At 59.8% G+C, this 56,791-nt stretch carries 53 protein-coding genes and 2 pseudogenes (2 of these 55 running past the window's edge); 31 read left to right on the top strand and 24 right to left on the bottom strand.

What is annotated here, in order from left to right; translation table 11 throughout:
• On the bottom strand, positions 1-97 hold the 5' portion of the coding sequence (locus tag Q6L55_07335; GenBank protein ID MEN9258522.1) for a phytoene synthase. The gene continues 812 nt to the left of window position 1, outside the view; only the first 97 of its 909 coding nucleotides appear in the window; its start codon is at positions 95-97; its stop codon lies beyond the left edge, outside the window.
• On the bottom strand, positions 94-1,503 hold the full coding sequence (gene pds / locus Q6L55_07330) for a 15-cis-phytoene desaturase (protein ID MEN9258521.1): 1,410 nt from the start codon (positions 1,501-1,503) through the stop codon (positions 94-96). Before pds ends, Q6L55_07335 begins: the two co-directional genes overlap by 4 nt.
• A 177-nt stretch (positions 1,504-1,680) precedes the next feature.
• On the opposite strand from pds, the gene thrC reads away from it, so the two are divergent.
• From thrC to egtC, 3 genes are all read left to right on the top strand, one after another.
• Positions 1,681-2,970 carry a threonine synthase gene (thrC, locus tag Q6L55_07325; GenBank protein MEN9258520.1) on the top strand — a complete coding sequence of 430 codons (1,290 nt, stop codon included), beginning with the start codon at positions 1,681-1,683 and terminating at the stop codon, positions 2,968-2,970.
• A 289-nt stretch (positions 2,971-3,259) separates the two neighbouring features.
• Positions 3,260-4,996 carry an ABC transporter ATP-binding protein gene (locus Q6L55_07320; GenBank protein ID MEN9258519.1) on the top strand — a complete coding sequence of 579 codons (1,737 nt, stop codon included), beginning with the start codon at positions 3,260-3,262 and terminating at the stop codon, positions 4,994-4,996.
• Between the two features lie 56 nt (positions 4,997-5,052).
• The gene (gene egtC, locus Q6L55_07315; GenBank protein MEN9258518.1) at positions 5,053-5,865 is read left to right on the top strand and encodes an ergothioneine biosynthesis protein EgtC; all 813 of its coding nucleotides are present in this window, start codon (positions 5,053-5,055) and stop codon (positions 5,863-5,865) included.
• Positions 5,866-5,878: 13 nt separating this feature from the next.
• Here the strand turns inward: egtC and Q6L55_07310 are convergent.
• Positions 5,879-6,310: pseudogene (locus Q6L55_07310) on the bottom strand (cofactor assembly of complex C subunit B).
• Between the two features lie 185 nt (positions 6,311-6,495).
• Here Q6L55_07310 and gyrA point away from each other — a divergent pair.
• A complete protein-coding gene (gene gyrA, locus Q6L55_07305; GenBank protein MEN9258517.1) occupies positions 6,496-8,973 on the top strand; it encodes a DNA gyrase subunit A in 2,478 nt (825 codons plus the stop codon).
• Between the two features lie 18 nt (positions 8,974-8,991).
• On the opposite strand, the gene Q6L55_07300 is transcribed toward gyrA, so the two are convergent.
• Genes Q6L55_07300 through Q6L55_07285 form a run of 4 tightly spaced genes read right to left on the bottom strand, consistent with a single transcriptional unit; the run spans position 8,992 to position 13,662 of the window.
• Positions 8,992-10,611: an ABC transporter substrate-binding protein gene (locus tag Q6L55_07300; protein MEN9258516.1), complete on the bottom strand. Its 1,620-nt coding sequence runs from the start codon at positions 10,609-10,611 to the stop codon at positions 8,992-8,994.
• Positions 10,592-11,785, bottom strand: a complete 1,194-nt coding sequence (locus tag Q6L55_07295; protein MEN9258515.1) for a trypsin-like peptidase domain-containing protein — start codon at positions 11,783-11,785, stop codon at positions 10,592-10,594. The genes Q6L55_07300 and Q6L55_07295 overlap by 20 nt, the downstream gene beginning before the upstream one ends.
• Position 11,786: 1 nt before the next feature.
• Positions 11,787-12,770 carry a serine protease gene (locus tag Q6L55_07290; protein MEN9258514.1) on the bottom strand — a complete coding sequence of 328 codons (984 nt, stop codon included), beginning with the start codon at positions 12,768-12,770 and terminating at the stop codon, positions 11,787-11,789.
• A gap of 22 nt (positions 12,771-12,792) precedes the next feature.
• Positions 12,793-13,662: a hypothetical protein gene (locus Q6L55_07285; GenBank protein ID MEN9258513.1), complete on the bottom strand. Its 870-nt coding sequence runs from the start codon at positions 13,660-13,662 to the stop codon at positions 12,793-12,795.
• Positions 13,663-13,916: 254 nt separating this feature from the next.
• Here Q6L55_07285 and Q6L55_07280 point away from each other — a divergent pair, with 254 nt between their 5' ends.
• Positions 13,917-14,717: a hypothetical protein gene (locus Q6L55_07280; GenBank protein ID MEN9258512.1), complete on the top strand. Its 801-nt coding sequence runs from the start codon at positions 13,917-13,919 to the stop codon at positions 14,715-14,717.
• Here Q6L55_07280 and Q6L55_07275 read toward each other — a convergent pair.
• Complete coding sequence (locus tag Q6L55_07275) at positions 14,714-15,373, bottom strand: HEAT repeat domain-containing protein (protein ID MEN9258511.1); 660 nt, start codon at positions 15,371-15,373, stop codon at positions 14,714-14,716. The genes Q6L55_07280 and Q6L55_07275 overlap by 4 nt on opposite strands.
• 148 nt (positions 15,374-15,521) lie before the next feature.
• Here Q6L55_07275 and ndhI point away from each other — a divergent pair, with 148 nt between their 5' ends.
• The 3 genes from ndhI to Q6L55_07260 are packed head-to-tail and all read left to right on the top strand — an operon-like array spanning position 15,522 to position 17,969.
• Positions 15,522-16,106, top strand: a complete 585-nt coding sequence (ndhI, locus tag Q6L55_07270; GenBank protein MEN9258510.1) for an NAD(P)H-quinone oxidoreductase subunit I — start codon at positions 15,522-15,524, stop codon at positions 16,104-16,106.
• 51 nt (positions 16,107-16,157) lie between these two features.
• Positions 16,158-16,760: an NADH-quinone oxidoreductase subunit J gene (locus Q6L55_07265; protein MEN9258509.1), complete on the top strand. Its 603-nt coding sequence runs from the start codon at positions 16,158-16,160 to the stop codon at positions 16,758-16,760.
• Positions 16,761-16,814: 54 nt separating this feature from the next.
• Positions 16,815-17,969 carry an alanine--glyoxylate aminotransferase family protein gene (locus Q6L55_07260; GenBank protein ID MEN9258508.1) on the top strand — a complete coding sequence of 385 codons (1,155 nt, stop codon included), beginning with the start codon at positions 16,815-16,817 and terminating at the stop codon, positions 17,967-17,969.
• Here the strand turns inward: Q6L55_07260 and rlmD are convergent.
• Positions 17,952-19,319 carry a 23S rRNA (uracil(1939)-C(5))-methyltransferase RlmD gene (gene rlmD, locus Q6L55_07255; GenBank protein MEN9258507.1) on the bottom strand — a complete coding sequence of 456 codons (1,368 nt, stop codon included), beginning with the start codon at positions 19,317-19,319 and terminating at the stop codon, positions 17,952-17,954. The genes Q6L55_07260 and rlmD overlap by 18 nt on opposite strands.
• A 72-nt stretch (positions 19,320-19,391) precedes the next feature.
• Here rlmD and Q6L55_07250 point away from each other — a divergent pair, with 72 nt between their 5' ends.
• Together Q6L55_07250 and fabD are read left to right on the top strand one after the other, a co-directional pair.
• On the top strand, positions 19,392-20,117 hold the full coding sequence (locus tag Q6L55_07250) for a dienelactone hydrolase family protein (protein ID MEN9258506.1): 726 nt from the start codon (positions 19,392-19,394) through the stop codon (positions 20,115-20,117).
• Positions 20,114-20,971 carry an ACP S-malonyltransferase gene (fabD, locus tag Q6L55_07245; protein ID MEN9258505.1) on the top strand — a complete coding sequence of 286 codons (858 nt, stop codon included), beginning with the start codon at positions 20,114-20,116 and terminating at the stop codon, positions 20,969-20,971. Before Q6L55_07250 ends, fabD begins: the two co-directional genes overlap by 4 nt.
• A 740-nt stretch (positions 20,972-21,711) precedes the next feature.
• Here the strand turns inward: fabD and Q6L55_07240 are convergent.
• The 4 genes from Q6L55_07240 to Q6L55_07225 form a co-directional block, all read right to left on the bottom strand.
• A complete protein-coding gene (locus Q6L55_07240; GenBank protein MEN9258504.1) occupies positions 21,712-21,915 on the bottom strand; it encodes a phycobilisome linker polypeptide in 204 nt (67 codons plus the stop codon).
• Between the two features lie 86 nt (positions 21,916-22,001).
• Positions 22,002-22,487 (bottom strand): allophycocyanin subunit beta, encoded by a 486-nt coding sequence (gene apcB, locus Q6L55_07235; GenBank protein ID MEN9258503.1) that lies wholly within the window; start codon positions 22,485-22,487, stop codon positions 22,002-22,004.
• A 38-nt stretch (positions 22,488-22,525) separates the two neighbouring features.
• Positions 22,526-23,011 carry an allophycocyanin subunit alpha gene (gene apcA, locus Q6L55_07230; GenBank protein ID MEN9258502.1) on the bottom strand — a complete coding sequence of 162 codons (486 nt, stop codon included), beginning with the start codon at positions 23,009-23,011 and terminating at the stop codon, positions 22,526-22,528.
• Between the two features lie 200 nt (positions 23,012-23,211).
• On the bottom strand, positions 23,212-24,123 hold the full coding sequence (locus Q6L55_07225; protein MEN9258501.1) for a histone deacetylase: 912 nt from the start codon (positions 24,121-24,123) through the stop codon (positions 23,212-23,214).
• 106 nt (positions 24,124-24,229) lie between these two features.
• Between Q6L55_07225 and glgX the strand changes: the two genes are divergently transcribed.
• A complete protein-coding gene (glgX, locus tag Q6L55_07220; protein ID MEN9258500.1) occupies positions 24,230-26,302 on the top strand; it encodes a glycogen debranching protein GlgX in 2,073 nt (690 codons plus the stop codon).
• Here glgX and Q6L55_07215 read toward each other — a convergent pair.
• The gene (locus Q6L55_07215) at positions 26,259-27,122 is read right to left on the bottom strand and encodes an alpha/beta fold hydrolase (protein ID MEN9258499.1); all 864 of its coding nucleotides are present in this window, start codon (positions 27,120-27,122) and stop codon (positions 26,259-26,261) included. The two genes, glgX and Q6L55_07215, sit on opposite strands and share 44 nt — an antisense overlap.
• A 211-nt stretch (positions 27,123-27,333) precedes the next feature.
• Between Q6L55_07215 and Q6L55_07210 the strand changes: the two genes are divergently transcribed.
• Complete coding sequence (locus Q6L55_07210; GenBank protein ID MEN9258498.1) at positions 27,334-27,771, top strand: VOC family protein; 438 nt, start codon at positions 27,334-27,336, stop codon at positions 27,769-27,771.
• Here the strand turns inward: Q6L55_07210 and Q6L55_07205 are convergent.
• The gene (locus Q6L55_07205) at positions 27,757-28,911 is read right to left on the bottom strand and encodes a cysteine desulfurase family protein (GenBank protein MEN9258497.1); all 1,155 of its coding nucleotides are present in this window, start codon (positions 28,909-28,911) and stop codon (positions 27,757-27,759) included. The genes Q6L55_07210 and Q6L55_07205 overlap by 15 nt on opposite strands.
• Positions 28,912-28,979: 68 nt before the next feature.
• Here Q6L55_07205 and Q6L55_07200 point away from each other — a divergent pair, with 68 nt between their 5' ends.
• From Q6L55_07200 to Q6L55_07190, 3 genes are read left to right on the top strand one after another with little or no spacing between them, the layout of a single operon-like run.
• Positions 28,980-29,192: a DUF2555 domain-containing protein gene (locus Q6L55_07200; GenBank protein ID MEN9258496.1), complete on the top strand. Its 213-nt coding sequence runs from the start codon at positions 28,980-28,982 to the stop codon at positions 29,190-29,192.
• 47 nt (positions 29,193-29,239) lie between these two features.
• The gene (locus Q6L55_07195; protein MEN9258495.1) at positions 29,240-29,608 is read left to right on the top strand and encodes a hypothetical protein; all 369 of its coding nucleotides are present in this window, start codon (positions 29,240-29,242) and stop codon (positions 29,606-29,608) included.
• On the top strand, positions 29,608-30,912 hold the full coding sequence (locus tag Q6L55_07190; GenBank protein MEN9258494.1) for an IctB family putative bicarbonate transporter: 1,305 nt from the start codon (positions 29,608-29,610) through the stop codon (positions 30,910-30,912). Before Q6L55_07195 ends, Q6L55_07190 begins: the two co-directional genes overlap by 1 nt.
• Here Q6L55_07190 and Q6L55_07185 read toward each other — a convergent pair.
• Positions 30,888-31,145, bottom strand: a complete 258-nt coding sequence (locus Q6L55_07185; GenBank protein MEN9258493.1) for a DUF2973 domain-containing protein — start codon at positions 31,143-31,145, stop codon at positions 30,888-30,890. The genes Q6L55_07190 and Q6L55_07185 overlap by 25 nt on opposite strands.
• Before the next feature lie 9 nt (positions 31,146-31,154).
• Entirely contained in the window at positions 31,155-31,460 is a 306-nt protein-coding gene (locus Q6L55_07180; protein ID MEN9258492.1) for a DUF2605 domain-containing protein, read from the bottom strand.
• Between the two features lie 205 nt (positions 31,461-31,665).
• Between Q6L55_07180 and Q6L55_07175 the strand changes: the two are divergent.
• The 3 genes and pseudogenes from Q6L55_07175 (at position 31,666) to Q6L55_07165 (ending at position 34,316) form a co-directional block, all read left to right on the top strand.
• Positions 31,666-31,803 (top strand): annotated as a pseudogene (locus Q6L55_07175) (rubredoxin).
• A gap of 161 nt (positions 31,804-31,964) precedes the next feature.
• On the top strand, positions 31,965-32,954 hold the full coding sequence (locus Q6L55_07170; GenBank protein MEN9258491.1) for a photosynthesis system II assembly factor Ycf48: 990 nt from the start codon (positions 31,965-31,967) through the stop codon (positions 32,952-32,954).
• Positions 32,955-34,316, top strand: coding sequence for a 1-acyl-sn-glycerol-3-phosphate acyltransferase (locus tag Q6L55_07165; protein ID MEN9258490.1), 1,362 nt, complete (start codon positions 32,955-32,957; stop codon positions 34,314-34,316). It begins immediately after the preceding gene.
• A 129-nt stretch (positions 34,317-34,445) separates the two neighbouring features.
• Here the strand turns inward: Q6L55_07165 and Q6L55_07160 are convergent, their stop codons facing one another.
• On the bottom strand, positions 34,446-34,709 hold the full coding sequence (locus Q6L55_07160) for a DUF751 family protein (GenBank protein MEN9258489.1): 264 nt from the start codon (positions 34,707-34,709) through the stop codon (positions 34,446-34,448).
• Positions 34,710-34,759: 50 nt separating this feature from the next.
• On the opposite strand from Q6L55_07160, the gene sfsA reads away from it, so the two are divergent.
• Positions 34,760-35,476, top strand: coding sequence for a DNA/RNA nuclease SfsA (gene sfsA / locus Q6L55_07155; protein ID MEN9258488.1), 717 nt, complete (start codon positions 34,760-34,762; stop codon positions 35,474-35,476).
• Here sfsA and Q6L55_07150 read toward each other — a convergent pair.
• On the bottom strand, positions 35,443-35,763 hold the full coding sequence (locus Q6L55_07150; protein ID MEN9258487.1) for a hypothetical protein: 321 nt from the start codon (positions 35,761-35,763) through the stop codon (positions 35,443-35,445). The two genes, sfsA and Q6L55_07150, sit on opposite strands and share 34 nt — an antisense overlap.
• Positions 35,764-35,830: 67 nt before the next feature.
• On the opposite strand from Q6L55_07150, the gene Q6L55_07145 reads away from it, so the two are divergent.
• Both Q6L55_07145 and cysT read left to right on the top strand, forming a co-directional pair.
• Positions 35,831-36,862: a sulfate ABC transporter substrate-binding protein gene (locus Q6L55_07145; protein MEN9258486.1), complete on the top strand. Its 1,032-nt coding sequence runs from the start codon at positions 35,831-35,833 to the stop codon at positions 36,860-36,862.
• Entirely contained in the window at positions 36,859-37,680 is an 822-nt protein-coding gene (cysT, locus tag Q6L55_07140) for a sulfate ABC transporter permease subunit CysT (GenBank protein ID MEN9258485.1), read from the top strand. Before Q6L55_07145 ends, cysT begins: the two co-directional genes overlap by 4 nt.
• On the opposite strand, the gene dnaK is transcribed toward cysT, so the two are convergent.
• On the bottom strand, positions 37,681-39,537 hold the full coding sequence (dnaK, locus tag Q6L55_07135) for a molecular chaperone DnaK (GenBank protein ID MEN9258484.1): 1,857 nt from the start codon (positions 39,535-39,537) through the stop codon (positions 37,681-37,683). It lies immediately after the preceding gene.
• A 160-nt stretch (positions 39,538-39,697) separates the two neighbouring features.
• The gene (grpE, locus tag Q6L55_07130; GenBank protein ID MEN9258483.1) at positions 39,698-40,447 is read right to left on the bottom strand and encodes a nucleotide exchange factor GrpE; all 750 of its coding nucleotides are present in this window, start codon (positions 40,445-40,447) and stop codon (positions 39,698-39,700) included.
• Between the two features lie 287 nt (positions 40,448-40,734).
• Between grpE and Q6L55_07125 the strand changes: the two genes are divergently transcribed.
• The 5 genes from Q6L55_07125 (at position 40,735) to Q6L55_07105 (ending at position 48,139) form a co-directional block, all read left to right on the top strand.
• The gene (locus tag Q6L55_07125) at positions 40,735-42,708 is read left to right on the top strand and encodes a GspE/PulE family protein (GenBank protein ID MEN9258482.1); all 1,974 of its coding nucleotides are present in this window, start codon (positions 40,735-40,737) and stop codon (positions 42,706-42,708) included.
• A 16-nt stretch (positions 42,709-42,724) separates the two neighbouring features.
• Entirely contained in the window at positions 42,725-43,825 is a 1,101-nt protein-coding gene (locus Q6L55_07120; GenBank protein ID MEN9258481.1) for a type IV pilus twitching motility protein PilT, read from the top strand.
• Between the two features lie 39 nt (positions 43,826-43,864).
• The gene (locus Q6L55_07115; protein ID MEN9258480.1) at positions 43,865-45,091 is read left to right on the top strand and encodes a type II secretion system F family protein; all 1,227 of its coding nucleotides are present in this window, start codon (positions 43,865-43,867) and stop codon (positions 45,089-45,091) included.
• 104 nt (positions 45,092-45,195) lie between these two features.
• A complete protein-coding gene (locus Q6L55_07110; protein MEN9258479.1) occupies positions 45,196-46,896 on the top strand; it encodes a mechanosensitive ion channel family protein in 1,701 nt (566 codons plus the stop codon).
• A 1-nt stretch (position 46,897) separates the two neighbouring features.
• Positions 46,898-48,139, top strand: coding sequence for a tetratricopeptide repeat protein (locus Q6L55_07105; protein ID MEN9258478.1), 1,242 nt, complete (start codon positions 46,898-46,900; stop codon positions 48,137-48,139).
• Positions 48,140-48,146: 7 nt separating this feature from the next.
• Here the strand turns inward: Q6L55_07105 and Q6L55_07100 are convergent, their stop codons facing one another.
• On the bottom strand, positions 48,147-48,455 hold the full coding sequence (locus tag Q6L55_07100) for a hypothetical protein (protein MEN9258477.1): 309 nt from the start codon (positions 48,453-48,455) through the stop codon (positions 48,147-48,149).
• A 99-nt stretch (positions 48,456-48,554) separates the two neighbouring features.
• On the opposite strand from Q6L55_07100, the gene Q6L55_07095 reads away from it, so the two are divergent.
• The 5 genes from Q6L55_07095 (at position 48,555) to Q6L55_07075 (ending at position 55,663) form a co-directional block, all read left to right on the top strand.
• A complete protein-coding gene (locus Q6L55_07095; protein MEN9258476.1) occupies positions 48,555-49,220 on the top strand; it encodes a response regulator transcription factor in 666 nt (221 codons plus the stop codon).
• A gap of 39 nt (positions 49,221-49,259) precedes the next feature.
• Entirely contained in the window at positions 49,260-49,733 is a 474-nt protein-coding gene (locus Q6L55_07090; GenBank protein ID MEN9258475.1) for a hypothetical protein, read from the top strand.
• 123 nt (positions 49,734-49,856) lie between these two features.
• Positions 49,857-53,102 carry a carbamoyl-phosphate synthase large subunit gene (gene carB, locus Q6L55_07085; GenBank protein ID MEN9258474.1) on the top strand — a complete coding sequence of 1,082 codons (3,246 nt, stop codon included), beginning with the start codon at positions 49,857-49,859 and terminating at the stop codon, positions 53,100-53,102.
• Positions 53,103-53,105: 3 nt separating this feature from the next.
• On the top strand, positions 53,106-54,341 hold the full coding sequence (locus Q6L55_07080; GenBank protein MEN9258473.1) for a folylpolyglutamate synthase/dihydrofolate synthase family protein: 1,236 nt from the start codon (positions 53,106-53,108) through the stop codon (positions 54,339-54,341).
• A 35-nt stretch (positions 54,342-54,376) separates the two neighbouring features.
• Positions 54,377-55,663 carry an exonuclease SbcCD subunit D gene (locus Q6L55_07075; GenBank protein MEN9258472.1) on the top strand — a complete coding sequence of 429 codons (1,287 nt, stop codon included), beginning with the start codon at positions 54,377-54,379 and terminating at the stop codon, positions 55,661-55,663.
• On the opposite strand, the gene Q6L55_07070 is transcribed toward Q6L55_07075, so the two are convergent.
• A complete protein-coding gene (locus Q6L55_07070; protein MEN9258471.1) occupies positions 55,619-56,686 on the bottom strand; it encodes a hypothetical protein in 1,068 nt (355 codons plus the stop codon). The genes Q6L55_07075 and Q6L55_07070 overlap by 45 nt on opposite strands.
• Before the next feature lie 5 nt (positions 56,687-56,691).
• Positions 56,692-56,791, bottom strand: the 3' portion of a protein-coding gene (locus tag Q6L55_07065; GenBank protein ID MEN9258470.1) for a hypothetical protein. It continues 236 nt past the right edge of the window; the window shows 100 of its 336 coding nt (coding positions 237-336); its start codon lies beyond the right edge, outside the window; its stop codon occupies positions 56,692-56,694.

Raw genomic sequence — 56,791 nt, 5'->3', positions numbered from 1 at the left:
CGTAGGTAGCCGTCAGCCGTTCACAGGCGGCATAAGCCTGGGCCAGCGTCTCGGGCTGCAATTCCAGCGGGGAAGAAACCGTCGCTGTCATGGTCATGAGGCCACTGTCACCGGAGTTGGGGCCGCTTGGGATAGGTAAGCTGCTACCGCCTGGGCCGCCAGTTTACCCGACAATACCGCCCCCTCCATACTGCCCAAATACCGCTGCAGGGTGTAACTGCCCGCCAGAAAGAAATTGGCAATCGGCGTGACCTGGCTGGGACGATACTGCTGCCGCCCTGGAATCGCTTTATACACCGAACGGGGCGTTTTCACAATCTTGTACTTGCGCAGACGCGCCGGCTGGTCCCCTGCCAACTGCTGCGGAAACAACTTGCGCAACTCCGCCATCGTCACCTCTAGGATTTCCGCATCCGAACGGTCAATCCAATCCTGGGCCGGCGCCAACACCAACTCCAGCATCGAACGGTCAGGGTCGCTGTAGGCCCGACAGGTATTGCTCATATCGGCATAAACGCTCAGCACCGGTGAACGGGAAAACAACAAATGGTCCACCTGGCAAATTTTCCGGTCAAACCACAGGTGGATGTTAATCACCGGCACCCCCTCCAGATGAGCCAGCTTTTGGAAAAAGGGTAGGGACTGCCACGCCGACGGCAACAAAACCTTCAGGGCATCCACCGACATCGCCGACACATAGGCATCCGCCTGCACCACCCGGTCGCTCTGGCCGTTGAGACCGCGAATCACCATCCCCGCCACCGTGCCATCCGGGTTGAGCAAAAACTCCCGCACCGGCGATTGCACATGCACCTCCCCCCCCCGCGCCGTAATGTAATCCACAATGGGCTGGCACAGGCGCTCCGTCGGCGACCCGTCCAAAAAGGCAATCTTCGACCCGTAGCGCTCCTGCAAAAACCGGTTGAGGGCCGTCAGGGGAATCGTCGCCGACACCTCGTCAGGATTGAGAAAGGTCAACGCCTTGGACGCCGCCACAAAAATGTCACTGTTGACCCGCTCGTCAATCCCCTGGCGGCGCAACCACTCCAGCAACGTGTACTTGTCCATCGCCTCCACATACTTCTGGCCCCGGATCATCGCCGGCGTCAACCCTAAGGCAAAACGGAGCTTCTGCTCCCAGGTCAGCATGTCATTGTTGCGCAAAATCGCCAGAATGACGTGGAAAGGAGCAGGAATATCCGGCACATCAAACCGGGACAACACCCCCGGCTTTTCCGGCTGGTTGAAAATCAACGTGTGTGCCTTCCACTGCAACCGGTCGCTGATGCCCAGCTCCGCCATTAATTGCAACAGGTTGGGATAGGCCCCAAAAAAGACATGCAACCCCGTCTCGTACCAGTCCCCCTCCTCGTCCCGCCAAGCGGCCACCAGTCCCCCCAGCACGTCTCGACTTTCATAAATCACCGGCTGGTGCCCCGCATCCACTAAATACTTGCCACAGGCTAACCCCGCCAAACCCGCACCGGCAATCGCCACTCGCATAACCGCCCCTTACGCGTCTCTCCCCCCCTATATTAAGCCATCCACCCCGACTGTAACAATTCTTTAACGTTCGCGCCCCATCTCCAGTTTTAATTCCGACTTTTTTAGTCGGATATGATTTGACAAGGGCGGGTGGGTCTGTTAGGATAGGCTGCATTGTGGATGCTCCGGGTGCCTATGGTGATGATTTCCCCCAAGACGGCGACGTTTTCCCATCTGCAGTGCAAGGAGTGTGGGGCGCGGTACCCCCTGGTGGCCATGCACGTGTGCGAGTTGTGCTTTGGCCCCTTGGAGGTGCAGTACGACCTGGAGGCCATCCGGGCGCAGGTGACCCGGGCCGGTATTGAGCGGGGACCCCATTCCATTTGGCGCTACCGGGCCTTTTTACCGGTTGAGAGCGAGACGCCCATTGACCTAGGCACAGGGATGACTCCCTTGATTCGGGCGCAGCGGTTGGGGCGGCGGTTGGGCCTGCGCAATCTCTGGATCAAAAACGATGCGGTGAACATGCCCACCTTGAGTTTCAAAGACCGGGTGGTGTCAGTGGCCTTGACCCGGGCCAAGGAACTCGGTTTTACGACGGTGGGGTGCGCCAGCACAGGCAATCTGGCCAATGCCACGGCGGCTATTGCGGCCCATGCGGGTTTAGATTGCTGTGTGTTTATCCCGGCGGACCTGGAGGCGGGGAAAATCCTGGGGACGCTGATTTATCGCCCGACGGTGATGGCAGTCCAAGGCAATTACGACCAGGTGAATCGGCTTTGTTCGGAGGTGGCCAACAGCCGGGGCTGGGGGTTTGTCAATATCAATCTGCGGCCCTATTACTCAGAGGGGTCGAAAACGCTAGGGTTTGAGGTGGCGGAACAGTTGGGGTGGCGTTTGCCGGATTGCATCGTGGCACCCTTGGCTAGCGGGTCCCTGTACACCAAGATTTACAAGGGGTTTCGGGAGCTGGTGCAGGTGGGACTGGTGGAAGATCAGCCGGTGCAGTGCCACGGCGCCCAGGCCCAGGGATGTGCACCGATTGCGGAGGCCTTTGCCGCCGGACGGGACTTTATCGCCCCAGTAAAACCCCACACCATTGCCAAGTCTATTGCCATCGGCAACCCGGCAGACGGAGTGTACGCCCTGGAGGTGGCCCGTCGCACGGGGGGACAAATTCTGGCGGCCAGCGATGCGGAAATCGTGGCGGGTATCCAGTTGTTGGCGGAAACCGAGGGGATTTTCACGGAAACGGCGGGGGGAACGACGGTGGCGGTGTTGCAAAAGCTGGCTCAGGGGGGGTACATCCACCCAGACGCCCTGACGGTGGTGTACATCACAGGCAACGGCCTGAAGACCCAGGAGGCGGTGCAGGGGGTGATTGGGGAACCGTTGACCATTGAGCCGACTTTGAGCAGTTTTGCCCGTGCCTGGGAGCGGTCCCAAACCCTGGAGCGCTTGGAGTGGCAACAGGTGCTGGTGTAAGGGACCGAAAACGGTAGATCGACGGTTGCCAATGGCTCTTCCATGGCGGGTTTCCGGGTTTTTACGGAGACAGCAAATATCAAAAAAAATCAAAAATTTTTATGGTCTAGTCCCTTGACCTTGCAGTTGGGTGCAATGTTTAAGGTGTAGATAGTTCAGCCAACTGACGCAGGGGCTACCTGACCGACGGGATTATTCGGGCGTATCGCAAGAAGGGATGAATGGTTCGGAAAGCAGCCGGCCTGAGAGGGTACGGCGCTTTTTTGTGTTTGATGATAGGGTAAATCCTATGGCGGTGACTTCCCTGCGGCGGTTGTGGCCCTATTTGTATCCCTATCGGTGGCGGCTGGGCCAGGCGTTGCTCTGTACCTTGGGGTTTGTGCTGTCTATGCCGGTGCTGGCCCATTTGGCGGGGATGTTGGCACCGTTAGTGGGACGGGGGGATGTGGCGGCGATTACCCGCTTGAGTGGCCTGGTGGTGTTGTTTTTCCTGGTGCGGGGACTCTTTCAGTACGGGCAGGATGCGTTGATGGCGGATGTGGCTCTGCGGGTGACCCAGGAGGTGCGCTGCCAGGTGTACCGCCATGTCCAGCAACTGGATGTGACGTTTTTTGACCAGGCCCGCACGGGGGATTTGACCTACCGGCTGACGGAGGACGTGGACCGCATTGGCGAGATGGTGCATAAGTTGTTCCACCAGTTCCTGCCGTCGGTGTTGCAACTGCTGGCGGTGCTGAGTTACATGCTGTGGTTGAACTGGGTGCTGACGCTGGCAACGGTGGTGGTGGCCCCGCTGATGACGTTGCTGATTGCCTGGTTTGGCCGGCGGTTGTTGCAGTTGTCCCAGCGCAGTCAGGCGAAGGTGGCAGATATTGCAGCGCTTTTAACGGAGGTGTTCGCCGGGATGCGGGTGATCCGGGCCTTTGCCGCTGAAGGGTATGAGTGGCGACGTTTTGTCCAGGCGGCGGAGCAAAACCGGCGGGCGCGCCTGCGGGCGGAGCAGTTGAAGGCAGTGCAATTTCCGGTGGTGGGGTTTCTGGAGGCCATGGGGGTTTTGTTTCTGTTTTGGTTAGGGAGCGTGCAGATTCAACAGGGCTGGTTGACGGCGGGGGAGTTTGTGGCCTTTGTGGCGGCGGTGGCGCTCCTGTTTGACCCCATCACCATTACCACCAGCAATTACAACGAATACCAGCAGGGGCAGGCGTCGGTGGAACGGGTGTGGGAATTGCTGCGGTTGACGCCCCAGGTGCAGGAATCGCCCACAGCTCAGCCGTTGCCCCCCATCACCGGCAAGGTGGAATACGAAAAGGTGACCTTCGGCTACCAGCCGGAGCGACCGGTGTTGCAGGACGTTCACCTGCGGATTTGGCCGGGGGAGACAGTGGCCTTGGTGGGTCCGTCGGGGGCAGGCAAAAGTACGCTGGTGCACCTGCTGTTGCGGTTTTTTGACCCCCAGGCGGGCCGAATTTTGATCGATGGGGTGGACATCCGCAGGGTGACCCTGGCGAGTCTGCGGCGGCAGATGGCCCTGGTGCCCCAGGACACGGTGCTGTTTTCGGGAACGGTGGCCCAAAACATTGCCCTGGGACAGCCGGACTGGGACCTGGCCCAGGTGGAACAGGCTGCCCGGGTGGCCAACGCCCACGAGTTCATTACCCGCTTGCCCCAGGGCTACCACACTTGGGTGGGGGAACGGGGCGTGAATTTGTCGGGGGGGCAACGGCAACGGATCGCTATCGCCCGGGCGGTGCTGCTCGACCCCAAAATTCTCATCCTGGACGAGGCCACGTCAGCGCTGGATGCGGAATCGGAGGCCCTGGTGCAAGCAGCCCTGGAGCGCTTGATGCACAACCGCACGGTACTGGTGATTGCCCACCGGTTATCCACGGCGCGGCGGGCAGACCGAATTGTGGTGCTGGAGGGGGGCCGGATTGTGGAGATGGGCACCCATGAGGAACTGCTGCGCCAAGGGGGACGCTACGCCCAGTTCTACAGCCGGCAATTCCCCGATAGCCCATCCTGCTGACCTGGTTAAAATTTTGTTAAGGGGGGGAGTTTTTAGGTCGCCGTGGGAAGGGACCCATGTGCCGGTTGATTGCTTATTTGGGGGAGCCAATTCCGTTGGAGCGCTTGGTGTTGACGCCGCCCCATTCCCTGTTGGTGCAAAGTTATGCCCCTAAGGAGATGACGGCGGGGTTGCTCAATGGGGATGGGTTTGGTCTGGGATGGTATGACCGGCGGTTGCGGCCCCAGCCCTTTACCTACAAAAACATCCTGCCCATGTGGAACGACTTTAACTTGCCCCACCTGTGCGCCTACGTGGTCAGCGGCTGCATGGTGGGGTATGTGCGCAGCGCCACGCCGGGCCTAGCGGTGGACTACAGCAATTGCCAGCCCTTTGTCCAGGGGGTGATCAGCGCGGTCCACAACGGTCGCGTGCAGCACTTCCGCCAAATGCTGTACCGCCCGTTGCGCCAGCAGTTGACCGATGAGGATTACCTAGCCATCCAGGGTCTGACGGATTCGGAGCACCTGTTTGCCTGGATATTGCACCACTACCGGCAAACGGGGGATTTGCGCCAAGCCCTGTCGGATAGCTTCCAAAATCTGCTGGATTTGGCCCCCCAGGTGGACGTGACCTTTAACTTTATCCTGAGCGATGGGGAGCAGTTGCTAGCGTCTCGGTTGGCCCACGGCAGTCCCGCCCCCAGCTTGTATTACCTGACCGGTCACCCGGATTACCCCGGCGTGGTGATTGCTTCCGAACCCCTGTTTACGGACGTTCGGTGGGTGGCCTGTCCGGAGGGGTCGGTGCTGCAGGCGACGGCGACGGGTCACGTGGAGCTGTGGACAACCAACGCTGCAAACGCTCCAGCTCCGGTTGCGGGGCGGTGATACGGAAACCGTTTTCCTGGCAGTGCACGGTCACGGTTTGGCAGCGACTGGCCCCCCGCCAATAAAACACACCTGCCAGCGGCCCCAACGCCACCAAACCCAGGGGTTTCCCGCCCCAGGCCGGTTGCACGCTGATTAGCACCAACCCCAAGCACCAGCCACTTAAGCCCACCAGGAGGGACAACAACAGCGCCAGGAATCCACTGGGACGCACATACCCCTGCCAACACTGCTCCTTGTCCCCTGTTTCCCCGGCAACCAACCGGTAGCCCCGCTTTTGCAAATACCGTTCCACCTGCTGGCGCGCTGCCGCTGGATCAGGGGGGGAGAAGGTTTGGGTTTGGGTCCGGTCCTTGACCGCCGCCCGCACAAAAAAAACCAACCCCACCACCAACAACAACGTCAACAAACCGGTGGACGCCAGGGCAAGGGTGGTCACAGACATGGCAGGAGAGATCAGTCTATGTCAATCCTACCACGGGTCAATTTTGCTGAAGCTATTGCCGGTGCTGAGCCTTTTTTAGCCGAGTTTTTTCACCAGCAGTACCCTAGAAAAGCAGCGTTCGCGAAGCGACAATTTCCGTTAGAATAGAAGCAAAAATTTCCAGTTATATCTGTGAGTCCGAGACCATGACTACTGCTCCGGCGCGGCACGTTATTCCCACCGATTTAGGCAACGAAATGTCCCGCTCCTATTTGGAGTACGCCATGAGTGTGATTGTGGGGCGAGCGTTGCCGGATGCGCGGGATGGGTTAAAGCCTGTTCACCGGCGGATTTTGTATGCGATGCACGATTTGGGGTTGCAGCCGAATGCCCCCTACAAAAAGTGCGCGCGGGTGGTGGGGGAAGTGCTGGGGAAATATCACCCCCACGGAGACCAGGCGGTCTATGACGCCCTGGTGCGCATGGCCCAGGATTTTTCCATGCGGGAGCCGTTGATTGACGGGCATGGGAATTTTGGGTCGGTGGACGATGACCCCCCAGCGGCCATGCGCTACACAGAATGTCGGTTGCGGGCCTTGGCGCGGGATGTACTGCTGGCGGACATCGAGGCGGATACGGTGGATTTTGTCCCCAACTTTGACGGGTCGGAGCAGGAGCCAACGGTGTTGCCGGCGCGGTTGCCCCAGTTGCTGCTCAACGGCTCGGCGGGGATTGCGGTGGGGATGGCGACGAATATTCCCCCCCATAATCTCGGGGAGCTAGTAGACGGGCTGGTGGCCCTGATCCACAATCCCGACTTGGACGACCGGGATTTGCAGCGCTATATCCCTGGGCCGGATTTCCCCACGGGCGGGCAGATTCTGGGGACGGAGGGCATCCGGGAGATGTATCAGACCGGGCGGGGGTCGTTGACGCTGCGGGGGGTGGCGCGGATTGAAACCATCAGTGCGCCGGGCCGCTCAGAAAAAGAGGCGATTGTTATTACGCAATTGCCCTTTCAGGTGAACAAGGCGGCGTTTATCGAGCGGGTGGCGGAACTGGTTAACGAGCGGCATTTGGAGGGCATCAGCGACATTCGCGACGAAAGTGACCGGGACGGGATGCGGGTGGTGATTGAACTCAAGCGGGAGGCCCTGCCCCAGGTGGTGCTGAACAATCTCTACAAGCAGACGCCGTTGCAGGTGACCTTTGGGGCGAATATGCTGGCGCTGGTGGACCGGGAACCCCAGTTGTTGACCCTGAAACAGAGCTTGCAGGTGTTTTTGGCGTTCCGGGAGGAGGTGCTCCAACGGCGTACCCGCTATCACTTGCGCAAGGCCCAGGAGCGGGCAGAGATCGTGCAGGGGCTGTTGGTGGCCTTGGGTAACCTGGACAATGTCATCCACCTAATTCGGGAGGCGGCCAGTCCTGAGGCGGCGCGGCAGCAATTGATGACGGTCTACGAGCTAACAGCCAATCAGGCCAACGCCATCCTGGAGATGCAAATTCGCCGGTTGACGGCCCTAGAAAGTGAGAAAATTCACCAGGAGCACGCAGAACTGACGGCTAAAATTGCTGATTTGCAAGACATCCTGGCGCGGCGGGAACGGCGGTTGGCCATCATGGTTCAGGAGCTCCAGGAGTTGAAGGCCACCTATGGCACCCCGCGCCGGACGGAAATTGTGGCTGCGTCGTCGGGGGAATTGCAGGAGACAGATTTAGTTGCCAACGAACCCTGCCTGATTTTGGTGACGCAACAGGGCTATATCAAGCGCATGGCGGTGGACAACTTTAGTCGCCAGGGCCGAGCGACGCGGGGCAAAGCGGGTACAACCATGAAGCCCGACGATGCGGTGGCCCTGTTCTGTTCGGCCCACACCCACGACCACATTCTTTTTTTCAGCAACCGGGGTGTGGTCTACGAGTTGCGGGCTTATCAAATTCCGGTGGGGTCCCGCACCGCTAGAGGGGTACCTCTGGTACAATTGCTGCCTATTCCCCTGGAGGAAAAAATCACGTCCATTTTGCCGGTGAGCACCTTCGAGGATGAGGTCTATATCGTGATGCTCACCCAGGGGGGCTACATCAAAAAAACGGCGTTGTCGGCCTTTAGCCATATTCGCGCTAACGGGTTAATTGCCATCACGCTGGAGCCGGGGGACCAATTACGTTGGGTGCGGTTGGCTAGGGCCACCGACAGCATTCTCATCGGGTCGCAACAGGGGATGGCCATTCGGTTTGCGGTGGACCATCAGCAATTACGCCCCCTGGGGCGAGCCACGCGGGGGGTGCGGGCAATGGAGTTGCGGCAGGGGGATGTGCTGGTGGGAATGGACATCATCACACCGGGGGATAGCCGCGATGTGTTGGTGGTGACGCGCAAGGGTTACGGCAAACGGGTGCCGGCTGCTGAGTTTCGGGTGCAGAACCGGGGGGGAATGGGAATTACGGTAACCAAGTTCCGCAAGCCCGACGATGCGGTAGCGGGTCTAGGGTTGATCGGTCCAGACGACGAAATCCTGTTAGTGACGCAGCGGGGGGTAATCATCCGTCAGGCGGCGCGGGAGATTTCTCTGCAATCTCGCATGGCCACGGGGATACGGCTCCAGCGCTTGGACCCCGACGATGCCATTGCCGCAGTGGCCACCGTTCCGCCTGCCCTGGAGGAGGGGGAGCAGGGATAGGAAAAAAGATGGGAATTCCTATAAACCCCGGCGCTGGCTGGTCGGTGGAGGGAGTGTCTTTTGCAACAACCAAAAGGGAAAGGTCTGGGTGGGTTCCAAGCGCACCCCCCGCACCTCTTGTCGAGCAAACACGAACTCCCGGTTCTGCCACAGGGGAATGTAGGGGACGTCTTGGGCCAGTAGTTTTTGCAGTTCTCCCAACAGGACCAGGCGTTGTTGGGGGTTGCTGGTGCGGCGACTTTGGGCAATCAAGGCGTTGGCCCGGGCGCTGTAGTAAAAAGAACCGAAGGTGCGGCTAGAGCCTTCTAGGCAACCTTCTTTCTCACTACCTTTGGTGCAGCTCAAAAAGGGTTCCAGGTAGTTATCCGCGTCGAGAAAATCGGGATACCAGTCCAGCAAAAACAGGGGATAAACCCCCTTTTCCAGGTTTTGGTAGGCCGTTGTCGAGTCTACCGGTTGGAGGTGCAAGCGCACCGGCAAATCCCGCTCTAAGACTGCCTTGATGGTGCTCACCACCTGGATTTGACTGGGGATATTACTCCGGTACCACAGGTCGAGTTGCAGGGGCTGTGTGGTCGTAAAACCGGCCTTGGCCAAGAGGTCTTGGGCCTGTTGCCAGGGGGGCGGATTTTCCCTCACCTGAAACACCGGTTGATAGCCGGGCAGGCTACTGGGTACAAGGCTGAAAGCCGGTTCCACCAAATTCTGAAATACCCGTTCCCGAAGGAGGTCTCGGGGCATAGCCAACGCCAAAGCCCGCCGCACCTCCCAGCGATCCAGGGGCGGTTGGTTACGATTGAGAGTCAAATAATTGATCCCCGTCCCGGCGCTGCTGACAACCTGAATATCTTCCCGGTTTTGCAATTGCAGAATTTGCGTCGGTTCTAGGAACTGGTAGGCCACATCTACCGCCCCACTCTGCAAGGCGTTGTACAGATTGGCACTGCTACTGAAAAATTGAATATCTAACTGGCTGTTGGCCGGGGGGGGACCCCAATAGCGGGGGAAGCGCTTCAGTTTCAGGAAGTCACTGCCGAAATGCACCAACTGGTAGGGACCGGTGCCGACAAAGGTGCGGGGTTGAAACTGCCCCGGCCCAACGGTGTAAGCCTTGGGCGAAACCGCACACAAGCCCGAAAAGGCCAGCAGTTGCGGAAAGGGCGCAAAAGGTTTTTGCAGACGAATGGTCAACTCGTAGGGACCCGTCGCCTGGATATCCGCCACGATGTTTTTCAGCAGGAACGATGGACGTCCCCCATTTTCCATAAACCGGCGCAGGGAAAAGGCCATCGCCTCGGCATCAAAGGGTGTGCCGTCGTGAAATACCACTCCCCGGCGTAACGGAATCCGGTAGGTCAGGCCATCGGCACTCACCTGGGGCAACGCCGTCGCCAACTGGGGCTGCAACTCCGTAGTTCCCGGTCTGTAGGTGTAAAGCCGGTCCCCCAACGCCATTAACACGTTACCGGCAAAAACCGTATAGGCATCTGCTGGGTCCAGGGTGCTGACCTTAGCAGTCGTACCGATGATGATTTGGTTGGGGTCCCGTTCCTGGGCAAAAGGTGGGCGCTGCGGCGGACGGCAACTAACCAGGAGCAGGAGAAGTAGCCCAAACCACCTACTTTTGCCCCGGTGCATACACCGTACGCCCAATGGGACCGGTGCCCCCACAGCCAGGGTTATCGGTATTCAGCACCCGCACCCGCATCCGCTCCAGCGCCTGGACAATCGGCACCGAAAACTTTAACCCCTCCACGGGTGCGCCGAAAATCCCCGATGTATTCACTGCCACCACTGCCCCTCGGTTATTCAGCAGGGGTCCGCCGCTATTGCCCCCCAGGATTTGCGTATCCGTCTGGATAATATGGCCCGCCTCAAAGGAATGAATGACACTGATGATTCCCCTGGTGATGGTATTTTGCTGGCCCAGGGGCGTCCCCATAGCAATCACCTCATCCCCTACCCGCATCTTGCCGCACAAGGGGACCGTCCCCAGGTCGCTCACATCCCCCACCACCTGCAACAGGGCAATGTCCAGCGGGTCACCCTGGGGAATCATCCCTGCCGCCATTTGCGCCAGCCCCCCCTCCATAATGCGCAACACCCGCGCCGGCCGTCGCGTTTTGTCGTAGAGCCGCACCGTCAAGGGAATCGCCCGGTCCTCAAAAATCCGTCGGTCAAAGCCCCGCGCCTCCTGGGCCACGTGCAGGTTGGTAATGAGGTAGCCCTCGCCGATATGAAAACCACTACCCACCACGCTACGGGTCGGTTCCACCCGCACCGCCGCCGGGAGATAGCGATTGACAATTTGCGCCGGTGTTAGGACCTGGTTAGGCACCGGCACCCCCCGAATCACAATCTCCCGGGCGAAAATCCCCCGCGTTCCCGGCAGGAGATTGGCCGCCGCCACCCGCCGTCCAGCCGGCACATCGTCCTCCTCGGCAACCCCCTCCTCCTGCAACTGTTGCTGGTAGTAACGCCGCAGCCGCATCGTCTGTTCATCCTGGGGCGCTTTATCTAATAGAGCCAAAGCCCTACGCCACTTAGATCGCACCAATTCCCAGTCTGCTGGGGTGACCGCTGTCTGCGCAATGGCCGCAGCCCCTTCCGCTTCCAACCGAGCCGCCGCCCGCCAATCCGTTTCAGCCACCTCCACAGGGGTCACAGACCTAGCCGCCGGTGCCTGCTCAACAGAAGCCACCGTTTGCTGAGGTTGCGAACGCACCGAGCGGCCCGTGTAGGTCACTACCCCCGTCAAAACAACTGCTGCCCCTACCGGCGCCGCCAACCAGTACCACCGTTGCCAAGCCATATCAATGCCCTCCCCGCACCGCCAGATTCAACCGCTGTAGCACTGTGCCGATCGGTACCGCAAAACCGACGTTCTGGGTTCCCAACAACGAACCGGCCAGTTGAAACGCCGTGGGGTTTTTCACCGTTATCACGCCCACAACAGCACCCCGCTCATCTAGCACCGGCCCCCCTTGGGAACCCTCACTCGTGGCCGCATCAATCTGCAACAGGGTCAACCGGCCATAGGGGCGAATCCCCACCACCATCCCCTCCGTCGCCGTCACCGGCAAAACACCGATGGGGTAGCTAACCGTCAACACCCGCTGGCCGATCCGGGGCAAACCCGTTGCCACAGGCAAAGCCGGCAAATGACGCACATCCCCCTTGACCGCCAGCAACGCCGTATCCGTCGTGGGGTCAAAATACACCAGCCGCGCCTGCCGCACCGACCCATCCGCCAATTCCACCCGTAGCCGCATGTTGTTGGCATTGGCGTCATCAACGGCGACCACAGAACCATCGCTGCCAACAGCCGTCGGCACCCCCCCCAGGGACGTCAAGTTGGTAATAATCAACCCGGAACCAATGTGAAACCCACTCCCCTGCCGGATGTCATACAAACGCAAACTCGTAATGTTACCCGGCGCCGGCTGAGGTTGGCCCACCGCATCATACACCGACAAAATCACCGAAACCGTGGCCCGCCGCGCCCGTTCAATCAAATCGAAGTTAGACAGGGGTGACCGCCGTCCCACCGCTTGCGCCACCGCCACCCGTCGTCCCGTCGCCCGGCCACAGATAAGCTGCACATCCATCAAAGTCAAATCCGGCCGACCGGTCAACTCCCGCAACGACCGCAAATCAATCGGACTGCGGGGATAAGGGCACACATTTTCGGCAATGAAGGTATAAGCATCCTGCACATTATAGGGAACCAGCCGTTGGGCCAGCGCCGGGAGCATCCAGCTCAGCAACCATCCGGCGGTCAACGGTACCCATCGCATAGACAACTCCCTCCCATAACCTTTAACGAACTGGAGGAGCCGGTGGCAGAACAATGGTAGGTTGCACCACCGTCGGCGTATCAGGCGTTTGACCCTGCCGAGGCGCTGCTGGCGTGGGTTGTTGGGGCGGTGCCATAGATGGGGTAGGCGTTCCCACCGGCCCTGTGGTTACAGCAGCGCGCATCGGTGGACCTGGGGGACTTTGGCTCTGCAAACTGGACACCCGCGCCCCAATGGTAAAGGGATTCACCGGGAAATCCGGTTCCTGCCCCACCGCCCGCGCCACCTGGATCCCGTCTTGCTCAAACACGACCACCGGTTGCACACCCCGCGCCTCAATCCGTTTCACCAACACCAACCCCCCCTCCAGCCGCTGCCCCGGTCGCACATATCGAGCCGCAGATTCGTTAGGGGTTTTCACAATCGCCTGCACCTGGTTCCCCACCTGCACCACCCCGTGCACTATGATCATATTGGCAATATCCGCCCCTTGCCCTGGGAAATCCGCTAACGTCGAAGCTGACGGATCAAAAGGGGGCAAAGGCGCATGCTGCACCTGGGGCAGGGGTCCTGGCGGCGGTGCAATGTCAAACGGCGGCGGCGGAATCTCCACCACTTCCCCCGGACGCATAGCCGTGGCCCCTGGCGGTGCAAAGGGATCACTACGACCCGGCATCAATTCATCGCGGCGCTTATCCGGGTCCTCCGAAGGGATGAGGCCATTCTGGGCAACCGGCAAAGGAGTCGGAGGTGCAACGGGTGTCGCCACAGCGCCGAGGGTCGGTTGACGGTTCGCCGGTCGGGCTGGTGCAGGCGTGGGAGTATCATCCGGCCCATTAACGGCAACCGTACATCCCCCCACCATCAGTGCCGCTAACCCCGTCCACGTCAAACAAATTCTGGTTCGCATCATATAAAATCTTGCAACCTCACACCATGCTTACTCCGCAAACAGCGCCAAGAGCGAACCTTAAACTTGCGTTTCTTCAGCGGGCAGGTCGAGTCTAGCTCTTCACCTATCAGTATCGCATTAATCGCCGGTAGTGGCAACCCCACCTCGGTCAGTTGAAGGATATGCAAATTTTGCTACCTCACTGTCGGTCCGGGAGTCTGTTATAGTGAAGGGAGTGCCGGGGTGCAAGACACATGCCTGCGGTGGGTCAGGGCCAAGAAGGGCGAGTTGTTCAGGGAGTAATCGTCGTTCTGGTTAGTTGGCTGGTGGTGGTAACCCAGGGGGTTATTGGGCCGGCCCTTGCTCGTCCGCGGGCGTCAACGCTGGTGATTCCTGACTGGGTGCCGGAAGACCCCCTCCAGAGTGCTTACCCGATTCCTTGGCGTTGGGTATGGGGCATCCAGACCCAGGCCGAACAGCGCCGCCGACCCATGCGGGCCACCATCCAGAGCCCTGTGCTGATTTCCCCTGACGGACGTTATGCCACCTTTAGTCGGGTGCAGGTTTTGGCCCATCAACGGGATTACACCCGCACCCAGATAACCAGTACCTTGCACATTCGCCGCCCTGGTGGTGCTTTGCCCCTGATCCTCCGACCCGTAGGACAGCCGTCAGCCCTGGAACCAGGCCAGATTTGGGTACTGGTGCCGGTGTCTTGGTCCGCTGACAGTCGGCAGTTGTTGGTGCGCCAGGTGGTGGGCCGGTTCGGGTCGTCGGAGATTACCGACCGGGCTTTGGTGTGGGATGATACGGGGGTGCGGCTGGTGAGTCCCCAGGCGGTGGCCCATACCCATGCCCTGTTGTTGGGATGGAGCCGCGAAGACCCCAACAGCATCCTTTTTGCCACCTACATCATCGGTTTGGAACGGCCCTCGACTTGGCAAGTGGCCTTGGATGGCTTAACCCTGGCCACCCGCTCCCCTGAACCGGTGGTTTATGGGCAGGCCCAGGGGGAAACCTGGCGATTGCTGGATTACCGGCCCCTGCGACGCTAGTTTTTCAAGCGGGAGAGACTGTAGTTGGCCGCGGCCCGGACTTGGGGATGGGGGTCCTTGGCCAGGTACTGCAACGCCGCCCGGGTTTTGGGATGGGGGAGATTCCCGAGGGCCTCCGCCAACCGCTGCCGCACTAGCCAATCCTCCGCCTGGGCAAAGGTGAGCAACCGTTCCACTGCCTCAACGGCCCCGATCTCCCCCAAGGCCGCAATCGCCGCCTGCTGAATCACCGGTTCGGGGGCCTCTAGGGCTTGCACCAGAACATGGTAGGCCCGGGGGTCCCCCAGATTGCCCAGGGAAACCGCCGCACTAAAGCGCACTAGCCAGTCCGTGTCTTCGTACAGGGCGTGGATCAGCGGCTCCACCGCCCGGGGGTCCCCCAAGTTGCCCAGCGCCCCCGCCGCATCCGCCCGAATGCCGTAGTCCGGGTCGTTTTGCAACAAATGCACCAACAACGGCAAACACTCCGGCGTGGGCTTCACCCCTAACCCAAATACCGCCATGGAACGAATCTGTAAACTTTCATCCGCCAGGGCCTTCTTCAACAGGGGAAAGGCCGCCGCCGGCTCCACATCCCGCAACGCCACCAGCGCCAGCAACCGGTCCTTTAGGTTCGGACTCTCCAACTGCCGCGCCAACTGGGCCAAATCTACCATCACCCACCCCCTTTCGTAACATTTCTTAATACTCTAGTGACCATCATAATCCAGGTGGGTAGGGTTTGGCGAGGGGGCAATTACTTGCGCAACGGGGCGCTGAGTTTCATCATAGGAGGTAAGGCAGACCCCATCGAGAGAGTCAGTTATGTTTAAGTTTCTCAACAAGGTGGCCGACTACGGTCGAGAGGCTTTGCAGGCGGCGCGTTACATCGGCCAGGGTTTATCGGTGACCTTTGACCACATGCAGCGGCGGCCGGTGACTATCCAGTATCCCTACGAAAAGCTGATTCCGTCGGAGCGGTTCCGGGGCCGGATTCATTTTGAGTTTGATAAGTGCATTGCCTGCGAGGTGTGTGTGCGGGTGTGCCCGATCAACCTGCCGGTGGTGGATTGGGAGTACAACAAGGACATTAAGAAAAAGGAACTCAAGCACTACAGCATTGATTTTGGGGTGTGTATTTTCTGCGGCAACTGTGTGGAGTACTGCCCCACCAACTGCCTGTCCATGACCGAGGAGTATGAGTTATCTACCTACGACCGGCACGAGTTGAACTATGACAGCCAGGCTCTGGGGCGGTTGCCGCTGAACGTGACCCACGACCCGATGGTGCAGCCGATTCGGGGGTTGGCTTACCTGCCCAAGGGGGTGATGGACGGCCATGAGGTGCCCCATACCGAGCGGCGGGCGGGTTTGCGACCGGAGGAAATTCTCCAGCAAACGCAGGAATAAACGGCCCAAGCCCTACAATACGAGGAAGTAACCATCGCGGGAGGACAGGTCGTGACGCTGGCGCAAGGGGTGCAACTGGTCAGTTTTCTGGTCTTGAGCGGGATGATGTTGCTGGCGGCCCTAGGGGTGGTGCTGCTGGATAACATTGTCTATTCGGCGTTTTTGCTGGGGGGGGTATTTATCAGTCTGGCGGGGATGTATATCCTGTTGAACGCCGATTTTGTGGCGGCGGCCCAGGTGCTGATTTACGTCGGGTCGGTGAACGTGCTCATTTTGTTTGCTATCATGCTGGTAAACAAGCGGGAGCGGTTGGTGCCGGTGCCCCGCAGTGGTTTGCGCCAGGTGGTGACCACGCTGGTGTGTTTTGGTTTGCTGGCGCTGTTGGGAACGATGATTGTCACGACGCCCTGGGCCATTCAGGTCGCACCCCATCCGTCCCGTTCCATCGTGCGGATTGGTCAGCATTTCTTTAACGGGTTTTTGTTGCCCTTTGAGCTGGCGTCGGTGCTGTTGCTGATGGCCTTGATTGGGGCGGTGGTCTTGGCGCGGCGCGAGTTGATTCCCCCGACGGAGATCCCGGAAGTGCCGCCGTTGAGCTTGCCGGAACGTCCCCGTCCCGAGTTGCCTACTCCCGGTGGTCGTTCCCAGCGGTAGTGGCTCGGTCTGTGGTATATTGAAGTACTTGCGGATCACGGCGGGACACCTAGCATGTCTGACCGGTCGCTGTTGTTGATTCCTGGGCCGACCCTGGTGCCTGACTCGGTGTTACGGGCCATGGCCCAGCACCCCATTGGGCATCGCAGTAGCGAGTTCAGCGCCCTGATGGGGGAGGTCACAGCGGGCCTGAAGTGGTTGCACCAGACCAAGCAGGAGGTGCTGATCCTGACGGCTTCGGGCACGGGAGCGATGGAGGCGGGGATTATCAATTTTTTGAGTCCCGGCGACCGGGTGCTGTGCGGCTGTAATGGCAAATTTGGCGAGCGATGGGCGCAGTTGTGCCGGGCGTTTCAGTTGCAGGTGGAAACGATTACGGCGCCCTGGGGGCAACCCCTCAACCCGGAGGCCTTTGGCGCGAAGTTGGCGGCTGATCGGGATAAGACCATCAAGGCGGTGATCGTCACCCACAGTGAGACGTCCACGGGGGTTCTGAATGACCTGGGGGCTATTAACCGGTATGTGCAGGCCCACGGGCAGGCCTTGATCATCGTGGATGCGGTGACCAGTTTGGGGGCGACGCCGGTGCCGATGGATGAATGGGGGCTGGATGTAGTGGTCTCGGGGTCCCAAAAGGGGTATATGGTGCCGCCGGGGTTGGGCTTTGTGGCGGTGAGCGAACGGGCTTGGCGGGCCTATGCTGATGCCAAACTGCCCAAGTTCTATTTCGACCTGGGCGTCTATCGTCGGGATGGGGCCAAAAACACCACGCCGTTTACGCCGCCGGTGAATCTCTTTTTTGCCCTGCGCCAGAGTTTGCAGTTGATGCAGCAGGAGGGGCTGGAGCAAATTTTTGCGCGGCATCAACGGACTTCCCGGATGGTGCGGGCGGCCATGGCAGCGCTGGGTTTACCCTTGTTGGGGCCGGCTGATTGCGCCAGTCCGGCGGTGACGGCGGTGGCACCTACTACGGTTGACCCAGAGGCGGTGCGCAGCGCCCTGAAAAAACAATTTGGCATTGCGGTGGCGGGGGGGCAGGACCATCTGAAGGGCAAGATTTTCCGCATCGGTCACTTGGGGTTTGCCGGTGAGCGGGAAATGTTGACGGTTATCAGCGCCCTGGAGGCGGTGTTGCAGCAACTGGGGCAGCCGGTGACGCCGGGAAGTGGGGTAGGAGCGGCACTCCGGGTGTTAGAAACGGCGGCGTAAAAAGCTCACGGACTCCACATGGTGGGTCTGGGGGAAAAAGTCCAAGGGAATGACCTGTTCCAGGCAATAGGGGCCTTCGGTGCACAGGGCACGCAGGTCCCGGGCTAGGGTTGCCGGGTTGCAACTGACATACACTAACCGGGGTACGGGGTTTTGTTGCAGATACTTCATCACCTGGGGGTCGCAGCCCTTGCGGGGGGGGTCCAGTAAAATCACATCGGGGCGCAGGGCTAGCTGGGGGAGTAGGGTTTCGACGGTGCCGCAGTGAAATTGGGCGTTGGGGATGCGGTTGTGGCGGGCATTGGCCTGGGCCTGGTGTATGGCGGCGGGATGGACTTCGATGCCCACCAGTTGCCGTACCGAGCGGGCCAGAGGTAGCCCCAAGGTGCCGATCCCGCAGTAAGCATCCACCAGGCATTCGCTGCCTTGTAGGACCAGCGTTTTTTGTATGGTGTTCACCAGTTGTTCCGCTTGCTCGGTGTTGACCTGGAAAAAGGTGTCGGGCCGGATTTGCCAGCGCAGGCCGCAAAATTCTTCCCACAGATAGTCCCGCCCCCAGACGCAGTGGGTTTCCCCGGCAAAAATGGTGTTGCCAGGTTTAGGGTTGACATGGACACAAACGCCCACCACCTGCGGCCACCGGGCTTGCCATTGCCGCGCTTGCTCCTGGAGATGGGGCAGTTTGGCGGTGGTGGACACCAACGTCATTAACACTTCCCCGGTGCGACGACCGATGCGTAAATTAAGATGGCGTAAAGCCCCGCGGCCTGTGGTTTCGTTGTAAATGGACCAGCCCCGTTGCTGGAGGTCTTGTTTTAACTGGGGCAAAAGCACATCAAATTGGGGGTCTTGCACGGGGCAACGGTTGATGTTGACGATGTGGTGGGTGTTTTTTTGGTAGAAGCCGGCTTGCAACTCACCGGCTCGATTCAGCCCCAGCGGGTAGGTGACTTTGTTGCGGTAGGCCCAGGGTTGCTGCTGGGATGGCACAGGAGCGACGGGGGGATGGGCCAGACCGCCAATGCGGATGAGGGCCTGCTCGATCTGCCGCTGCTTGGCCACAAGCTGATAGCTATAGTCAATGTGCTGCCACTGACAGCCGCCACAGGTATCGGCAACCGGACACAGGGGCACCACGCGATGGGGGGAAGGGGCATCTAGGCCCAGCAATGTGCCGTAGGCGTAACTCGGTTTCACCCAGACCAAGCGCACCCGTACCTGGTCCCCCGGCACGGTGTTGGGCACAAAGACCACCCGCTCCTGCCAGCGACCTACGCCGTCGCCCTGGTCGTTGAGGTCGGTGATGGTTAGGGCAATTTCGGCTCCCTGGCGCCAAGCTGGATCGGTCATCGCGCGTCCCCCTTCTTCCTAACATTAGTTTCTCCGGTACAATAAGGGCGAGCCAGCAGGGGAGGCAAAGGGATGGAGATCACAACCCAGTGGGTGCAGGTGCCCCATCAAGGGCTGCAAATCGCCAGCTACCTGGCCCGACCGACGGAGGCAGGGACCTATCCCGGTATCATCGTGCTTCAGGAAATTTTCGGGGTCAATGCCCATATTCGGGATGTGACCGAACGCATCGCCCGCCTGGGATACATGGCCATCGCCCCCAGCCTTTACCAGCGCTACGCCCCGGGGTTTGAGGTGGGTTACACGCCGGCGGATGTGGAATTGGGGCGCAAATATAAGGAAATGACCAAGGCCGACGAGTTGCTCAGCGACATCCAGGCGACGATCGATTACTTGAAACGGGAGTTCGGTGTGATGCGCTTTGGCACGATTGGGTTTTGCTTTGGCGGACATGTGGCCTATCTGGCAGCCACCTTGCCGGATGTGCAGGTAACGGCTTCGTTTTATGGGGGGGGTATTGCCACGACGACACCCGGCGGTGGTTCTCCCACGATCACCCGCACCCAGGATATCAAGGGCACTATCTGGTGCTTCTTCGGCACTCGCGACCCCCTGATTCCCAACGAACAGGCGGACGCCATCGAACAGGAGCTGCAAAAACACCACATTGACCACCGGGTGTTTCGCTACGACGCCGACCACGGCTTTTTCTGCAACGAGCGGGATAGCTACGACCCCCAAGCGGCGGCCGATAGCTGGGAAAAGGTCCAGCAGTTGTTTAGCCGGTTGCGGGCATGAAGACCGCCTGGGTATTTCCAGGACAGGGTTCCCAGGTGGCGGGGATGGGGCTGGACCTGCAAACGCACCCCCACGCCCGGCAGCGGTTTCAGGAGGCGGAGGCCATCTTGGGCTGGTCGGTTGTCGCCTGCTGCACACCCCCGGCGACCCAGCTATCCCAAACCCGCTACACCCAGCCCTGTCTGTACGTGGTCGAAAGCATCCTGGCAGACCTGTACGCCGACGGCACACCGGATTACCTGGCCGGCCACAGCCTGGGGGAGTTGGTGGCGCTCTATCGGGCAGGGGTCTATAACTTTGCTACGGGGTTGCGCCTGGTGAAACTGCGGGCGGAGTTAATGGACCAGGCTGGCGGCGGGCAAATGGTAGCGCTCCTGGAACCGGACCGGGAACAACTGGCGCAGGTGCTCGCCCAAACCTCAGACGTCGTTCTGGCCAATGACAACCACCCGGGGCAGGTGGTAATTTCCGGGACGCCGGCGGGAGTAGCCAACGTGCTCGACCAGGTGCGAGTCAAACGGGCCGTGCCCTTAGCCGTCAGCGGGGCCTTTCATTCCCCTTTCATGGCCGAAGCCGCCGCCCAGTTCAACGCCTACCTGGATACCATACCCTTTGCCGACGCTCAAATTCCCGTCCTGTCCAACACAGACCCTACCCCCACCACCGCTGGGGCACTGCTGAAAGAGCGGCTACGCACCCAAATGACGACGGGCGTGCGCTGGCGGGAGATTGTCCTGGCGTTGGCGGCCCTGGGGGTGAGGCGAGTGGTGGAGCTGGGGCCAGGCAAAGTACTCACGGGGCTGGTCAAACGCACGGTTCCCGACATGGAGCTGCTTAATGTCGCCACGGTCTAGGAATGGGGTACCTCTTTGTGGTGGCGCCGATGGATGAGCGGGTGCGGGCGGTCACCTGGGGGCTGGCAGCCCTTCCCTTGTTCCTAAGGGGGGTGGGTTCTACGGGACTGGACGACCGACGGCTGTTGTGGTGCAAGGGGACAACCGCCTGGAAATCCGGTTTCCTAGGCGGCGGCGCTGGCTGGAGTTGCTACCGGATGTTATTGGCGCCAAGAGACCGGCTGGCAGTTGGGGGGCGAGGGATTTTTGGGGGGATTTGGTTGGCGGTGAACCCAGCGCCGGCATGGATTGGTACTGGTGCAGCAACCGGGTCGGTCTCCCTTGCTTATTACCCCCAGTCAACCGGATCGCTTGGTGGCCCTGTTGGGCAGGGGCTAACGACCGCTCAGTTAGGGCAATGGGGGCTGTCCAGATTTACTACTGGGGGGCAGTCGGGTTTCCGGGTCGAGGCTGGTTTCTTGACCTGCTCGATTCAAGGCGGGTGGCGTTCGGCAACTAGGTTGGCAATTCGGGTCACGCCATTGCAGCCGGTGAACCAGCAGCGCCTTCCAGGGATTGCCCAACGAGGCCATCTCCCCACCCCAAGCCCTCAAGGTCCAACCGGCCATTCCCACAAGTAAGCAGCCTACCGCTGGGTCTGCCCAAAACCGGTCAACCCCATGGCTCCACCCTAGGGCTGGGCAAAAAAGAACCCCACTTCGGGGGCCGTAACTTATCAGCATGTTGTCGGGTGGAAAGCCTTAGCTCAAACCTGTATTGATTCCTGGGCGACCGGTGGCCAACTCCACCTTGAGAATCTTGCCGCCCATTTTTTGAATCCGTTGCTGTTCCTTGAACCAACTGTCGTAGGGCACTAGCTTGGTGAAATAGGTGTTTTGCAATTCCCGTTGGGTGCGAATCCGGGTTTGGCTGGGGACACAAGCCGTAATTCTGAACATCCGCATAGTGCGTTCTCTCCATGAATGGGCAAAGGTGAGGGGTCAACAGGCGACGGTTGGGCCACCCATCAACCCCCCACCGGGAGCCATGGTTAGCTCAACCCTGAACAGATATAGTCAAAGTAAACCGCCATTTCCTTGCCCGCTTCCGGACCCACCAGGCCCGCCGTGACCTCCTTCATCGCCTGGATGGCTTGAATCGTCGCCCCGATAGGCACCCCCAAGGAGTTGTAGGTCTCCTTCAACCCGTTGAGCACCCGCTCATCCAGGATGGAGGGGTCCCCCGCCAGCATGGCATAGGTGGCATAGCGCAGGTAGTAGTCCAGGTCCCGAATGCAGGCCGCATAGCGCCGGGTGGTGTACATGTTGCCGCCGGGACGGGTAATGTCCGAATACAGCAATGACTTGGCCACCGCTTCCTTGATGATGGTCGCCGCATTGGCCGCAATCGTCGCCGCCGCCCGCACCCGCAGCTCCCCGGTCTGGAAGTACTTTTTCAGCTTTTCAATAGCGCTGCTGTCCAGGTACTTGCCCTGCACGTCCGCAGCATTGATCACCGCCGTAATTGCGTCTTGCATGGTTAAGTCCTCTCAACGGTTGAACAAAGTTGGTGCCACTACTGCATGGCGCTGATGATGTAGTCGAAGTAGAACCCGGCTTCCATGGCATCCTCGCCCGACATCAGCGAGCTGGCCACGTTTTTCATACACCGGATTCCCTCCGCCACCGCCGAGATGGGCGTCCCTAAGGAGTTGTACATCTCCTTGACCCCCACTAGACCGATCTCCTCGATCGGCGTCACATCCCCGGCCACGATGCCATAGGTCACCAGCCGCAGGTAGTAGTCCAAATCCCGCAAGCAGGTGGCGGTCATTTCCTCGCCATAGGCGTTGCCACCGGGAGAGACCACGTCCGGCCGCTTCTGGAACAGTTGTTGCCCGGCTTCCTTGACGATCCGCTCCCGGTTGTCGGCCAGAATCTGCGCAATCCGCAACCGTTTCTCGCCCGAAGCCACAAAACTCTTGATCCGGTCGAGTTCACCGGGGCTAAGGTAACGGGCTTCGGCATCCGCATTCACGATGGATTTGGTGACAATACTCATGAACCTACTCCAGAGGGTATGTCGGTTTGTCAAGCGGACAACACAGAGAAACCTGAGTGCCCAGCAGTGATCTTATCAGGGGAACCGCCCTTGATCCTACTCCACCGGAGCTAGAACCAAACGCGGTTTTCTCCGGCATTTATTGTGCGACAGGTCGGTCACAAGTTGGCACAGACCTTAATATCTTGTAATAATTTTTCTCAGGTAAGGCAGGCAGCCAGGGTGGCCACCACCGCCTGGGCTAGGGCGTCCAGGTGATACCCCCCCTCCAACCCAAACAAGAGGGGACAGCCCAGGGTGCGCAGCCATTGGGTGAATAGACTGTAGTCCTCCGGTTGTAGGCAAATTTGGGCCAGGGGGTCGGCGGCTAGGGCATCGTAACCGGCGCTGACGATGAGCAAATCGGGGGCAAAGGCCCGGAAGAAGGGCAGCACCTGCTGCTGGAATAACTGGGCGTACCGGTCAAAGCCACTGCCGGCCGGCACGGGCAAGTTTAACACATTATCACAACAGCCTTTTTCCTGGGGATGACCGGTGCCGGGGTAAAAGGGTGCTTGGTGAATTGAGCAAAAGGCCACCTGGGGTAGGGATTCCACCAGTGACTGGGTGCCATTGCCGTGATGGACGTCCCAGTCTAGGATGGCCACCCGGCGTAAACCCCGCACCCGTAGGGCGTACAGGGCGCTGATGGCGGCATTGGCCAGCAGACAAAACCCCATACCCCGGTCCGGTAGGGCGTGATGGCCAGGGGGGCGGGCGGCTACAAATACGGGTTCCCCCTGGTCGAGCACCCAGTCCACCCCATCCAACCAGCCCTGTACCGCCAGCCGCGCCACCCGTTCACTCTGGGGACCCACCGGCGTGTCCATATCCAGCCAGCCCCCACCCTGGCGGCACAAATGGGTCAAATACTCTAGGTACTCCGGTGTGTGGACCCAACTTAGATAGGCGTCAATGGGGCGGTCCGGGTTGGGGGTTAACCAGCGAATTCGGTCGCGCCAGGTCACCTGCTGCAAGGCCTGGACAATGGCTCTGAGTCGAGCTGGCCGTTCCGGGTGCCCATAGCTGACCTGGTGCTGGAGATAGTCGTCGCTATAGACTACAGCAATCATGGCTTCAGTATAGTCAACGGCACCAGTGTTAAATCTTTTGCCAAAGTCCCCCGGTCGGAACGGCCAGTTGTTTGATAATAGTCCTGAAACACCGGGAAACAAGGCTATGCTGACGGTACAGCGGGGGCGCAGCTTTCCGGTCGGGGCAACCGTCACACCCCAGGGGGTGAATTTTTGCCTGTATTCCAAGCACGCCCAGCGGGTGGAGTTGCTCCTGTTTGACCGCCCGGATGACCCGCGCCCGGCCCATGTCATTTCCCTGACGCCCCCCTACCACCGCACCGGCGACTATTGGCATGTCTTCGTCACCGGGATTGGCCATGGTCAGGTCTATGGCTACCGAGTCTATGGTCCCTACGCGCCGGAACAGGGGCATCGCTTTGACGGCAGCAAGGTGTTACTCGACCCTTACGCCCGCCTGGTGGTGAATTGGGAAAACTACGACCGGGAAGCCGCTTGCCGTCCGGGGGATAACTGCCCCTATGCCCTGCGGGCAGTGGTCGTCGACCCCAGCGACTACGACTGGGAAGGGGATGTACCCCTCGAAATCCCCTACAACCGCACCCTGATTTACGAGATGCACGTCAAGGGGTTTACGGCTCACCCCAGCTCTGGCCTGCCGGAGAAAAAACGGGGCACCTACGCCGGCTTGGTGGAAAAAATTCCCTACCTCAAGGCCCTGGGGGTGACGGCGGTGGAGCTGTTGCCGGTACAACAATTCGACCCGTACGACGCGCCGCCGGGCTTGACCAATTACTGGGGCTACAGTACCTTGAGCTTTTTTGCCCCCCACCGGGCCTACAGTTCCGACCAGTCCCTGTTTGGCCCCCTCAACGAGTTTCGGGACATGGTCAAGGCCCTGCACCGGGCGGGGATTGAGGTGATTCTGGACGTGGCGTTCAACCACACCGCCGAGGGGGACCACACCGGGCCGACCCTCTCGTTTCGGGGCATTGACAACGCCACGTACTATCTTCTGGAACCGGGCAACCTCGCCTATTACAGCAACTACAGCGGTTGCGGCAATACCCTCAAGGCCAATCACGAGGTGGTCATCCGGCTCATTTTGGACGCCCTACGCTATTGGGTGGATGTGATGCACGTGGACGGGTTCCGGTTTGACCTGGCCGCCATCTTGTCGCGCAGTAAAACCGGTTCGCCCCTGACGGACCCCCCCCTGCCGTGGCTGATCGAATCGGACCCCATCCTGGCGGGCACCAAAATCATTGCCGAGGCATGGGATGCAGCCGGCCTGTACCAGGTGGGGTCGTTTATCGGGGAGCGGTTTGCCGAGTGGAATAGTCTCTTTCGGGACGATGTGCGCCGGTTTGTCCGGGGGGATGGGGGCATGACGGGCCGGGTGGCCATGCGGCTTCTGGGCAGCCCCGACCTCTACGAGGAACCCCACGACATCCCCAACCGCACCATTAACTTCATCACCTGTCACGATGGCTTCACCCTCAACGACCTGGTGTCCTACAACGCCAAGCACAACGAAGCCAACGGCGAGGACAACCGGGATGGCGCCTACGACAACTACAGTTGGAACTGCGGGGTAGAAGGCCCGACGGATAACCCCGATGTCGAAGCCTTGCGCAATCGGCAAATCAAGAACTTTTTGGTGATCCTGGCTATTTCCCAGGGCACGCCCATGGTCCTGATGGGGGACGAGGTGCGGCGCACCCAGCGGGGTAACAACAACGCCTACTGCCAGGATAACGACATCAGTTGGTTGGACTGGAACTTGGTACAACGGCACCGGGACATGCTGGTGTTTTGGCAGAAGTTGTTGAACTGGATGCAGTCGCTGTATTTGTTTCAGGAGCGCACGCGGCTGCAGGTGGAACCCTATCCTGTACCGCTGGGGGTCACCCATCCCCACATCGTTTGGCACGGGACGGAACTGGGCAAACAGGGCTGGGAATTCCACAGCCATGCCCTAGCCTTAGAAATGGTCTATCCCAGCGCCGGCGAGCACCTCTACGTGATTCTCAACAGTTACTGGGAACCCCTGGACTTTGCCCTGCCCCCCGGCGTTTGGCGGCGACTGGTGGACACCTATCTCCAGGAACCCCTCAACCCCAACGGCCCCCGCATCACTACCCCCCGTTACCGGGCCAACCCCCGCTCCAGCATCATCCTGCGACGGATTGGCACCAGCGACGCACCAGGGGATTGACCAAATCCGGGCGTTCGTCATGGGGGCAATGCCCTGCATCCAGCCATTCGATTTGGGTCTGGGGAGGGGCAAACCGATTACAGTGATGGGCGCGGGCGACGGTCATCCAGGGGTCGGCGGTACCCCACATCAACAGCAACGGGCGGGTGAGCTGGGGCAACAGTTGGTCGAGGCGGCGGCCCGGTGGCGATTTGAACACCGCCCGAAACACCCCCAAGGCCCCCCTGTCCCAGGCCGGGCGATAGATGCTCTCCACCAGGGCATCGTCCACATGGGCAGTGTCTTTGTAAACCTGGTGCAAAATCCGGCGGATCACCTGGCGGTTGCGCATGTAGAAAAACAAACCGGCGCTGGCCAGGTCCACCACCCCCGGCAAGCTCAAGAACCAGCGTTGGAGGGAGTTAGGACGCACGCTGTCGCTGCCAACCGGTCCGGCGCAGTTGAGCAGGGCCACCCCTCGGGTCCATTCCGGGCAGTCCACCCCAAAGCACAGGGCCGCGTACCCCCCCAGGGAATTGCCCACCACGAATACCGGCTCGCCAATCACCGCCCTCACCCAATCCCGCAACTGATCCCGCCATAGTTCACCCGTGTAGTCCACCGGCGGTTTTTCCGAGCGGCCAAACCCCAGTAAATCAATGGCCCACACCCGATGGTCCCGCGCCAGGTCAGGAATGTTGTAGCGCCAGTGGTCGGTTGAGGCCCCAAACCCGTGAATCAGGACAATCGCCGGTCCCTGTTGCCCGGCCTGCACCCAGTGGACCCGCCAGCCCCTCCAGGTGCCGTAATGATCTTGTACATTGCCCAGTGCGACGGTCATGGGATTGTGCGCGCGCCTGCGGTGAGGGTCTGTCTTTCATTGTGACACTTCAGCCCTGCCAAGGACAGGAATTGATGGCACCGGGGCCAGCGCTAATATGGGATCGGCGGGGGCGGTCATTTCCCGATCCCCAGGGCTACATCTCTAGGGTAAAGTCGTCCTGGGCCGAGGCTGTCGCCGGTGCTGTTAACAGGTTAGATTGAGGTCTGGCATGGGGCAACCAATTTTTCACCTGGCCTTTCCGGTGGGCGACATTCCCCAGACCAAGCGGTTTTACGTGCAGGGGTTGGGCTGTGTGCCGGGTCGGGAGACCCCCCACTGTCTTATCCTCAACTTTTACCACCATCAACTGGTGGCCCACGTGGCTCCAGACATTACGCCCCAAAAGGGAATTTATCCCCGCCATTTCGGCTTGATTTTTCCCGATCTCCCCCAGTGGCAGGCCTGTTACGCGCGAGCCAAGGCCCAGGGCCTAACGTTTTACCAAGACACCAAGTTGCGTTTTCCCCACTCCCCCCTGGAACACCGCACCTTTTTCCTGGTGGACCCGTTCCACAACCTGCTGGAATTCAAGTTTTACACCCATCCTGAAGCCATCTTTGGTTACCGCGAATATGCCCAGGTGGGTGACCGGTCACCGGCGGGATAAGGTGGGTGTCAATTGCCGGAGCACGTCAGCCAGGGCAGCCACAGCCTGATCAATCTCGGCGGGGGTGGTCAGGTGACTGAGACTGAAGCGCAACCCACGGCGGGCCAAGCGGGCATCGTACCCCATCGCTAACAGCACCGGACTGGGTTGGGTTTTGCCACTGGCGCAGGCGGAACCGGAACTGATGGCAATCCCCCGCTGGCTCAACTGATGCACCAGGGTTTGGCCGGTACAGGTTTCGTCTCCCCCTTCCCAAACCACACTGGCGTGATGGGGTAAACGCTGGTCCCAGGCCCCAGTCCATCGCAAACCCGGCAGCTCCAGTAATCGGCGACGCAGCTCGTCCCGCAGACCCATGATGTAGGGTTGCTGGGGGATCAATTCCGTAAGGGCCAGGCGCGCCGCCACCTCCAATCCCGCCAGTAGCGCCACCGGTGGGGTCCCGGACCGTAAACCCTGCTCTTGACCGCCGCCGTACAACCAGGGTTGCAGGTTCACTCCCCGGCGCACGATCAACGCACCACACCCCTGGGGGCCGTAAAACTTATGGGCCGAGAGGGAGAGCAAATCAACGCCCAGTTCCGGCACCTGTACCGGCAAGCGCCCGACCACCTGTACAGCGTCCGTGTGAAACAAAACCCCCTGCGCCCGGCAAATGGCTGCCAATTCACGGATGGGTTGCAGGGTACCCACTTCGCTCTGGCCGTAAATCACACTCACCAACACCGTATTGGGCCGTAAATGGGCCGAGAGCGTTGCCGGGTCCACCCGTCCCGTGCCATCCACCGCTAGGGTGGTGATGTGCCATCCCCGCCGCGCCAAGGCTTGCAGGGGCATACTCACCGCCGGGTGCTCCACCGCCGAGGTAATGATGTGTTGGGGCCGGTCGTACTGCCGGGCGACGCCAAAAATAGCCAGGTGATTGGCCTCCGTGCCTCCTGACGTAAAAATGACTTCCTCCGGCGTCACCCCCACCAGATCCGCCACTGCCTGGCGCGCCCGTTCTACGACCAAGGCCGCCCGTTGCCCGTACTGATGAATACTGCTGGGATTGCCCCAGGCCTGGGCCATGACCTCGTGGACCCGGGCTACCACCTGGGGATGGGGGGGCGTCGTCGCACTGTAATCTAGGTAAACCATAGCTTCATTCTGCCATGCCGTCGGGATTGGCTAAGATGAACATAGTGGGCAGGGAAAGGGGTACGGCGATGAAAGAAAAAATCCCGGTCGATCCCGACATTCAGAAGCTGACACCGGCGGATGTGGCGGCCCTGGCCAAACGTTTAGAGGACGATAATTACCCGGACGCCTTCGCCAGCCTTCAGGATTGGCATCTCCTGCGTAAAATTGCTTTCCAGCGCCCGGAGTTGGTGGAACCCTACCTGCACCTATTGGATTTTGAAGCCTTTGATGAGGCTTAGGCTAAGATGAAAGGCGACTGGCTGTTGGTGAGACGGAGAAGAGCATTATGTTACTGGTGATTAATCGCCTGCTGTATATCGTAGGCCGTTTGTTCGCTTGGGTGGGACAAGTGTTGGGGGCTATTCTGACCATTTTGCTGGTGCGGCCCCTGGGATTGGTTGTGCGGCTGTTCCGGCCTGGGCAGTCCGGCCAAGACCAGACGTTTTTCCTGGACCCGGAGGAAGCCAAAAGCCTGGGCAAACGCAGCGAATCCCCCGTGGCAACCCCTCAGTCCCCCGCGGCCATAGCAACTAGTCCGGTGATGGCCAGCGCCACTTCTGCGGCGGGAACACCGGCGGTGACGGGCGAGCGGCGGCGACCGGGGCCGAATATGCGCCTGTATTTAGACATGGCCAAACAGATGCGGCGGGCCTGATGCCGGGGTGGTGGCAAACCAGTTTCCTGACGCGCTGGTGGGGCCAAGGGGCGACCTGGGCCGATGGCAGTCTCCTGGCGCGACGGTGGGACCACCTGCTGGCGGGGTGGGTAGCTCTGGTACTAGTGGGTTTGCCGCTGCTGGGTAACGCACAATTGGGTTGGCTATTGCTGGGGGGGGTGGTGCTCTGGCTGGGGTCCCTGTGGTGGGCGCCGCCTGCGGGTGTGGGTTTAACCCCCCTGCTGTACGGGGTTGCCCTGACCCTGGCGACGGCCTTTTCCCCAGTGAAACGGGCTGCCCTGGTGGGCTGGTTCAAGGCCTGTTTGTATCTGTGTACCTTTGGGGCTTTGCTGCGGGGGGTCAAGCGCTGGGGCCAAGCCCTGCTGGTGCTTCATCTGCTGGTGACCTTGGCGGTAGCGGTGATCGGGTTGCGCCAGTGGTTTTTTGGGGCGGAGGCCCTGGCCACCTGGATTGACCCGGAGTCTCCCTTGGCGGGTACCACCCGTGTCTATAGCGTTTTCGGCAATCCCAATCTGCTGGCGGCCTACTTGGTTCCGGGGGTGGGCATGAGCCTGGGCTGTCTGCTGGCCTGGCGCACCTGGGCACAACGGCTGCTGACCCTGACCCTGGTGGTGACCTTGAGTAGCTGCTTGATTCTCACCGGCAGTCGGGGGGGGTGGTTGGGTCTCGGGGCGGTTTATGGGAGTTTTGCGCTGCTGCTGATGGGGGGCTGGTGGCGCTGGCGGAAAATTACTCCCCTCTGGCAACGGTTGCTGATCGCCATGGCCCTGGGCCTCCTCCTGCTGGGGCTACTGGGGCGTTCCGAGAGCTTGCGGCTGCGTTTTTTGAGCATCTTTGCCGGGCGGGCCGACAGCAGTAATAACTTTCGCCTCAATGTCTGGGCGGCGGTATTGGCCATGATCTGGGACTACCCCTGGTTGGGGATCGGGCCAGGCAACCGCGCCTTTAACCTGATTTATCCCCTCTATCAGCGCCCCAACTTCAACGCCCTGGGGGCTTACTCCGTACCGCTGGAGGTAGCTGTGGAATCGGGTTTGGTGGGGCTAAGTGCGTTTACAGCCCTGACCGCCAGTATTTTGCGCCGCAGTTGGCAGCATCTGGGGGATTGGTATTCGTCGCCACGGCCACAAACCTTTATCCTGATGGGCTTGCTGGCCGGTTTGCTGGGCACCATGACCCACGGCCTGGTGGACACCCTCTGGTTTCGCCCCCAAATCCAAATCCTCTGGTGGTTTAACGTAGCCCTGCTGTGGAGGACTTACGGTTCTTCCCCCTCCTCGTAGAGCCGGTCCAATTGCTGTCGCGCTTCCTCTAAATTCACACTGCGGACCACCAGCAGGGGTTCTTCGATGGGCTTGCCCTCAGCGTCCAGGAGTTCCGGATGGGGGGGGGCCAACCGTTGCCGGGGGTACTGGGATTCCAAACTCAGCATGATTAAATTGCGCAATAAATTACCCAGGGCGAAGACCCCCAGGACAGTGAACAAAACGACATAGAGCAGATGCAGGACCATCATCGTCGTGAACTAGGGTTGGGAATAGGTACGGGCTTGTAAACGCAGGTGCCAACATTCCAGGACCAACTGGTGCCAGGCCATCAGGACGGTTGTGTCCACCCCCACACCCGTACTGTTGAGCAAGGAATGGGCCGCTTGCACCTCCGATTGGGCTTGGGTCAGCCGCTGGAGCAGTTCCTGGCGCCGTTCCGTAGATAAAAACGGCAAGGCCTCCCGCTCCAACAGCTGCTGCGCCTGGCTAAACCAGTACATAAAGTCTTCTAAAAGCGGCTCTAGTAGTGATCTTACTATGGGGGACCGGGGTAAATCGGGCATGTTCATAGGGCGATTGCAGGTGCTAAGGTCTCTATACTACCTTAATGGTTTTTACACTTCTTAACAATAGGGGGGGGGTGGAGGAAAAGGGGGGATGACGGCTGGGTAGACCACCGCTCCAGGGGACCATGGGTGGGAATGGCCCTATGGCATAATGATCTACGGAATTGTAGGGTCAACCATGACGGAAACAGCGGCGACCGACCTGGACCGGTACGAGTGTCGCGCCTGCGGCTATATCTACGAGCCGGAGAAGGGCCAGCCTGAAAAAGGGATTCCGCCAGGGACATCGTTCAAGGCGCTGCCCTCTGATTGGCGTTGTCCGGTTTGTGGGGTTAAAAAAGCCGCCTTTGTCAATATTGGCAGCCGAGAAGTGGCCGGTTTCCCAGAAAACTATCGCTATGGGTTGGGTGTAAATACCCTGACGCCGGGGCAAAAAAGTTTCCTCATCTTTGGGGGACTGGCTTTGGGTTTCCTTTTGTTGATGAGTTTCTACGGGCTGAAATGAACTGGGGACGACTACTGGCGGTTTTGTTGAGTGTGCTGTTGCTGGGGTGTAGCCGGGGGCCGGCGGCGTTGACGGTGCATCCCTGGGAGCAAGTGCCTTTGCCGACCCAGGCGACACTGATGGATATTGCCTTTGACCCGGCAGAACCCCAGCACGGTTTTTTGGTGGGGACGGAGGCTACCCTGCTGGAGACGAGGGATGGGGGGAAAACTTGGGCAATCCGCCGGTTGGATTTGGGGGAGGGGAAGTACCGGTTCACCGCCGTGAGTCTCCGGGAGGGGGAAGGCTGGATCACGGGTAAGCCGCCCTTGTTGCTGCACACGACGGATGGGGGCCAGACCTGGGTGCGGATTCCCCTAGACCCCCGTTTGCCGGGGATACCGGTGGCGATTGTGGCTCTAGGGCCGGGGCAGGCGGAAATGACTACTGACCTGGGGGCGATCTACCGCACGGAGGATGGCGGTCAAACCTGGCGGGCGCAGGTGGAACAGGCGCTTGGGGCGGCGCGGGATTTGGACCGGGACCCCCAGGGGCGCTATACGGCTGTGTCCACTAAAGGCAATTTCTACTCCACTTGGGAACCGGGGCAGACGGCCTGGGTGCAGCACAATCGGGAGAGTTCTCGCCGGGTGCAGAGTATGGGCTTTACGCCGGATGGGGGCCTCTGGATGCTGAGCCAGGCGGGCGAGTTGCGGTTTAATCCCGATGGGCAGGAGGGCCACTGGAGCCAGCCGATCCAACCGGAGGGGAATGTGGGCCTGCTGGGTATTGGGCTGCTGGACTTGGGTTATCGCACCAAGGACGAATTGTGGGCGGTGGGGGGCAGCGGCACGTTGTTTGTGAGCTTCGACGGGGGCCAGACCTGGCAACAGGATAAGGAAGCCGCCAACATTCCCGCCAACTTTTACCGGGTGGTCTTTTTCGGGCCGGACCAGGGGTTTATCTTGGGCAATCAGGGGGTGTTGTTACGCTACCGGGGCGCGTAAATGCGGGGGGCGCAACCGGGTTTACGGTTTATCCCACCCCAGTACAATCCCTGGCTGAATCGGTTGATCCGACTACTGTTGCCGGCGTGGTTGCGCTTCCGGTTGCGGATTACCCAGGTGCAGGTGGAGGGGGCGGAGGAGTTGGTGACCTGGTACGACCGGTTGCAGCGGGGAGAAGCCCGTTTGTTGCTGGCCTTTCGCCATCCCACCCTGGATGATCCCTACGCAATGCTGTATTTACTGGCGCGAGCGGTTCCCCAAGCGGCGCGACGGATCGGTGTGCGGCTACGGCTGCCCCTCCATAGCTACTTTGTCTATGACCGGGGCATTCCCCTGTGGGCGGGGCGATGGGTGGGTTGGTTGTTTGCCCAGTTGGGCGGGATTCCCATTCAGCGGGGACGGAGTGACCGGCTGGCCCTGAAAACCATTCGCGAGGTGCTGCTGCGGGGGGATATGCCCTTGACGGTGGCGCCGGAGGGAGGAATCAACAGCCTGAGTGAACGCCTCGGCCCCCTGGAACCGGGGTTGGCACAGATGGGGTTTTGGTGTCTGGAGGATTTGGTGAAACAGGGGCAGGTGGTGCCGGTGGTCATCGTGCCCATTGGCCTGCAATACAGCTTCGTGCGTCCCCCCTGGTCGTCTATCAATGGGGTGCTGGCCCGCCTGGAAAGCTACTGTCATCTGCCTGTGATCTCTTCCCTGCCGACGGAACCGGCTGACCGCCTGGCCCAGCTTTACACGCGCCTCCTGCGGTTGGCGGATTATCTCCTCAACCAAATGGAAGCCTTCTATGCCCAGTTCTACCATCACCCCCGCCCGACCCTGGCGGATGACCTGACGGTGAATGACCGTCTGCGCCTGCGGTTAGACCATTTGCGGGACGTGGCCCTGCAGGTGACGGAATCATTTTTGGGGTTGACCGCCGAAGGCAGCGTGATCGACCGGTGTCGGCGGATTGAAGCCGTGGCCCGGGAGTGGATATACCGGCAGGATTTGGCGACCCTCTCCCCTGTAGCTCGTGGGCTGGCGGACCGGATTGCCCAGGAAGCGGAACTCCGTCTCTGGCACATGCAGTTGGTCGAGCAGCTCACCAGCGTCACCGACGATTATCTGCGGGAGAAACCCTCGGCCGACCGTTTTGGGGAAGTTGTCCTCATCCTCTGGTCTGTGGTGAATCATTTACGGGGGCGCCACCAACCCCTGCGCTTGGGGGACCGTCGCCTGACCCTGCGGGTGGGCAAAGCCCTCTGTTTGAACGACTACTGGCCGACCTACTGCACTGGTCGCAAGGCTGCCCGCCAGGTGGTTCAGGACGTGACCGACCGTTTGGCAGAACAGTTACAGGGGCTGATTAGCAGCTAGAGCTGTGATCCCGGGCACCGATCAGGCCAGCCCCCCATCACGGCCAGGTCGGCATTTCTGGGCAACACTAGGGATAGCGACTGGAGCAAACGTTCCACAGGGCGCACAAGGGTCGGGCAACCGGCCCTTTTAATATCCCAACATGGCCAACAGGGTGAAATAGACCAAACTCACCCCGCTGACCAGGAGGGTGATGGTGGCGATGGCCGTCACGGGCCGTTGACTCAGGCGCTGTAAACTCCGGGCCGCCGTCCAAAATACACCCAAAATCACGGTCACGAAGTAACGCAAATAGCGGCCCACATTGGTCCAAAACCCCTCCATGGCTGCCAACCCCTTGAGCTTTCTCTCCCAGTGTGGTCGGGAATCCCGGTGGGCGTCAAGACGGGCCATCTAGTGGGCGCGCTAGACTGCCGGATGGGGTGCAATTATCGGTTGATTCCATGACCTGGCTTTACACCTACCCGCCCCTCCTGACCGGTCGGTTGCAAAAACGCTATCAACGCTTTTTGGCCGACATTCGCCTGGATACGGGGGAAGTGATTACCGCCCATTGCCCCAACACCGGCCCCATGACCGGGGTGGCAGTGCCGGGGCGACCGGTGTGCGTCTCCCACCAGCCCCATCCGCGCCGCAGGTTGCCCTACACCTGGGAACTGATCCACGTCGAAGACAGCGAACCCACCTGGGTAAATATCAATACCGCCCGCCCCAATCCCGTGGTGCGCCGGTTGCTGGAACAACACGGCTTGCCGGAGCTTGACGACTATCAGACCCTACGGAGGGAGGTGGCCTACGGCCGGGAGGGCAGCCGGGTGGACTTTTGTCTCACAGGCGGCAGGCGACCCATCTACGTCGAGGTCAAAAACACAACTTGGGTAGAGGGACAATTGGCCCGCTTCCCCGATACAGTGACGGTACGCGGCCAGAAACACCTGCGGGAATTGATGGGATTGGTTCCCCAGGCGCGGGCGGTGGTGATTTACTTCATCGGTCGGAGCGACTGTACCCACTTCGCCCCGGGCGATGCCGCCGACCCCACCTACGGTCAACTCCTGCGCCAGGCGGTGCAACGGGGGGTGGAAGTGCTCCCCTGCCAATTCCAGGTGAACCCCACAGGGATTCGTTACTGGCGACGACTGCCCCTGGTCCTCGATTGAACCGCCTGAATGCCCCGCCGGAGCCACACCAGTACCGTCAGCACCTGCTGCACCCGTTGACCGTAGGCACCCCAGCGGGGGATTTGTTGCCGCAGGCCCTGGGCACCCGTTTGCCCCCAGCGGATGGCCGCCGGCGCTCCCACCAGAAAACGGTGAGTAGCTCGCTCCGCCCCGTCAATCGCCCGGGTGACCCCCACCAACGTCCGCCGCAATCCCAGCAGGAACCGCACCAGCCACCAACAGCCCCCACAGATGGCCAAATGGATGCCGATGACAAGCCACACCATACCCTCCATTATCCCCCCTGCCCCACCCATGCTAAAATTACCGACATTCCTATCGGTTTTTGAGGTTATGACCAAGGGGTGGTCGTTACTCCTGGTTTTGGCGGGGCTGGTAGGTCTCGGTCTAGGGACTTCCCCGGTGTGGTGGGGGCGGGTGGAGGGGGGCACGGAACTGACCCTGGTGGCCTATGCCGTGGCCAAACCCGTCTTTGCCAGACTGATCCCCGCCTTTCAGCAGGAATGGCAAGCCCGCACCGGCCAGCGGGTCCTTTTCAGGGAGTCCTATGGGCCATCGGGGGCGCAAACCCGGGCCATTTTGGGGGGTCTGGCAGCGGACATCCTGGCGCAGAATATCCAGAGCAACATTGACCCCCTGGTGGAAAAGGGGTTGGTGCGGGCGGATTGGTCAAAACGTTTGCCGAACCAGGCGGTGCCGGCGACGACGGTGATGGTGTTGGTTACCCGTCCCGGCAATCCCCGTAACATTCGCACCTGGAACGACCTGACCCGCCCGGATGTGGAGGTGGTGTTGATTAATCCCAGGACCTCGGGAAATGCCCGCTGGGGGATTCTGGCCGGGTTTGGAGCCATCCAAAAAACGGCGGGGGAGGTCCAGGCGCGGGCCTACCTGAACCGATTGCTGGCCAATACCAGGGTTTTGGCGAATTCTGGCCGGGATGCCACCGATAAATTTGTCAAAAACCGCATCGGCGATGTGATGATTAATTTTGAGAACGAGGTGCTGTTTTTGAACGCCTCCCTACCCCAGGGGCTTCCCTACGTGGTGCCCTCGCCCAATGTACGGGTGGACTTTCCGGTGACGGTGATCGACCGGGTGGTGGACCGGCGGGGGACGCGGACGGTGGCGGAGGCCTTTACCCGCTTTTTGTTTAGCCGACGAGCGCAGAAAATCTATGCCGAAATGGGGTACCGGCCCTTTGACCCCCAGGTGCGCCAGCAGTTCGCCCATCGGTTTCAACCGGTGCATCCCCTGTACTCCATTGGCGATTTTGGCGGCTGGGCCAAGGTCCATGCCCGGTTATTCGCCGACGGAGCCATCTTTGACCAGGCGCAACGGGCAACGGCCCGGGTAGGACCATGACCCGATACTCACCCTGGTTACCGGCGCTGATGTACGGCTATCTGGGGTTCATGCTCCTGTTGCCCCTAGGCGCATTAATCGGCCAGAGCGGGCTATCCACCTGGTCGGCGTTCTGGCGCTGGGTCACAGATCCGGTGGCAGTGGCGGCCTATCAACTGACGTTCGCAACCGCCCTGATCGCAGCCCTGGTGAATACCGTCCTGGGATTAGTTTTGGCCTGGGTGCTGGTGCGCTACGAGTTTCCAGGACGGCGCTGGCTGGATAGCCTGGTGGACTTACCCTTGGCCATGCCGTCGGTGGTAGCCGCCATCACCCTGGCGACCCTGTACGGGCAGGGGGGGGTGATCGGCCAATGGTGGGACGAGGGGACCTGGCTGGGACGCTGGCTACCGTTAAATTTCACCGCTTCGGTGCAGGCGGTGGTGTTAGCCCAGTTGTTCGTCACGCTGCCGTTTGTGGTACGGACCGTTCAGCCGGTGTTGGGGGAACTGGAGCCGGAAGTGGAGGAAGCCGCCTATACCCTAGGGGCCTCCCCCTGGTGGTGCTTCTGGCGGGTGATCTTACCCCCCTTGACCCCAGCTCTGGTCACCGGTTTTACTTTGGCCCTGGCCCGGGGCATCGGCGAATTCGGAGTGGTTGTGTTGATTTCCGGCAACATCCCCTACCGAACCCTGGCGGCCACCGTGTACATCTACCAACAACTCGAGGAATTCAATTACCCAGCCGCAACGGCCATTGCCCTGGTGCTGCTCCTGGTTTCCCTGGCCCTGTTCGGTCTCACCCGTTGGTTTCAGGGGCGCGTCTTACCCCCCCTGTAGTTACTCCAGTTGCTCAAAATCACTGCTGCCGCCGGTCACCACCGTGCGTTGATAAACAGCAGCCCCCATCTGGCTGAGGTTGACATTCAGGGCATCCAGTTCCTGGCGAAACTCCTCCGGGGACGTCATGGAATCGTTCATCATCCGCTTGATGCGCCCCACCCGGGCTGCCGCTTCGGATTTCACCGCCTCATTGATATAAGGCCCATGTTCCCGCAGGGTGTTTTCGTACATAGACAGCAGGATGTCCGCCTGATTTTTTAACTCCACCAGGGCTTTACGGCGGGCATCGGCCTCGGCGTTAAAGGTGGCCTCCAGGGTCATGCGTTTGATCTCCTCGGGACTAAGGCCCCCCGTATTGGTCAAACGCACCGACTGGCTCCGGCCCGTCCCCTTGTCCACCGCCGTCACCTGGAGGATGCCGTTGGCGTCAATCTCAAACGTCACCTCAATCTGGGGCACACCCCGGGGGGCCGGGGGGATACCCGTCAATTCCATCCGTCCCAAACTGCGGTTATCGGCCGCCATGGGGCGTTCTCCCTGAAGGATGTGCACCTCCACCACCGTTTGGTTGTCCGTGGCCGTCGAGAAAATCTGGGAGCGGCTGGTGGGGATTGTCGTATTGCGCTCGATGATCTTGGTAAAGACACCGCCGAGGGTTTCGATTCCCAACGACAGGGGCGTGACATCCAACAGCAACAAGTCCTTCACCACCGTCTCTTTGCCCAAAATTCCCGCCTGAATCGCCGCCCCGATCGCCACCGCCTCATCCGGGTTGACCGATTTCTCCGGCGCCTTGCCGTCGAAGTAGTCCTGAATAGCCCTTTGCACCGCCGGCATGCGGGTGGACCCCCCCACCAACAAAATCCGGTCAATATCCCGCGTTTTCAAGCCCGCATCCCGCAAAGCCTGCCCGACCGGTTCCAACGTGGCCTGCACCAGATGGCGGGTCAACTCCTCAAACTTAGCCCGCGTCAGCTCCAGGTCAATGTGCTTGGCGCCGGTAGCATCGGAGGCAATGAAAGGCAGGTTGATGGTCGTACTGAGGGCACTGGAGAGTTCTATCTTGGCCTTCTCCGCCGCCTCCCGCACCCGTTGCAGGGCCATTTTGTCTTCCCGTAGGTCAATCCCCTCCTGCTCCTGAAACTCCCGCAAAATCCACTCCACCAGACAGGCGTCAAAATCATCCCCCCCTAGGTGGTTATTCCCCGCCGTGGCGATCACCTCAAAAATACCGTCCCCCATACGCAGGATGGACACATCGAACGTCCCCCCCCCCAGGTCAAACACCAACACCGTTTGGTCCTGGTCCTGCTTATCCACCCCAAAGGCCAGGGCTGCTGCCGTCGGCTCATTGATGATCCGCAACACCTCCAGCCCGGCAATGGTCCCCGCATCCTTGGTGGCCTGGCGTTGGGCGTCGCTGAAATAGGCCGGCACCGTAATCACCGCCTGGGTCACCGGCTCGCCCAGGAAACTCTCCGCGTCCTGTTTTAACTTCTGCAAAATAATGGCAGAGATCTCCTGGGGGGTGTACACCTGGTTGCGCACTTCCACATTCACCGTGTTGTCTTTACCGGGGACGCACTTGTAGGGCACCCGCCGCCGTTCCTCCTCCGTCTCCGACCACCGCCGCCCAATAAACCGCTTGATGCTGTAGATAGTGTTTTCCGCATCCGTCACTGCCCGTCGCTTAGCCGGTTGCCCCACCAAGCGCTCCCCCGACTTGCCAAACCCCACCACACTAGGGGTTGTTCGGCCGCCCTCGGCATTGGGGATCACCGTCGCCTGGCCTCCCTCTAGCACCGCCACACAACTGTTCGTTGTCCCTAGGTCAATACCGACAATCTTGGCCATAGGCGTCTATCCACCAGGTCTATGGAACAGGCAACCAAAGCCACACCAGTAGCATTCCCCAAAAACGGGTGACAGCGATCACCAACCTGAGTAATTCCTACCTCCCGGGTAAGTTGGGCAGGAATTCCCCCTTTATCTTAACCCCAAACCCCGGCACCACCTACACACCTTCCGCCGGTGGAGGTTCCGACCCAGGGCCCTCAGCCGTCGGTTGGTCGCTACCGGTGGACACCTTCACCAGGGCATGGCGCAGCACCCGTTCCTCATTGCCCTCCTTAAGGAAATAGCCCCGGCGCAATTCCTCCATCACCACCCCCTCGGCGTATTCCTGGCTAGCCTCCTGCATGATCGCTTCGTGGCGGGTGGGGTCAAAGGGCTGACCCTTACTGGGGATGGGAGCAACGCCCATTTTCTTCAGTTCTTCCACCATTTGCTTGTAAACCCCCTGATAGCTCTTGTGGATGGTCATGCCCTCTTCCGTTTCCGGCTGGATGTGGGCGCGCGCCCGTTCAAAGTTATCCACCACCGCCAGCAGTTCAGTCAGCACCTTGGCCTTGGCCTTAAAAACCGCCTCCTCCATCTCCCGCTGGACCCGGCGCCGGTAGTTCTCGAAATCCGCCGCCAGCCGCAGCATCTGGTTATGTTTTTCCTCCAACTGCTGCTGAGTTGCCCGGAGTTGTTGGTCCAAATCCTGATGGGCCTGTTTCAAGGCTGCGTAGCGTTCCCGTTCCCGTAAAAGTTCCTCCCGCAGAGCCGCCATGGCCTCCGGCGTCACTTCCTCTTCCACTTTCAGGTCGCCAAAGGTAGCCGGAGGTTCGACCGTGTCCGGCGCCGCTAGGGTTTCACCCTCCGACTCCGCCGTGACCACTTCAGGATTGACATCTTCAGGATGGGAAGGTGTGTTTACCATAAAGCCAACCGTAACACTCACATCTCGTCCCAGGATACTCCTAAATTAACATCCCTATAACCCCCCTAGCCGCCACTAGCAGGTGTGGTTAACCCCCCCCCCGCAGCCCAGAGCGTAAAGTGTATTTTTTAAAGATACCCCAAATCAACTGAAAACATAGCAGCTAAAAAAGTTCGCGAAAATCTTGGGGAAATTTAGGGGAGCGTGTAAGCTAGAATTATCCTTGGTTTTGGCACGGCTATCTCCCTATTGCTATGGTAAATCCCCCCATTGCTGCCCGTAGGGCGTTGGTTACGCGGCAGGCTGGAACCAGCCCGATTGTTAAGGACATTGTCAAAGCCGGCGTTGCCGATCGGGAACAGGTGATGAAGGCGTTGCAGGTCAGCCGGGATCAGGGACGTCCCCTGCCGGAAGTCCTCAAGGAAATGACCGGCAAAGCCCTACCGGCAGAACTGGTCCGGCAGTACAAGCGGCAACAGTTGTTTGAGCTGAAGGTCCTCTATGGGGTTGAGTCCCTCGACCCGGAACTGACCCCGATTTCTCTGGCCCAGATCAAGGAGCTGGTAGACTTCCTGATTCCCTTGGACATCTGCCGGCGTTATGAATTTTTACCGGTAGCCCGCCAGGAGGGGGAGAATCCCAGCTTGACGGTGGCCATGGTCAATCCCGACAATTTGCAGGCGCTGGATGAGCTTAACCGCCTTACCCGTTCCAAGGGCCTGCGCCTGCGGCGGCGGGTGATCACCCGGGAAGACTTCTTGCACTTACTCAACCAGTACGCTGATGAGATGAAGGCGGCCCAAGCAGCGGGCAATGCCCAGGCCGTCCAAATCCAGACGGAGATTGATCTCTCTGATTATGAGCAACTGGAAGAGGCCCAAGATGAAGCGGAAGTGGACCTGGCGACGGCCTTGGCTGATTCCCAGGAGGCACCGATTGTTGCCCTGGCTAACAACATCTTAGCCAAGGCACTGGCAGAGCGCGCTTCAGATATTCACATCGAACCCCAGGAAGAATATCTACGGATTCGTTTTCGTAAGGATGGGGTATTGCAGCCGGGTTGGGACAACTTACCTAAGCAGGTCATTCCAGCGGTGGTCTCCCGGTTCAAAATCATGGCTAATTTAGACATTGCCGAGCGGCGCTTGCCCCAGGACGGTCGTATTCGTCGGGTGTTCCAGGGCCGGAAGATTGACTTTCGGGTCAGTACGGTGCCCACCCGCTACGGGGAAAAAATCTGTATGCGGATTTTGGACAATTCAGCGACGCAGTTGGGTTTAGATAAGCTGATTACGGACCCGGAAACTCTACAAATTGTGCGGGAAATGATCAAGCGCCCCTATGGCTTAATCCTGGTGACGGGGCCGACGGGTTCGGGGAAAACTACCACTTTGTATTCCTGCCTGGCCGAGCGCAACGACCCGGGGATCAACATCAACACGGCGGAAGACCCGATTGAGTACACCTTGCCAGGTTTAACCCAGGTACAGGTGTTGCGGGAAAAGGGGGTGGATTTTGCCACCATCTTGCGGGCATTTCTCCGGCAGGACCCGGATGTGATTTTGGTGGGGGAAACACGGGACAAGGAGACGGCCAAGACAGCGATTGAGGCGGCGCTGACGGGTCACCTGGTGTTGACCACATTGCACACGAACGATGCGCCCAGCGCGATTGCCCGCCTGGCGGAGATGGATGTGGAGTCCCACATGGTGTCGGCGTCGTTGATTGGGGTGTTGGCCCAGCGGTTGATGCGGCGGGTATGTACCGAGTGCCGGATTCCCTACAGTCCCACGGCGGAGGAACTGGCCCGATTTGGGCTGAGCGGTTCTGGCCAAGGGTTGACCTTCTACCGCGCCAATACCTTAACGGCAGAGCAAATCCGCCAAGCGAAGGCCCAGGGTCAGCCCATTTGCAGCAAGTGTAACGGGGCGGGCTACAAGGGCCGGGTTGGGGTATATGAAGTGATGCGAGTGACGGAGCGTATTCAGCGGCTGATTACCGACAATGCCCCAACGGAGGTTATCAAGGAGGCGGCGGTGGAGGAGGGGATGAAGACCCTGCTGGCCTATAGTTTGGAACTGGTGCAGCAAGGGTTGACTACCCTGGAGGAAGTGGAGCGCGTGACTTTCACCGACAGTGGCTTGGAGGCGGAACTGAAGGCCAAGCGCAAACAGGGGTTGGTCTGCCGCGGTTGCCAAGCTACACTCCGGCCGGAGTGGATGGAATGCCCCTACTGTTTGACACCGCGCTTTACCGATTGAATGAGGGAGGATGGCCATGGAGCTGATGATGGAAGATTTGATGGAGGAGGTTATTCAGCGGGGCGGATCGGATTTGCATTTGTCGGCGGGTTTGCCTCCTTATATCCGTATTAGTGGGAAGTTGACCCCGACTGAGCATCCTCCCCTGACGGCGGAACAATGCCAGCGCTTGATCTATAGCATTCTGAACAATAACCAGCGCAAGATTTTTGAGCAGAATTGGGAGTTGGACTGTTCCTATGGGATCAAGGGGCTAGGGCGGTTCCGGGTGAATGTGTATAAGGACCGGGGGACGGTGGCGGCCTGTTTGCGGGCGTTGCCTTCTAAAATTCCCAGTTTTGAGTCCCTGGGGTTGCCGCCGGTGGTGCGGGAAATGTCGGAAAAGCCGCGGGGGTTGGTGTTGGTGACGGGGCCGACGGGTTCGGGGAAATCCACCACGCTCGCAGCGATGATCGAAAATATCAACACCACGCGGGCGGAACATATTATTACCATTGAGGACCCAATAGAATTTGTGTACGAATCGAAAAAGAGCATCATCCACCAGCGGCAGTTGAACGAGGATACCCGGAGTTTTGCCAATGCCCTGCGGGCGGCCTTGCGGGAGGATCCGGATGTAATCCTGGTGGGGGAGATGCGGGATTTGGAGACGATCCAGTTGGCGGTGACGGCGGCGGAAACGGGCCACCTGGTGTTTGCCACCCTACATACCAGCTCGGCAGCGCAGACGGTGGACCGGATTGTGGATGTGTTTCCGCCGGAGCAGCAGCAGCAGATTCGGGTGCAGTTGTCCACGTCCTTGGTGGCGGTGTTTAGCCAGACGCTGGTGCGCCGTAAAAATCCCAAACCGGGGCAATTCGGGCGGGTGATGGCGCAAGAGATCATGGTGGTGACGCCGGCGATTGCCAACCTGATCCGGGAGGGGAAAACGCCCCAAATTTATTCGGCGATCCAAACGGGGGCCAAGTACGGGATGCAGACGTTGGAAAAGGTCCTGGCGGATTTGTACAAGCGGGGGGAATGCAGCTACGAGGATGTGATGGCCAAGACATCGAAGCCTGAGGAACTGCAACGGTTGATTGCTGGATCGCCGGCGGCTGCGGGCAAAAGTGTCTAGCTCCTCCTGGGATGTAGACGTTTTTGGAGGTCAGTGCGTATGCCCACCACCTATTTGGCCCGTGTACGGGATGCCCAAGGTCGTTCTCGGGAACGGCGGGTAAAGGCGACAGACCTGAAGGAAGCCCGTGGTATCCTGCGGGAGCAAGGCTTTTTTGTGCAGGAAATTAAGGAGGTCCAGCCTTTTGACCCCTTCAAGACTGAAATTGATATTTCCTTTTTGAGTACGGTTACGGTTAAGGATAAGGCGCTTTTTTCCCGTCAGTTTGCGGCGCTGGTCAATGCCGGTGTGCCCCTGGCGCGGGGGTTAGCTATTTTGGTGGAACAGCAGACCAATCCCAAGATGAAGAAGGTGCTGGCGGCGGTCAGTGCCGATGTCCAGCAGGGGACGAGCCTATCGGAGGCCATGCGGCAACATCCAGAAGTCTTTGATAACCTCTATGTCGCTATGATCCAGGCGGGGGAAGCAGGGGGGGTTCTGGATGAGGTGTTAAACCGGTTGGCCAAACTATTGGAGGATGCGGCTCGCCTGGAACAGCAGATCAAATCAGCGATGGCCTATCCGGTGGCGGTGGCGTTAATTGCGATTGCTGTGTTTTTGGGGATGGTACTGTTTTTGATTCCCATTTTTGGGGATATTTTTGCTAGCTTGGGGGGGGAGTTGCCGGCCTTTACCCAGTTTATGGTCAATCTTAGCCAGTGGATGCGCAATCCGGTGAACTTGGCCATAGTGGTGGGGTTGGTGGCGGCGGCGGTCTTTGGCTATACAACAGCCTACCGCACACGGGCCGGGCGGGAATTGATTGACCGGCTGGCTTTGAACTTGCCGATTTTTGGGGATTTGATTCGTAAAAATGCGGTGGCCCGTTTTAGCCGAACGTTTGGTTCCCTGTCCCGTTCGGGGGTGCCGGTGTTGACTTCCTTAGAAATCGTGCGGGATACGGCAGGTAACCAGATCATTGCCAATGCCATTGAGGCGGCGCGGGCAGAGATTCAAGCCGGAGGTCTCATCTCTGTAGCGTTAGACAAGGCCAAAGTGTTTCCTAACATGGCGATTCAGATGATCAGTGTGGGGGAAGAAACCGGGGAACTGGACGCCATGATCACCAAGGTGGCAGATTTTTACGAGGCCGAAGTGGAAGCGGCTGTTAAGGCCCTCACCAGCATCATGGAGCCGATGATGATTGTCGTGTTGGGGGGGCTGGTGGGTTCAGTTTTGGTGGCCATGTATTTGCCGATGTTCCGCATCTTTGACTTGATTAAGTAGTTGATTGAGTGGCTGGCCGGGATGGGAGTTGTCCGCCTATAGGCCAGGGGAACTTACAAGAACAACTCTGCAACTACTATTCGCACATGGGTCCATTTGCACCTATGAAGCGACGGCAATGGTTGTCTCTACTGGTAGCCGTGGGGCTGGGATGGCTGCTGCTTTGGGTAACTCCGGCGGTGAATGCCCAGTTGGCCCTACCCCAGTCCGGGCCTCCTACCCTGCCGCCACCCGGTGTCACCCGCTACGGCAACATTGAGGTGACGAATGTGGTGTTTGACGGGCGCGTGTTATTCACCATCGCCTCGCCGACAGTGCGGGACCGCAATAATCCAGGTACGCTCATCCCGGTGGAAGTGCGGGCAGAACTGATCAAGGCTAACCTAAGGCGCATCATTCACCCCTACACCCAACATCTCCTGGACCAGCGGGAACCCCAGGTGTTGATTGCCGTGGCGACGCTCAACAATGAGGTGGTGCTGCTGGGCCGGACGGAGGGGCAACAACAAAATATCACCATCCTGACAGTGACCGAGTGGGATGCCTCGTTCAACGGCCTGCCGGTTTCGGCCTTGGCCCAACAGTGGCGAGACATTATCCAGACAACGTTGCAGGAGGCAATTCGCCAGCGCACGCCCCAAGCCCTGGTGCAGCAATTGCTCCAAGCCCTGAAAATCCTGGGGCTGGCCCTGATGGCGAGCTTGTTGGTGCTGGTTTTGCAGAGATATGGGCGTCGTCAGCAGGACCGATTGCACCGGCGTTTGGTCCAGGAGTCCTCGACTGCTCCTACCCCCTTACCCCAGGTCCTCAGTCCCCATTTCGGTCGGGTGCAGCGCTACCGGTTGTGGGCTTTCATCGGCTATTTACTGGTGTGGCTGCAAATGGGGATCTGGTTGGCGGGGCTGGCCTATATCCTGGCTATCTTCCCCCAAACCCGCGGCGTTTCGATGGCGGTTTTGCGGTTGCCCCTGCTGTGGTTGGGGGTTTGGTTCCTCACGGGGTTGGCCGGCAAAGTCACTGACCTGTTGATTGACCGTCTGCAAAAAGTCTGGGAAGCCTACGACCTGTTCGACGTCAAGGAACTGAATCGGCGGTCCTTGCGGATTTCCACCACGATTCAAACCTTGCGCGGGGTCAAGACGGCGGGGATTTATCTGGTGCGGGCCGGGTACATATTGAATACCCTGGGCGTGCCGGTGAGTTCCCTGTTCGCTGTTGGGGGGTTGCTGGCGCTGGCGATTTCCCTGGGGTCCCAAAACGTGATCAAAGACATCATCAATGGTTTGCTCATCCTGTGGGAGGACCAGTTTGGCATCGGTGATGTGGTGCAGATTGGGGAATACAGCGGTGCGGTGGAAAGCATGAGCTTACGCATTACCCAGCTCCGCAATCCCGAAGGATGCCTCATTACCATTCCCAATAGCAGTATTGTCAAGGTGTCGAATCTGACGCGCCTGTGGTCGCGGGTGAATTTTGAGATTTTGGTGGATTGTCAAACGGACCCGACCCAGGCGCTAGAGGTGCTCAAACAGGTGACCCAAGCCCTTTATGCCGACCCGGATTGGCGCCAGCGATTGCTAGAACGACCGGAGGTGCTGGGGATTGATGCGGCCCGCCACGATGGCTTGCTGCTGCGGGTGTGGCTCAAAACGCAACCGGGACAACAGTGGGCTGTTGAACGGGAATTTCGTCGGCGGGTGATTCAGGCGCTGGCAGAACATGGCATCGCTCTGGGGCGTCCTCACCAAATTTGGGAGACGGCGCCGCCGGCCTATAATGGGAGGGCAAGGGCGGGGGAGGACTGACATGAGGGCAGGGGCGCTAGGGCTGGGTTTGATGCTGGGTGCGGTGCTGGTGCTCGGACAGCGTCCTCTAGACTCGGCGGACCCGGCAACGGCTGTTTCTAGGGTTGCCAAGGGCATTACGGTCTTGATTGATGGGGTCAATCCGGGGTCGGGAGTCCTGCTGAGTCGCGAGGGGAATACCTACACTGTACTTACAGCCGCCCATGTGGTGCCGGTGCAGGACGAGTACGACGTCGTTACCCCTGACGGTCAACGCCATCCCCTGAAATACGATACGGTGCAAAAGCTGGCCGGCGTGGACCTGGCAACGGCGAAGTTTACGACTGACAGGACCTATCCCGTGGCGATGGTGGGGGATGCCAGTAAACTTGTCGAGGGTAGTCCGGTGTATGTGGCGGGGTTTCCCCAGCGGGGGCCGGCAATTACTGAGCCGATTTATAACTTCACGGTGGGGCGCGTTACAGCCAATGCCAGCCGTCCGTTGGCCGATGGGTATGGTTTGGTGTACAGCAACCCCACGCTGCCGGGGATGAGTGGCGGGCCGGTTCTAGATAGCCAGGCTAGATTGGTGGGGGTGCATGGGCGGGCCGACGGTGGGCAACTCGAGCGGCAGGGGGAGATGGTCTATGTCAAAACTGGTTTTAATCTGGGGATTCCCATCAACACCTATCTTAGTTGGGCACCGCGTCCGGTGAAACCTAACCTGACTGCGGCACCTCGGGTAGCGGTCAATCCCAACCGGGCTGATGATTTTTACCTGCTGGCTAGTGAGCGGTATCGCCAGGGGGATATTGCCGGGGCGTTGAACCAATTGACACAGGCACTGCGGGCTAACCCCAACTATGCGGCGGCCTATGCTACGCGGGGAGTGATGCGCTACATCCAACGGGACCAGCAGGGAGCCATCCAGGACTTTGACCAGGCCATTCGGCTGGACCCCAGTTACCCGGAACCCTATGTGGGGCGGGGGTTAGCCCGTTCTGCTCTGGGCGACAGAGCCGGTGCCATCGAAGACTACAGCCGGGCTATTGAGTTGCGTCCCACCTACGCCGAGGCCTTTTACAACCGGGGGGTGCTGCGCTACAACCAGCGGCAGGTGCGGGAGGGCATTGAGGACTTGCGCCGGGCGGCGGATCTGTACCTCCAGCAGGGCAACGCCGGCGAGTACCAGCGCACCCAGGAGACTCTGCGGGTGGCCACTAGCCAGTGTCGTCAGCAAATCCGCACCCTTTGCGATTGGTAGGCGAGACCTACAGCCACCAGGCTAGCCAAGCCAGCAGCCATGACGATAACCAACTCAAGAATCCCTGGAATTGGGAGGTACCGTAGGCCATACGACTAAAGGACCGCCACGCTCCCCGGAAATTGCCCCAGCCCAGCAGCAGCCACAACACCAACGTCAGAGTCATCCCCCACCACCCCCAAGCGCTCCCGGCGACCAGATGGCGCAGGATGTCCCCCAGGAGGATGACCGCCAAGGCTGCCGAAGCTATGACAAACAGGGACGTGTTTACGGCGAGGGCCCGGCGTGCCTGCTGGTGTCTGGTTAAGCGGCTCATAGATTGTGACCCCCAACCCACCCCCATTGTAAACCGCCATAGGCCCAGCAACGGGTCGCCGGTATAATCCAGGGTTGAGCCAACGGTGGGGTAGCATCGTTGCCTATCATCCTGCTGATTCCCAACCGGCAACTGCGCCTGTTGTTGGGGTGGCATTTGCAAGAAGCGGGCTATCGGGTGACGCTGCTGGACAGTCTGGCCCAAGGCTATACTCAGACGCAACTGGGCGCCCTGTGGGTACTGGACTTGGACTGGCCCCAGGCCTGGGATGAGGGGTTGCACTTGGCTCGCTGGTGGTCCCAACGGCAGCAGGGCATGTTGTTGGTCCTTTCGGCGCGCAATCAAGAACGGGACATCGTTGCTGGGTTGGAGGCTGGGGCGGACGACTATCTGGTGAAACCCTTTGGCCTAGCCCAGTTCAGGGCGCGGGTGCAGGCATTGGTGCGGCGTTGGCAGCGGGGAAAACCTATCTTGACCTACGGGGATTTGACGTTGGATCTGCTGGCCCAGCGGGGGTTTTACCGAGACCAGGCGCTGCCTTTGACGCCCCACGAATTTCAACTCCTGGCGTTGCTGGTCCAGGGCCAAGGGGAGGTGGTGCCGCGCCAGGTGTTGCAGGAGCGGGTCTGGGGCCAGCAGACGGGGCGCTCCCTGGATACCCACCTGCTCAGCCTGCGCAAAAAATTACCCCCCGGTTTGGGCATCCGTACCGTCCATCGCCTGGGGTATCAATTGTTTATTGCTGAACAAAACCCAGGTCCATGACCCGCGTATGATATGTTAAGGAAAAAGCCGGGGATGGGGATGAATCGTCAGCGCTTGCTAAGCTTGGTGTTACTGGTGCTAGGGGCTATGGGGACACCCGCCCGCGCTGATTCACCGCTCACCTCTATGCCTATTGCCGATGCCTATCTCGATATTCCTTTGGTGCGCACGGCCCGGACCAAGGGAGTTTTAACGCCAGAAATGGCCGAATTTTTATCCGGTCCTCACCAGCCGGTGGACTGCCAAGCTGCTTTGATTAATGCCTTATCCTGGCGGGTGGAAGGGAAACAAAATGTCCGCATTTGTGAGCAATTTCTGGGCAACCGTTATGGCGAGTGGAACTTGGTAAAATTCACCCCGGATGAAGTGTTTGCCGTGGCTTATCTAACGGTGATGGATGGCTATTTCGTCCCGAGCGCGCCATGCCCTTTACGTAACCGCCAAATCGTTGCCTTGATGCGTATTCGCGCCCAGATGGTAATGACCCAGGCGGGGGAGTGGTGTCGCGTGTAGCGTTTAGCCGATGAAACCCAGCGCAATCGCACCCTCAACAACGATTTACGTCCCGCTGCCCGGCGGATTATCGTGGATTACATGGTGTTGTATCGAGACCGTTGTCCCCCTTGAGGAGTAGCCATGCCCCGGCGCACGGACATCGAAAAAATTTTGCTCATCGGTTCCGGCCCCATTGTGATCGGCCAGGCCTGCGAGTTTGATTACTCCGGTACCCAAGCGTGCAAGGCTCTGCGGGAGGAGGGGTATCAGGTGGTGCTGGTCAACTCTAACCCGGCCACCATCATGACCGACCCGGATATGGCCGACCGCACCTACATCGAGCCGTTGACGGTGGAAACCCTGACTCAGGTGATTGCCCAGGAGCAGCCCCAGGCCCTGCTGCCGACTATGGGGGGACAAACGGCCTTGAACCTGGCGGTGCGTTTGGCCAAAACGGGGGTCCTGGAACAATATGGGGTGGAATTGATTGGGGCGAAATTGAGCGCTATTGAAAAGGCCGAAGACCGCCGGCTTTTTAAGGAGGCCATGCAGCGCATCGGCTTGCAGGTGTGCCCATCGGGACTGGCGGAAAGCTGGGAGGAAGCGCAACAGATTGCCCAGCAAATTAATACCTATCCGTTGATCATTCGTCCGGCGTTTACCTTAGGGGGAACCGGCGGGGGGATTGCCTATAACCAAGAGGAGTTTGAGCAGATCGCCCGGGCCGGTTTGGAGGCCAGTCCTGTCTCGCAAATTCTCATCGAACAGTCGCTCCTGGGCTGGAAGGAGTTTGAACTGGAGGTAATGCGGGATTTGGCCGATAACGTGGTGATTATTTGCTCGATCGAAAATGTGGACCCAATGGGGGTGCATACGGGGGATTCGATTACGGTGGCACCGGCGCAAACCTTGACCGATAAGGAGTACCAACGCCTGCGGGACTATGCCATTCGCATCATCCGGGAAATCGGGGTGGAAACAGGGGGGTCCAACATTCAATTTGCCGTGAATCCCCAAAATGGTGATGTGGTGGTGATCGAAATGAATCCCCGGGTTTCGCGCAGTTCGGCTTTGGCGTCCAAGGCCACTGGTTTTCCCATCGCTAAAATTGCCGCCAAGTTGGCCGTGGGTTATACCCTGCCGGAGTTGACCAACGACATCACCAAGAAGACGCCTGCTTGTTTTGAGCCTAGCATTGACTACGTGGTCACCAAAATTCCCCGCTTTACGTTTGAGAAATTTCCTGGTGCTACGCCCCATCTGACGACCCAGATGAGATCGGTGGGGGAGGCGATGGCTATCGGGCGCACGTTTCAGGAGTCGTTGCAAAAGGCGATTCGCTCCCTGGAGACGGGGCGGGCGGGCTGGGGGTGTGATGGTGCGGAGGTGTTGCCCACGATTGAGCAGGTGCGGGCCTATTTGCGCATTCCTAACCCGGACCGCATTTTCCACATCCGCCATGCTTTGTTGCTGGGGTTAACCGTGGAGGAGATTTACGAACTCACGGGCATTGACCCCTGGTTTTTGCGGGAAATGGCGGACCTGCTCCATACGGAACGCTACCTGAAAATGACGCCCTTGGACAAGTTTACGGAGGAGGACTGGCAGCTGATTAAGCAAAAGGGCTTTAGCGACCGGCAGATTGCCTTTGCTACTCGCAAAACGGAGGCGGAAATCCGCGCCCAGCGCCAGCGCAGCGGGGTGGTGCCGGTCTATAAAACGGTGGACACCTGTGCGGCGGAATTTGAGGCCTATACCCCCTACCACTACTCCACCTACGAGCAGGAAACGGAGGTGCGTCCGACGGATAAGCCCAAGGTGGTGATTTTGGGGGGTGGCCCTAACCGCATCGGCCAGGGAATTGAGTTCGACTACTGCTGTTGTCACGCCGCCTTTGCCCTGAAGGAACGGGGCTACGAGACCATCATGGTCAATTCCAACCCGGAGACGGTTTCCACGGACTACGACACCAGTGACCGGCTGTACTTTGAACCCCTGACTTTAGAGGATGTGTTGAATATTCTGGAGGCGGAAAAGCCGGTGGGGGTGATTGTGCAATTCGGGGGTCAAACGCCCTTGAAACTGGCTTTGCCTTTGTATCAGGCCCTGAACGAACGACCGGAGTTGCCCACCCGTATTTGGGGGACATCGCCCATCTCGATTGACATTGCCGAGGACCGGGAGAAGTTTGGGCGCCTGCTCCAGGAGTTGGGCATCCAACAGCCCCCCAACGGCATTGCCCACAACGAACAGGAAGCCCTACAGGTCGCTCGGCGATTGGGTTATCCGGTGGTGGTGCGGCCCAGTTATGTGCTGGGGGGGCGGGCGATGGAAATCGTCTATTCCGATGGCGAACTGGAACGCTATATGAAAACGGCGGTGCAGGTGGAGCCGGACCACCCCATTTTGGTGGATAAGTTTTTGGAAAATGCCATTGAAGTGGATGTGGATGCCCTGCGGGACCAAGAGGGAATGGTGGTCATCGGCGGCATTTTAGAGCACATCGAACAGGCGGGGGTTCACTCGGGGGATTCGGCCTGTGTGCTGCCGACGTACTCGTTATCGGAGCGGGTGTTGGCGCAAATTCGCACCTGGACCTGTGCCCTGGCGCAGCGGTTGAACGTGGTGGGGTTGATGAATGTGCAGTTTGCCATTCAGGGGGAGCAGGTGTATGTGTTGGAGGCCAATCCCCGGGCGTCACGGACGGTGCCCTTTATTGCCAAGGCGACGGGCATTCCCCTGGCAAAGCTGGCGGCGCGGGTGATGGCGGGTGAGCGGCTTAGGGATGTGGGATTCACCCAGGAGGTGGTCCCCCCTTACTACTCGGTCAAGGAGGTGGTGCTGCCCTTTGAAAAGTTCCCTGGTACGGATTTGATCCTGGGGCCGGAGATGCGCTCGACGGGGGAGGTGATGGGGATAGCGCCGGATTTTGGTCAAGCCTACGCCAAGTCCCAAATTGCGGCGGGGCAACATCTGCCGTTGTCGGGGCGGGTGTTTGCGTCCTTCAATGACCGGGATAAACAGGGGGCGGTGCCGATTATCCGGGAGTTGGTGGAGCTGGGGTTTGAGGTGGTGGCGACTCAAGGGACGCGGCAGGTGCTGTTGGCTCACGGTTTGCCGGTGGAGCATGTGTTCAAGTTGCACGAGGGCCGCCCCCATGTGATTGATTGGATGAAAAATGGGCAGATTCACCTGATTCTTAACACGCCATCGGGGGAGGATGCCTACGCGGATGGGCAATTGATTCGCCGCACGGCCTTGGCCTATAAGATTCCCTTGGTGACGACGTTGGCGGGCGCCCGGGCGACGGTGGCGGCGATTCGCGCTTTGCGGGGGGGAATGCCGGCTCCCAAAACGATTCAGGACTACTATCGGTTGCTGCGCTAGTTCATGGGGGACGTTCGGGCGTTTTTTCAGGGGCTACAACGGTTTGGCATTACGTTGGGGTTGGAGCGTATTCGGCGGTTGCTGGACCATCTGGGCCAACCCCAAAACCGGGTGCCGGCTGTACATGTGGCGGGGACCAACGGTAAGGGGTCGGTTTGCGCCTACCTGGCCCACATACTCACGGCCTGTGGCTACCGCACGGGACTGTATATTTCCCCCCATCTGGTGCGCTACCAGGAGCGGGTGCAAATCAACGGCCAGCCGATCACGGAGGGGGATTGGTGGCGTATTTTGCAACGGATTCACCAGGTGGTGGAGGCCCAGGCGTTGTCCATCACGGAATTTGAGGCCATCACGGCCCTGATGTGGGTCTATTTTGCGGAACAACAGGTGGACATCGGGGTGATTGAGGTGGGATTGGGGGGGCGTTTGGATGCCACCAACGTGCTCGACCATCCCCTGGTGACGGTGATTACGTCCATTGGGTTCGACCATCAGGAGCGCTTGGGTCCCACGCTGGCGGATATTGCCCGGGAAAAAGCAGGGATTTTGAAGCCGGGGCGTCCCCTGGTGCGGGGGCCGATGGCAGCGGCGGCGGCGGCGGTGATTGATGACCTGGCCCGGCGCTTGGCTTGCCCGTTGGTGGTGGTGGAACCGCCGGATAGCACCCCCGGAAATATCCTGCGTTTTCAGGGTGATGATTACCCCATTCCCTTGCTGGGTGAGCATCAAAAACAAAATGCCTGCATTGCTTTGGCAATTGCTAACCAACTGCGCCAGCAGGGATGGGATTTGCCGGTAGAAAAAGTGCAACGGGGGATGGCCCAAACCCGCTGGCCGGGACGGTTGCAGTGGGTCACGTGGGGGGGGCAAAAGGTGTTACTCGACGGGGCGCACAATCCCGAGGGGGCGGAGACGTTGCGACGCTACATTGACCAGGAGCATTTGATGCCGGTGCATTGGGTGATGGGGCTACTGGCCAGTAAGGATGCTCCGGCTATTTTAGGGCGGCTGTTGCGTCCGGGGGACCGGGTGAGTTTTGTACCGATTCCCGGCCATGCTTACCACGAACCGGTGGCGTTGCGTGAGGTCAGCCGATGCCTTTGTCCAGACCTAGCCGTGCAGGTTTATCAGCATGTTCAGGAGGCGGTAGCGGCCACGCCCCAGGGATATACGCCGGTGATTACCGGGTCTTTGTATCTCATCGGCCAGGTGCTCAAGGACAGGGGCATTTCCTAAGCCATAATGGGGAAAAAGGGGGGTCGGCAATGGGCATGCGGATTCTGCATTTGTCGGATATTCACCTGGGCAGTGGGCAAAGTTACGGGCGACTCAATCCCCAGACTGGTTTGAATACGCGGGTGGAGGATGTTTACCGGGCGCTGGCAACGGCGATGGACCAGGCGTTGGCCTTGCCGGTGGATGTGGTGTTGTTTACCGGAGATGCTTTTCCTGACGCTACACCGCCGCCGGTGATTCAAGAATTGTTGGCCCGGCAATTTTTACGGGCAGTGGCGGCCCAAATTCCGGTGGTCCTGTTGGTGGGCAATCACGACCAGCACAAGCAGGGGGAAGGTGGGGCATCCCTGTCCATTTATCGGGCGTTGAACGTGCCGGGCGTGATTGTAGGGGAATCCCTAGCCACCTACACCCTGACAACCCGCAACGGTCCCTTACAGGTGGTCACCCTGCCCTGGATTACCCATTCCATGCTGCTGACCAAGCCGGAAACCCAGGGCTTATCCATGGACGACATCAACAACCTATTGCTCAAGCGATTGCGGGAGGTACTGGAGGGGGAAATTGTCGGTTTGGACCCGGACATTCCGGCCATTTTGGCGGCCCATGTGATGGTGGAGCAGGCGGTGTTGGGGGCAGAGCGGTTCTTATCACCCGGTAAAACGTTTACGGTGCCCCTGTCGCTGGTGGCGCAGCCCTGTTTTCGCTATGTGGCCCTGGGGCATGTACATCGCCATCAGGTGCTCTGGACGGAACCGCCGGTGGTCTATGCCGGCAGCATCGAGCGGGTGGATTTTGGGGAGGAAAAAGAAGCCAAAGGGTATGTTTTGGTGGACATTGAACCCACGGAAACCCGCTGGCAATTTTGCCCCTTGCCCACCCGGCCTATGTACACGATTCAGGCGGATTTGACCCAGGCGGCCGACCCCCAGGCGACCCTACTGGCCGAAATTGCCAAAACGCCGATCGCTGATGCCCTGGTGCGGGTGATGTACCGGATTCGCCAGCCCCAACAGGCCCTGATCAATGTGGGGGAATTGCAAAAGGCCCTAGCGGCAGCCCATTACTTCACCTTGCAGCCGGAGATCGTCACGGACCAACCCCGCCAGCGCCTAACCCAGGTGGATTTGAGTCAGGTGCTCGACCCCATGACCGTCCTGGCCCAATACGTTGACGAAATAGAGCAACTACAACCCCTGAAAAACGATCTACTCCTGGCGGCCCAAGCCCTGCTCAACGGCACCGAACCCGAGTGGTCCATCCCCCCGGCGGAACAATTACCCCTGCAACTGGGCCAGGTAACCCCGGTGGGCAAAGGGTAAATCGGTCACGGTGGCGGTTTGTTCCCCCACCCGGACTGTCAAGCCGGCGCCCCCCGCCCGGGTGCGGATATAACCCAGTCCCCGGTGTTCTTGGCCGAAATAATGGGTATAGCTGGTGAGCACGCCCACCTTTTCGTCCCCAAGGTAGATAGGGGTTCCTGGGGTAGCCGGTGCGGTGAGCTGGAGTCCCCAGAGCTGTTGTTTGACCCCCTTGTAGGTGTTGAGGCGCGCCAGGGTCTCCTGCCCGATATAGCAGCCCTTCTGCAGACATACGCAATGCCACAACCCGGCTTCCAAGGGGTTGTAATCCTCCGTGAGTTCAGCGCCCACTGCCGGTCGCCCCTGGGCAATGCGCAACCACTCCCAGGCCTGCTCCCCCCAAGGTATGGCCCCCTGCTGCACCCACCCCTGCCACAGATCTGCCGCCATGGCCACCGGCAGGATGACCGTATAACCCCTGGTCACCAAACCGCTGCCGACAGCGATCCACAAGGGGTGACCGGCCCACGTCACCACCCGGTGATGGCCGACCGGTTGAGCCGTTAAATCACTCGCCCCCAGTTGGTCCAGCAAAGCCTGACTCCCCGGTCCTAGCAGCGTGAACATGGCCGTGGCCTCGCTGTCGTCCGTAAGCGTCACCTGGTCAGCAAAAAAGATGTACTTTTCCAGCCATTGTCGGATACGCTGCCGTTGCCCTGGCGAAACCAGCAAACGAATCTGCTCCGGCTCCAGGTAGGCGCTCACCAAATCTATCGTCCGGGCAGTAGGGGTCACCAAAACCGTATCGCCACCTTGACCCACCTGGAGAGCTTGGATGTTGTTCGTACTTTGGTTGTGCAGGTAACGGACCCGGTCGGCCCCCTGGAGCAACAGCCGTCCCCAGTGGCTGCGGTCCAACAAAATCACCCCCCGTTCCAATTGGTCGCGCGTGGGGATTTCCCGCCCAAAGCACCAGGGGTACCCATCGGGATGGAACTGGGCGCCGGCGGACCGTTGGACCTGACGCAGGGCAGCTAGGGACATCCGCGCTAGTTCTCCGGCACTTCCACCGCTTCCACCTCCACCGTACCCGGGGGCGTGAGGCGCTGGAACTGTCCATTTTTCACCTGCAACCGTTCGCCGCAGTGG

Origin of the sequence: Gloeomargarita sp. SRBZ-1_bins_9 (assembly GCA_039794565.1) — a bacterium.
GTDB lineage: Bacteria > Cyanobacteriota > Cyanobacteriia > Gloeomargaritales > Gloeomargaritaceae > Gloeomargarita.
This window is presented reverse-complemented; position numbering and strand designations above follow the sequence as displayed.

Bases quoted from the DNA above. Each gene is read 5' to 3' on its own strand.
- pds (MEN9258521.1), bottom strand. From the start codon at position 1,503: ATGCGAGTGGCGATTGCCGGTGCGGGTTTGGCGGGGTTAGCCTGTGGC.
- thrC (MEN9258520.1), top strand. From the start codon at position 1,681: ATGGTGATGATTTCCCCCAAGACGGCGACGTTTTCCCATCTGCAGTGC.
- Q6L55_07320 (MEN9258519.1), top strand. From the start codon at position 3,260: ATGGCGGTGACTTCCCTGCGGCGGTTGTGGCCCTATTTGTATCCCTAT.
- egtC (MEN9258518.1), top strand. From the start codon at position 5,053: ATGTGCCGGTTGATTGCTTATTTGGGGGAGCCAATTCCGTTGGAGCGC.
- gyrA (MEN9258517.1), top strand. From the start codon at position 6,496: ATGACTACTGCTCCGGCGCGGCACGTTATTCCCACCGATTTAGGCAAC.
- Q6L55_07300 (MEN9258516.1), bottom strand. From the start codon at position 10,611: ATGCACCGGGGCAAAAGTAGGTGGTTTGGGCTACTTCTCCTGCTCCTG.
- Q6L55_07295 (MEN9258515.1), bottom strand. From the start codon at position 11,785: ATGGCTTGGCAACGGTGGTACTGGTTGGCGGCGCCGGTAGGGGCAGCA.
- Q6L55_07290 (MEN9258514.1), bottom strand. From the start codon at position 12,770: ATGCGATGGGTACCGTTGACCGCCGGATGGTTGCTGAGCTGGATGCTC.
- Q6L55_07280 (MEN9258512.1), top strand. From the start codon at position 13,917: ATGCCTGCGGTGGGTCAGGGCCAAGAAGGGCGAGTTGTTCAGGGAGTA.
- Q6L55_07275 (MEN9258511.1), bottom strand. From the start codon at position 15,373: ATGGTAGATTTGGCCCAGTTGGCGCGGCAGTTGGAGAGTCCGAACCTA.
- ndhI (MEN9258510.1), top strand. From the start codon at position 15,522: ATGTTTAAGTTTCTCAACAAGGTGGCCGACTACGGTCGAGAGGCTTTG.
- Q6L55_07260 (MEN9258508.1), top strand. From the start codon at position 16,815: ATGTCTGACCGGTCGCTGTTGTTGATTCCTGGGCCGACCCTGGTGCCT.
- rlmD (MEN9258507.1), bottom strand. From the start codon at position 19,319: ATGACCGATCCAGCTTGGCGCCAGGGAGCCGAAATTGCCCTAACCATC.
- Q6L55_07250 (MEN9258506.1), top strand. From the start codon at position 19,392: ATGGAGATCACAACCCAGTGGGTGCAGGTGCCCCATCAAGGGCTGCAA.
- fabD (MEN9258505.1), top strand. From the start codon at position 20,114: ATGAAGACCGCCTGGGTATTTCCAGGACAGGGTTCCCAGGTGGCGGGG.
- Q6L55_07240 (MEN9258504.1), bottom strand. From the start codon at position 21,915: ATGCGGATGTTCAGAATTACGGCTTGTGTCCCCAGCCAAACCCGGATT.
- apcB (MEN9258503.1), bottom strand. From the start codon at position 22,487: ATGCAAGACGCAATTACGGCGGTGATCAATGCTGCGGACGTGCAGGGC.
- apcA (MEN9258502.1), bottom strand. From the start codon at position 23,011: ATGAGTATTGTCACCAAATCCATCGTGAATGCGGATGCCGAAGCCCGT.
- Q6L55_07225 (MEN9258501.1), bottom strand. From the start codon at position 24,123: ATGATTGCTGTAGTCTATAGCGACGACTATCTCCAGCACCAGGTCAGC.
- glgX (MEN9258500.1), top strand. From the start codon at position 24,230: ATGCTGACGGTACAGCGGGGGCGCAGCTTTCCGGTCGGGGCAACCGTC.
- Q6L55_07215 (MEN9258499.1), bottom strand. From the start codon at position 27,122: ATGACCGTCGCACTGGGCAATGTACAAGATCATTACGGCACCTGGAGG.
- Q6L55_07210 (MEN9258498.1), top strand. From the start codon at position 27,334: ATGGGGCAACCAATTTTTCACCTGGCCTTTCCGGTGGGCGACATTCCC.
- Q6L55_07205 (MEN9258497.1), bottom strand. From the start codon at position 28,911: ATGGTTTACCTAGATTACAGTGCGACGACGCCCCCCCATCCCCAGGTG.
- Q6L55_07200 (MEN9258496.1), top strand. From the start codon at position 28,980: ATGAAAGAAAAAATCCCGGTCGATCCCGACATTCAGAAGCTGACACCG.
- Q6L55_07195 (MEN9258495.1), top strand. From the start codon at position 29,240: ATGTTACTGGTGATTAATCGCCTGCTGTATATCGTAGGCCGTTTGTTC.
- Q6L55_07190 (MEN9258494.1), top strand. From the start codon at position 29,608: ATGCCGGGGTGGTGGCAAACCAGTTTCCTGACGCGCTGGTGGGGCCAA.
- Q6L55_07185 (MEN9258493.1), bottom strand. From the start codon at position 31,145: ATGATGGTCCTGCATCTGCTCTATGTCGTTTTGTTCACTGTCCTGGGG.
- Q6L55_07180 (MEN9258492.1), bottom strand. From the start codon at position 31,460: ATGCCCGATTTACCCCGGTCCCCCATAGTAAGATCACTACTAGAGCCG.
- Q6L55_07170 (MEN9258491.1), top strand. From the start codon at position 31,965: ATGAACTGGGGACGACTACTGGCGGTTTTGTTGAGTGTGCTGTTGCTG.
- Q6L55_07165 (MEN9258490.1), top strand. From the start codon at position 32,955: ATGCGGGGGGCGCAACCGGGTTTACGGTTTATCCCACCCCAGTACAAT.
- Q6L55_07160 (MEN9258489.1), bottom strand. From the start codon at position 34,709: ATGGCCCGTCTTGACGCCCACCGGGATTCCCGACCACACTGGGAGAGA.
- sfsA (MEN9258488.1), top strand. From the start codon at position 34,760: ATGACCTGGCTTTACACCTACCCGCCCCTCCTGACCGGTCGGTTGCAA.
- Q6L55_07150 (MEN9258487.1), bottom strand. From the start codon at position 35,763: ATGGTGTGGCTTGTCATCGGCATCCATTTGGCCATCTGTGGGGGCTGT.
- Q6L55_07145 (MEN9258486.1), top strand. From the start codon at position 35,831: ATGACCAAGGGGTGGTCGTTACTCCTGGTTTTGGCGGGGCTGGTAGGT.
- cysT (MEN9258485.1), top strand. From the start codon at position 36,859: ATGACCCGATACTCACCCTGGTTACCGGCGCTGATGTACGGCTATCTG.
- dnaK (MEN9258484.1), bottom strand. From the start codon at position 39,537: ATGGCCAAGATTGTCGGTATTGACCTAGGGACAACGAACAGTTGTGTG.
- grpE (MEN9258483.1), bottom strand. From the start codon at position 40,447: ATGGTAAACACACCTTCCCATCCTGAAGATGTCAATCCTGAAGTGGTC.
- Q6L55_07120 (MEN9258481.1), top strand. From the start codon at position 42,725: ATGGAGCTGATGATGGAAGATTTGATGGAGGAGGTTATTCAGCGGGGC.
- Q6L55_07115 (MEN9258480.1), top strand. From the start codon at position 43,865: ATGCCCACCACCTATTTGGCCCGTGTACGGGATGCCCAAGGTCGTTCT.
- Q6L55_07110 (MEN9258479.1), top strand. From the start codon at position 45,196: ATGAAGCGACGGCAATGGTTGTCTCTACTGGTAGCCGTGGGGCTGGGA.
- Q6L55_07105 (MEN9258478.1), top strand. From the start codon at position 46,898: ATGAGGGCAGGGGCGCTAGGGCTGGGTTTGATGCTGGGTGCGGTGCTG.
- Q6L55_07100 (MEN9258477.1), bottom strand. From the start codon at position 48,455: ATGAGCCGCTTAACCAGACACCAGCAGGCACGCCGGGCCCTCGCCGTA.
- Q6L55_07090 (MEN9258475.1), top strand. From the start codon at position 49,260: ATGAATCGTCAGCGCTTGCTAAGCTTGGTGTTACTGGTGCTAGGGGCT.
- carB (MEN9258474.1), top strand. From the start codon at position 49,857: ATGCCCCGGCGCACGGACATCGAAAAAATTTTGCTCATCGGTTCCGGC.
- Q6L55_07080 (MEN9258473.1), top strand. From the start codon at position 53,106: ATGGGGGACGTTCGGGCGTTTTTTCAGGGGCTACAACGGTTTGGCATT.
- Q6L55_07075 (MEN9258472.1), top strand. From the start codon at position 54,377: ATGCGGATTCTGCATTTGTCGGATATTCACCTGGGCAGTGGGCAAAGT.
- Q6L55_07070 (MEN9258471.1), bottom strand. From the start codon at position 56,686: ATGTCCCTAGCTGCCCTGCGTCAGGTCCAACGGTCCGCCGGCGCCCAG.